This is a genomic window from Paenibacillus sp. EKM10P (assembly GCF_011800655.1).
In the GTDB taxonomy this organism is placed as follows: domain Bacteria; phylum Bacillota; class Bacilli; order Paenibacillales; family Paenibacillaceae; genus Paenibacillus; species Paenibacillus polymyxa.
The window spans coordinates 237,197-278,794 of record NZ_JAALET010000005.1; the positions used below are offsets into that span (position 1 = coordinate 237,197).

The following is a 41,598-nucleotide window of genomic DNA, read 5'->3' on the forward strand; positions in this document are numbered from 1 at the left end:
TCTACCCGTCCATCCACAGTTTCAAGTGGCTTATGTGCATCTTCACCAGTCACAATATCGGCCAGATTAATTTTTCCGTCTGTACCGTGGATCGGCTGCTTTCCCTGAGCAATCAGTAATTTCCCGAAGAAATGATCTTCCGGATTTGCAGCAAATGTGCGGATTGCATCGGTAATTACACCGTAGGATATTTTTTGGTTGCTTAGAAAACGTTCTAATTCTTGCACAGAACAGGCAAAGCCTTCTTCACGTTTGGCAAACTCCAAGTAGGCGGATTGTTTGTCAGGTGAGACAACCACTTTTAAAAACTGATCCAAAGCATACTGCTTCTCCACATGGGTGCTCCTTCCGTCTAACTGTTACTGTAACCTCCCGTACGTTAATCTTTACGCATTAGCAAATCCCGTTGTTTGTCCAGTGTCGCTCTCAGACGTAATATTGCTTTGGAATGCAACTGAGAAATTCGCGAAGGAGAAAGTGACATGACCTCAGCAATTTCGCTGAGTGACAAATCCTCGTAATACAATAAAGAAACAACGATACGCTCTTTTTCAGTTAATTTATCAATGCCTTGTGCCAAGGCATCACGCAGTGTGAATTCATTGACCTTATGATCTGGATTTTTCGCCTTTTCATCTACCAACAGGGAAAGCCGTGTTTCCGACTCTTCTTCGCGGATCGGGTCCTCTAGTGAGACAATCGACATTACAGCGACCTCTTGGATCATACTTTGAAACTCTTTCTCGGAGACGTCCAAATAATGACTCATCTCTTCGTCGCTTACTGTGCGTAAATACCTTTGTTCTAAATGCTGGTAGGCGTCTTCGATTTTTTTCGCTTTTTCCCTAACTGAACGAGGAACCCAATCTCCTTGACGAAGACCATCCAAAATTGCTCCGCGAACACGCCAAGAAGCATAAGTCTCAAACTGCAAACCACGCTCATAATCAAATTTCTCTAAAGCATCAATCAAACCCATAACACCGTTGCTCGCCAGATCATCCTTGGATACATTTTTAGGTAAGCCTACTGCAAGACGACCCGACACATATTCCACAATATGGAGATACTTTTCAATTAACTGCTTTTTTGCTTCCTTGTCACCGTGTTCTTTCCATTGCTCCCACAGCTCGGAATGGTTCAAATGAGCGGCTTTTCGCTCGTTCATCGGCTTCACCCTCCTTATTTGTCTGTCAGGTGACGAACGGCCTTGGCCAATTCTTCAGGGTCCTTGTTGGAAACCAGCTTGGGTGGGTTTAAAGGTGCAAAACCATTATTCCCCTCGTCCGTCTGCTCTGGTTTCGGTTTCAGCAATTCATTCAGGTTTTCATTTTCGTCTGGTGTCGTCAGGTCCAGATTTCCCCCTACGCCATCTACCTGAGAGCTTGCCCGGTCTTGGGCATTACCCAGATCTGGCCGCGCTACCACACCCAGTGTCCAGCGCAGCACAAATGCAAGTAGGAACCAAAAAACGAAGGCGATTAAGCCACGAATTAAGCTCGTGGTCAGCAGATTGCTGCCAACGGACAACACAAAAGTCAGAATAAATCCGACTACTCCAGACCAAAGATTAATGCGTAAGCTACCAAATAACATGTTTATAATTCCTTTACACCTTTTTGTACGCTTCGAATATTCAAAACGCCAGTTTCAGAGTCCAACTCAATCGTTCGTCCATAATTGCCACCCGTATCTTCCGCAATTAAAGGAATGCCCAGATCTACAAGCATTTCCTTGCACGATTCTACATTGCGCGGGCCAATCCGCATGGTGTCTCCACTACCTGCAAAGGCAAACATCTGCGCTCCTCCTGCCATTTTGGCAATCAGTCTGCGCCGTTCAGCACCCAGTTTCAACATTCGTTCAAATAACTCTGGCAGTGCTGTATCCGCATATTTGGCAATATTCAACTGCCCTTCACGCGCAATATCCGAGGACGGTAACATCACATGTGCCATGCCTGCCAGTTTCAAATGAGGATCATAGAGGGTCAATCCGACGCAGGAGCCAAGCCCTGTCGTGCGAATCGAGTTCGGGTTGCTGGTAACATTTAAATCTGCCATGCCGACTTTAATGATGCTTTTATCCTCAATCATCGTTCATCGGGACTCCTAACGACCTAAAGATTTTCCCGAACGATTCTGGATCAGGAATCAGGAAAAATTGACCCTCAATCTGATTCTGCCCTTCCAGAAACGATGTGTCAATCAATAAAGCAGCATCCCCCATCTGCCCAAACTGCAGCAGTCCGTAGCTGAGTATAGCTCCTGCCATATCCAGTGCCAGCGCAGGGACTGTTGGATACATGGATAAACGTGTGAAATCCGCCAACGAAGAAAGGTAGGAGCCTGCTAAAATGTTACCGATCTCCGACAGAGCTGAATGCTCCATTTCGTTAAAGCTATCCTCGTCATCCGAAGGAATATTCGCCAAACGGGAAAGTAAGCTTTTCGCCGCCTGAGGTTGCAATATGAAGAATAGATTACCAGGGGCTTCCCCTTCGACTCTAAAAAATATTGCAACAACAAGTTGTTCATTTCCGCCGACTTTGTCCGCAATTTCCTCAAAGGGCAGCATTTGCACTTTGGGCACACCCATATCGACTGGTTTATTGAGAAGCCGGGAGAGCGCTGTAGCAGCGTTCCCCGAGCCAATGTTGCCGACTTCTTTCAATACATCCAACTTGAAGTCTTCGAGATTTCCCAGATTCTCCATATATTAATCCTCTAAACCTTCCAGTTGGTTCATTTCGCTACGGTTCAAAACTTCGGACAAGTTCAGCATAATCAACAGACGTTCTTCACCAATTTTAGCAACTCCGCGAAGATATTTAGCCTTAACACCGCCAACCACTTCCGGTGGTGTCTCAATGTTGTCAGTATTCAGGTCAATAACATCATTCGCTGAATCCACGATAAAGCCGACTTGCATCTCGCCCACAGCAACGATAATAATACGTGTTTGATCGGTATATTCAGCTTCTGGTAATCCAAAACGGCCACGAAGATCAATAACCGGAATAACCACGCCTCTCATGTTGAATACACCTTTAACAAAATCGTAAGTTCTCGGAACCCGTGTAATCGGCACCATGCGTTCAATAGATTGGACTTTTTCTACTTCAACACCGTATTCCTCTTCACCAAGCTTAAATACGATAACTTTAATTTCTTCTCCCATGTTTAAAAAACCTCCCTATTGATGTCCGCAATCTCATATTTCTTTCATTTTTAATGAAGACATTATTTAATGAAAACATTCGGGTCAATGATCAAAGCAACCTGACCGTCACCCAGAATCGTGGCACCTGAAATTCCTTGGATGTTTGGAAGATACTTGCCCAGATTTTTAAGGACGATTTCACTTTGTCCCAAGAAGTCCTGTACGGAAAGAGCTGCCAGACGGTCTCCCTTACGGATGACCACGACCTCTGTCTCTTCTTCTTCATCTTCGTTGAAGTCCGGTACCTCAAACAGCTGACTCAAGGAGATAAGCGGGATATGAGAATCGCGGAAAGCAATCATCTTATTGCCATGCACAGAACGGATTTGCTTACGCTTGACGATCGCAGTTTCCACAATGGAAGACAAAGGAATCGCATATTTTTCAGAACCGATCTGTATCATCATGGCTGCAATAATGGATAGAGTCAACGGTAATTGTACAGAGAAATTAGTGCCCTGGCCCAATGTGGAGTGAACCGTAACATTACCACCCAAAGCGGTAATTTTAGATTTAACAACATCCAGACCGACACCGCGTCCTGATACGTCTGAAATGACTGCAGCTGTACTAAAGCCCGGAGCAAACAATACTTGATAAGCTTCCTCGTCGGTCATGGAAGCTGCTTGTTCTGCTGTCAAAATCCCTTTGGAAATAGCACTGTTTAGTACCTTTTCACGGTTAATCCCGTTCCCATCATCCTCAATCTCGATAAATACGTTATTACCGCTATGAAAAGCACGCAGTTGAACGGTTCCAGTTTCTGGTTTACCAGCTGCAATCCGGTCGGCTACCGACTCGATGCCATGATCCACGGAGTTACGTAGCAAATGCACCAGAGGATCACCAATCTCGTCGATAACCGTCCGATCCATTTCAGTCTCTGCTCCAGTAATAACCAATTCCAGTTTTTTATCCAGCGACTTGGCCAGATCGCGAACCATACGCGGGAAACGGTTGAAAACAGTATCTACAGGTACCATCCGCAATTTGAGAACAACATTTTGCAAATCACTGCTCACACGACTCATATGCTCAACCGTTTCCGTCAGTGCTGGATTGGAAGCCTCACTGGCTAACTGTTCTAAGCGCACACGGTCAATGAGCAACTCGCTGAATAAATTCATAAGTACATCCAGACGTTCAATATCTACGCGAATCGTACGGTTGTGCGTAGGAGCAGCCGCCTTGGCTGCTGGCGCTTTACCTGCAGCTGGCTTGGCAACAGAGGCCGCAGCTGGAGACTGCGGCTGAGATGGAGCGGGTGGCTGCACGGCAACAGCTGCTTCCTGTACCGCCGCTGTCTCAGCGAGTCCGGCAGTAACTTCGCTCATTTGTTTAAGCGATTCCTGATCCAGTTGTACCACTGAGACCGTGTCAATTTCAGAGATACCCGTGATTTCCTTTTCCAGCTCCCCAACTTCTTTCTGCGTTATGTAATATAACGAGAAGCTTTGTTCGAATTTTTCCTGCTCGATATCCTGTACGGACGGATAGGCCTTGACGATTTCACCAGAGTTTTCCAGTGTGTTGAATACCATAAAGGCACGTGCCGCCTTCAGCTGGCTCTCTGAACTGATTGTTACCTGTATATAGTGAACACGATGCCCTTCAGAAATCGATTGCTCCAGTACAGAATACTGGAATTGGTCCAAAACCAATCCAGCACTATCGTTAGTGCCTGCTTTTGTAGAAGTAGACTCTTCAGTGGCGGCATTTGAGCCGGACTTTAGGAAATCCCCGCTCACGATAGATTGCAATGAAGATACAATAGAGGAGACATCCGCTTTTCCATCGCCTCCCTCTGTAATGTGCTGCACCATGGATTCCAGGGCATCCAAACCTTTAAATAAGGTATCGAATATAAATTCATGCATCGCCAGCTTGTTGTTACGTACCAGATCAAGAACGTTTTCCATTTGGTGAGTGAGCGATGCCAGGTCTTCAAACCCCATCGTAGCAGCCATTCCTTTGAGGGTATGGGCAGAACGGAAAATCACCTGAACGATGCCTAGATCGGTTGGGTTGCTTTCCAGTTGAAGCATATTTTCGTTAAGAGATTGCAGATGATCATTCGACTCATCAATAAACATGTTTAAATATTGGTTCATGTCCATTGTGAGACACCTCCTCCATGAGTTACACTCCGATTATTTCACAACTTGTACAAGCTTGGGGGCGATCTCCTGCATTGGCAGAAGGTGGCGCACACATTTTAATTCAACTGCTGAGCGGGGCATTCCGTACACTACACAAGTCTCCTCATTTTCAGCAAATGTGGATTGAACCCCAGCGTCATAAAGCTTTTTCATCATTTTAGCCCCGTCGCTACCCATTCCAGTAAGCAATACTAGATGTCTTTCCAGCGCGGTTAAAGAGAGCAGCGATTCGAACATCGTATCTACAGAAGGACGGTGACCATTGCGAGCCTCCTCCATCTTCAGTGACACCGTGTATTTACCACCGGCTCCAGGCACAATTCTTAGCTGATATCCCCCTGGTGCGATGTAGGCTGTTCCCGTCTCCAGCGTCATCCCCTGCTCAGCCTCCACAACGCGTAGTGGACTCAATGTGTTCAAACGTTGTGCTAGCGAACGAGTAAAGTTTGGTGGCATATGCTGAACGATAACGATTGGAGCTGGAAAATCCCCAGGAATGCGCTCCAACAGGGTCTTAAGAGCCCGTGGTCCGCCAGTAGAACATCCGACCGCCACCAGTTTTCGAAAGCTGGACGTATGCACACCTTTTTTAAGTGACAATCCCTGTGGTGCAGCTGGAGCTGTAGGTGCTGTTACTGGAGGCGTTGCAGCCGCAGGAGCGGAAGAAGCTGATGAAGTTACCGTCTTCCGTGACTCCGGCTTGACAAGCCCTGCTTTATCCTTACCCTGTATTGATTTGCCAGCAGCCGGATCAGAGCTCTTCAGCTGTCCCGACGTTATTCCCGTACTCATGGACAAGTTTTCTTTTTTCTGCACATGAGGTGCTTGCACTGGTTTCCTTGGCTGAACAGCTGGCTTGTCTATGCGGCCACCTGTAGCAGATGTTCGAGACAGCTGCTTTTTAGTTTCCTGCTTGGCAGCTGTTGGGACGGACTTCCCAGCATCTTTCTTTGGTTGAGCCGATGCAGCAGGTGGAGGAGCAAGCGGAACAACAGGAGGCTTGTCTGCCGAAGCTTGACTTCCAGCTCGTTTCTCAGCCGCAGCCTGTCCAGGTGGCTTTTCCATTGGCGTTTTTTTCGCTTGTTCCATTGCAGCTTTGCGCTCATTCGCTTCCTTGCGCTCCAAGCGGCTGCGTACTGCTTGCATAGCAGTATGCATCTGTTCGAGCAACGCCTTGCTCACCTGCTCAATATCTTGCGCATGAGCAATGGAAGGCTTTCTTATAAAATCGAAAGCTCCTGCCTCCAGAGCCATGATGGTCTCCTTCATGCCTTGTTCATTAATGCCTGACAACATAATGACAGGTAGCGGATGGGCTGCCATAATCAGTGGCAACGCTTCAAGACCATTCATTTCAGGCATTTCGACATCCATGGTGACCAAATCAGGCTGCAATTCTTTCACTTTCTCTACAGCCTCTCTGCCATTGGCGGCTGTACCTACGATGTTGAACGACTCATCCCTTACAATAAGATCTGTAATAATTTTGCGCATAAAGGCCGAATCATCTACAACCAGCACCCGGTAAGCACACATGTTAAACACCCCTGTTTCCTCTCATCAAAAATCAATGCATAGAACGCCGCAACCATTTTTGCATAAATCCTTTGATTCCACTCAATGCACCTGGTTGTGGAACCTGTGGCATTGCTGCAAAACGGTGTGCCAGATTCAGTACATCTTTTGAAGCCGCGCATCCCGGAAAAGCAACCATAAAAGGTACTTGTCTTTTGACTGCCTGCATGACATGAGTATCATCACTGATATGTCCAAGCAGCGGGATTTCAATCTCCAAAAAGCGTTTCGCAACAAGTGCGATCTTATCGGCAACTTGACGGGCCTCATTATCGTTATCGGCACGATTGACTATAATTTTGAATACCGTATCTTTCTGCAACCCGTTGACGACTTTAATTAGTGCATACGCATCTGTTAAGGACGTCGGTTCTGGGGTGGTTACTACCATACATTCGTCAGCTGAAGTGATGAATTTAAGATTTTCTTTGGATAAACCTGCACCTGTATCAAAAAGAATATAATCCATGTCTGCTGCCATTTTTTCTACTTCTTCGGCAAAATAATTCAGATTCTCATCTGATAACGCAAACAGTTCGCTTAAGCCTGAGCCTCCAGCAATATAAGGCAAACCACCTATACCCGTTTGAATAATCTCATCAATTGATTTTTCACGTTTTAACAAGTGAAGAAGATTGTATTGTGAATGGGCCCCCATCAACACATCAATATTAGCCATACCGATGTCAGCATCAAACACAAGTACCTTTCGACCAAGTGATTTCAGGGCCAATGCAAAGTTCAGCGTAAAATTGGATTTGCCCACCCCGCCTTTACCACTGGTGATCGTTATAATTTTTGCGTGACGATTACGTGGGGGTAATCGATACTTATCCAAGGATGAAGCCATTTGTCTAAGTGATTGGGCTTGATCACTCATATGGAATCTCCGTTAACTCCTGACGATACTTTGGCTCCAAGTAGCATATTTGTCACCATTTCTGCATCGGGATGAAGCAGGTCGTCAGGAACATTTTGTCCATTCGTAATATAGGCCAACTGCATCGGAAACTGGTGTAAAAGATTAAACATGCCGCCACAACTGCCCGTCTCATCCATCTTGGTAAATACAACCTTCCCAAGACCAAACTTACTGAAATGTCCAGTTATATTGAGCATATCCCTGCTTTTGGATGTCAGGCTGAGTACCAGATACGTCTCACTTTCATTAATAGGTGAAAGCAGACTTTGCAGTTCTGATACAAGCAGTTCATTACGATAATTTCGCCCTGCAGTATCCATGAGGATCAAGTCACAATGCTCCAGACGTTGAATAGCCCTTTGGACGTCACCGGGAGATTGCACAACTTCAAGCGGTACATTCAAAATCGTAGCATATGTACGCAGTTGCTCGACGGCTGAAATCCGGTACGTGTCAGAAGTAATAAATCCAACTTTGCGATGATGTTTGAACAACTGTTCCGCTGCCAACTTCGCAATGGTTGTCGTTTTTCCTACTCCGGTAGGTCCTGCAACATACACAATTTTGGTATCTTGGGAGATCCCTTTATCCAGTCTTGTCTGTATAAAACTGGTCACTTCCTCACGAAAGGCTTGTTCCCAATCAAAAGTTTCAGGCGCAAAAGGATGCTCACTTCGACGCACATGTACCTGTTCGATCCAGTATTCCAGTAAATCACGTTCCACTTCCTGTTCCAACACATGCTCACAGATCTCATGTAGCGCCTCAGGCCAAGTACTTTCCATTGAAGAGTTTCTGGAGAATCGAGTCATCATCGCTTTCATTTCCCGCAATTCATTAAGCAATGCCTGATTTTCCTCAGCTCCACTCTTGTCTGGAACACTTGCTTCGATTGGCCGTTTATGCAGCTCACTGGATGATTTCAGGTTCGAAAGCAATACTTCTTGATCAAATGCCTGAGATAGAGTCTCTAGGTTATTAGCAGACCTTGGCGACAAATGCTCCGTTGCTGATGCAACTTGTTCTGTATTAACCGTTAAATCAGCTTGTTCTTCTTTGGAACTACCGGTTATCTGTTGTGTAACCCGCCGATAAGCTTCTGGAGCTGCTTGTCTGGGGACTACAGGTACTGATGGTTTTTCCAGCTTCTCAAGGGTGCTCATTAGAGGCGAAGCAGCCCGGGCAAGCTGGTGTGACGAGCGTTCAGTCCGCCGAGACTTTTGAGGTTGCTGCTCCTCAACTGCAGCAACCACTTCAATTTTCTTTTTACTGAACATCCCCATAAAACCGCCGACCTTCACTTCCTTGGTACTTAAAATGACGGCATCTGTTCCTAAGTCACCCCTGATTTGCAGCATGGCTTCTGGCATGGTATCCACTAGATATCGTTTCACTCTCATAAGTTCACCACCCCGACACTTTGAATTTCAACGTTCGGCTCCAGCTCACTGTACGACAGCACCGGGACATCCTGCATCGTCCGCTCCATCACTTGCCGCAAATACATACGTATTGTCGGTGACGTTAACACAATAGGCTGCTGTCCCGATTGAATAAGACGGTTGATTTGCTCCATCATCCTTTGATACACCGTTTGCGTTGACACCGGATCAAGAGCCAAATAGCTACCTTGCTCCGACTGCTGCACGCTCTCAGCAATTTTCTTCTCCAATCCTGGTCCCACGGTAATAACACGCAACGTTTCTCCCTGCTGTGCAAATTGCTGCGTAATCTGACGTGATAACGCTTGACGAACATATTCAGTCAGCACGTCTGGATCTTTTGTATAAGTACCATAGTCAGCCAGCGTCTCGAATATAGTCACCATGTCGCGAATAGAGATTTTTTCTTTCAACAGCTTGGCCAGCACTTTTTGTACGTCCCCAATCGCAAGCACAGAAGGAATAAGGTCGTCCACCAGCACTGGATAATTCTCCTTGAGATTGTCAACCAGCGAACGTGTTTCCTGTCTGCCAAGCAACTCATGGGCATGCTTCTTAATCGTCTCTGTTAGATGAGTAGCTACAACTGAAGGTGGATCAACCACTGTATAACCTGACAGTTCAGCAACATCCTTCGTGTTCTCGTCAATCCAGAGCGCAGGCAATCCGAAGGCCGGTTCTGTCGTTTCAATCCCTGTAATGGAGTCGTCGTCGTATCCCGGACTCATAGCCAGATAATGATTCAACAACAGTTCTCCACCGCCTACTGTATTGCCTTTAATTTTAATTACATATTCGTTAGGCTTGAGCTGAATGTTGTCCCGAATACGAATAACCGGCACAACCAAACCCAGCTCCAAGGCGCATTGACGGCGAATCATAATAATCCGATCCAGTAGATCACCGCCTTGCTGTGTATCCGCCAACGGAATCAACCCGTACCCAAACTCAAATTCAATCGGATCTACTTGAAGCAAATTAATGACACTTTCCGGACTACGCACCTCTTCGATTTGTTGCTCCTCCTCCAGCTGTTCATCAGCAATTTGCTTGCGTTCCATATTGCCCTGCATTCTTCGGGCTGCAAAAAACAATAGAATCGCAAGTGGAAGAGTTGTAATAATATGAATAGGTGTGAAAAGGCCCAATAATGCAATGGTGGCAGCCACTATGTAGATCAATTTTGGATATGAAAAGAGCTGTCCGGTTAAATCCTCTGCCAAGTTGCCATCCGACGTAGCCCGCGTAACAATCAAGCCTGAAGCCGTGGATATGAGCAGCGCGGGAATCTGGCTGACCAATCCATCACCGATCGTGAGAACAGAATACGTTGACAGCGCTTCTTGAAATCCTTTTCCCTGAACGGCCATACCGATAATAAAGCCGCCCACCAGGTTAATGATCAAAATGATAATACTGGCGATCGCATCGCCTTTAACGAATTTACTCGCACCATCCATAGCTCCGTAAAAATCCGCTTCCCGTTCGATTTTACTGCGTCGTTCACGGGCTTGCTGCTCATTAATTAGACCTGCATTCAAATCAGCATCAATACTCATTTGTTTACCTGGCATCGCATCCAATGTAAACCGGGCGCCCACCTCTGCTACCCGCTCCGATCCTTTGGTAATAACAATGAACTGTACGACCACAAGAATGAGGAAGACAACAAAACCGACGGCAATTTGGCCGCCTGCAATCCAGCTACCAAACGTAGCAACTACTTCGCCGGCATGACCCTCACCTAAAATAAGTTTGGTCGTAGAAATGTTGAGCGCCAAACGAAACAACGTTGTAATGAGCAGCAATGAAGGAAAGATAGAGAACTGTAAAGCTTCCTTCGTGTTCATTGAAACAAGTAGAATCATCAAAGCAATAGAAATATTAATGACGAGCAGAATATCCAGCAGCCATGAAGGGATCGGGAGAATCATCATAAGAACGATACCGATGACGCCTGCAAGGACGGTTATTTCTTTTATTTTCACGGGTCTCTTGGCCTCCGATCCCTTTATTTCACTTTACCTTTTAATTTATATACATACGCCAGCACTTCAGCAACGGCCTGAAAAAGATCAGCTGGTATCGCATCCCCGATTTCGGCTCTTTGAAACAGCGCCCGCGCCAGCGGCTTGTTTTCCATCGTTATAACGCCGTTTTGCTTGGCAATTTCCTTAATTCGGAGCGCGACATAATCTTGTCCTTTCGCAATAATCTGCGGCGCCTCCATCTCCGAACCGTCATATTTCAAAGCCACAGCAAAGTGCGTAGGGTTGGTGATGATGACATCTGCATTAGGAACCTCCTGCATCATGCGCTGCATAGCCATACGGCGCTGCCGCTCGCGAATTTTCCCTTTGATCAGCGGGTCACCCTCCATTTTCTTGTACTCATCTTTGATATCCTGTTTGGACATTTTCAGATTTTTCTCATGCTCATAACGTTGATACATATAATCCAATATTGCTAAAATGAACAGCACCACACCAATTTTGAGTCCCAGTTCCATTGTTAATGAAGCCGTAAAACTCAACATCTGGTCGCCGGACATCTCAGCCAGTTTGGGTAGGTCAGCCTTTGTTTTCCAAAGTACGCTGTACACCAGATAACCAATTACGGTCATTTTTAAAACAGATTTCAGGAATTCAACTAATGACCTCATGGAAAAAATATTTTTGAATCCTTTAATCGGGTCAATCTTGCTAAACTTGGGTGTAATGCCCTCTCCGGTTAATAAAAAACCGATCTGCATATAATTCGCTGCGATCCCGATGACAATGGCACCCACAAAAATAGGAGCCAGCATAATCAAGATTTGCACACCATACTCACCCATCATCAGTAGCGTTGTATTCGGTGTTACTTCCATAGACAGCCGATTCACAAAAATATCCCGAAACAAGCGGACCGCATGATCCTTAAAATACCCGCCGAAAATCATGAGGCAAAAAAACGTAACTAGCAGGACACCAGCAGCGGGCAACTCCATGCTCTTGGCAACCTGCCCTTTTTGTCTTGCATCCTGTTTCTTCTTGGGTGTAGCTTTTTCCGTTTTTTCCCCTGAGAACAACTGCAGGTTCATAGCATATTTAAATGACAAACTACGTTCCTCCAGACCAGACATTAAGGACGATTACCCATAACATCCAACAAGTTGCGCATGGATTCGAACATCACAGAAAACAATCTTTCGAATATAAAAGCAAAACCTGGCATAAGAAGCAGTAACATGAACAATCCCACAATTATTTTTAGCGGCACGCCAATGACAAAAATATTAAATTGCGGTGCTGTTTTAGCTAAAAAACCGAGTCCCACATCCGTTAAAAAGGTAGCTACTACAATGGGAGCAGCAATTTGAAAGGCCAGCATAAACGATTCCGCAAAAGAACGTACCAGGAATTCAGTTACACTGCCACCATACAGCTTTATAAAAAAATCATTTGTCAGCGGTACCCAATCATAACTGTATAAAATAGCGTTTAGCAGATGATGGTGCCCGTTTATGCTCAAAAAGAACAATACAGCTATGGCGAACTTGAAATTACCCGTAAGAGGCGTTGAAGCCCCTGTCATGGGATCAAATACACTGGCCATTCCGAATCCCACCTGTAGGTCTATAAATGAACCTGCGGTTTGGATCGCTGTCATGAACAAATATGCAGTAAACCCCAGCAACAACCCGATCAGCACCTCACGCCCTACTAACAGCACATATGCTACATCGGTCGGCACCTGTTGATGCGTACCATATGTAAGATACACGACCAAAGCTAGAAATCCTGAAATTCCGACCTTAAAGATATTAGGTACCCCTCGGGTTGAAAAAATAGGCGCTACTACAAAAAACGAGGTAATCCGACAAAAAATCAGCAAAAAAACAGGAAAACTCTGCAACAATATGTTCATCACTTTTCAGCCTAACCTATATATTTGTACAGATTGTCCAGAATGTTATACGTAAAGTCCACTAATGTGGTCAATATCCAGGGCCCGAACAAAAGCAATGCCAGCAATACGGCGACAATCTTCGGAACAAAGGCCAGTGTCTGCTCCTGAATTTGAGTTGTCGCTTGAAAAACACTGATAATCAAACCCACGACTAGCCCCAAAATCAGCATCGGAGCACTCACCTTGAGTACAATGTACACCGCTTGCCCAGCCAGGGAAATAATAAACTCCGAAGTCATTGCCGTCCTCCTTGATTGCTGTCCTTGCAGAAAGTATTCATGTATTAAAACTCAGAAGTAATGATTTGACGACCAAATACCAACCATCTACAAGTACGAAGAGCAGTATTTTAAAAGGAAGCGAGATCATTACTGGTGGTAGCATCATCATCCCCATAGCCATGAGTGTACTGGACACTACAATGTCTATAACTAAAAAGGGTATGAAAATCATAAAGCCCATCTGAAATGCCGTTTTCAACTCACTGATTGCATAAGCCGGAACCATCACCGTTAGTGGAATATCTTGATAATTCTTTGGTTTTTCCATCTTGGTGTATTTCATAAAGAGCAGTAGATCCTTCTCACGTGTATGAGAGAACATAAAGGTCTTAATGGGTACCGATGCCTTATCCAGTGCCTGAGACTGTGTTATATCCCCCTTGAGATACGGCTGAAGCGCAGTTTCGTTCATAGCGGAGAAGGTCGGTGCCATAATAAATAAAGTGAGAAACAAGGCCAGTCCGACAAGCACCTGATTGGGCGGCATCTGCTGAGTTCCCAGTGAAGTTCGCACAAAGCCAAGTACAATCACGATACGCGTAAAACTTGTCATAAGTACAAGCAACGCGGGCGCTACACTAATGACAGTAATAAGTAAAATAATAGACAGCGAGGTGGCACCGGGCTGTCCTTTGTCCGAATTGCCGACTTGAATATCAATGTTCGGAATCGGTTCCGCAGAGGCCGCCGTCACCGAAATGAAGCTGAATAAGACAAGCAGCAAACATGCTAGTATAATCTTTTTTCTCATGAATCTCCCGACCGATCTGTAGTATTCTCCTCATTGCGCAGCTTTTCAAGTTTATCCTTGCGATTCGGCATCTGCCGGAGCTTGGATTCAAACATCTCATGAAAAGACGTCTCCTCTTCAGACTGCTGCTGCTGTGCCGCGTTGTTCCGGCGAAGCTTATCCGCAATTTTAGCGAATAGCGGGGCAATCGGGCCGCGCTGCAGAGAAGCTTCCTGCTCCAGTGCGGCCAAAATTTGCTCCACTTCTTCAGGATCGGATACTTTGTCAATAAGCCGGATATCTTCTCCCACACCAATGAGGTACACACTGCTACCAACTTCAACAAGCTGAAGGGATTTATTGGGGCCAAGCCCCACGCCTCCCAGTATGCGAACGGAGCGGTTGCTGAACCAGCTCTGATTTCTTTTACTCAAAAACCGTATCAAGTACACGATCAGTACGATGATAAAGATTAGCACGAAAAGGACCCAAGCAATGTTTCCTATATTGCTGGATGTACTCAAAGCGTCAGAGGCACCCTGTTGTGTATCCATACTGGATGCGCCTTACACACCCAGTGTTTTGTTGATGGCTTCGATAACCCGATCCGATTGGAATGGCTTAACGATAAAATCTTTTGCACCAGCTTGAATGGCATCAATTACCATAGCTTGCTGCCCCATCGCGGAACACATGATAACCTTTGCATTCGGGTCAATTTGTTTGATTTCCTTCAGAGCGGCAATGCCGTCCATCTCAGGCATCGTGATATCCATCGTAATCAGGTCCGGACGAAGCTCCTTGAATTTTTCAATGGCCTGTGATCCATCCTGGGCCTCTCCTACTACTTCAAATCCATTTTTGGACAGGATGTCCCGAATCATCATTCTCATAAATGCAGCATCGTCCACGATCAAAATACGGTTTGCCATCTGAAATAAATCCTCCCTAAATTATGCTTTTATTGTAATTTTTGAATTCGGTCCCATTGGCTTACAATATCCGTTACACGCACGCCAAAGTTCTCGTCGATTACGACAACCTCGCCCTTGGCAATCAGTTTGTTGTTAACCATAATGTCCACCGGCTCCCCGGCAAGCTTGTCCAGTTCAATAATTGAACCTTGTGAGAGCTCCAGAATATCTTTAATTTGCTTTTGGGTCCTTCCTAATTCTACGGTGACTCTAAGGGGAATGTCCATCAATAAATTTAAATTGTTTTCATCCACTTGCGGAAATCCACCGGACTGCAAGTTAGAAAATTGTACAGGCTGCACATTTACATTGCGCCCTGGCGGTACGGCTCCGTAATGATGAGGCGTTCCATAAGGCACTTGCGGCGGTACACCTGCTGGCATTCCATAACCCGGCGTTCCATACCCTGGAGCGCCCTGCTGCCCATATCCCGGGTCTTGAGGATACATCGGCGGTTGCTGCCCATAGCCTGCATCTTGCGGCACCTGCGCGGCTGCAGGCGGCTGTTGGTAGGCTGGTGCAGACGGCGGTTGCGGAGTGCTAGCTTGTGTCGGCGCTTCGGGAGCAGCTGTTGCAGCTGCCTGCTGTGCGGACGCTTGCGGTTGCTCGTCATCCTCTCCGCCATTCATTAAGATGCTCACCATCTTTTTGGCGAAATTAACAGGTAACAGTTGCATCAGTGTAGAGTCAATCAGATCTCCAATCAATAACCGGAAGGATACTGTAATCAGCGTCTCTTCATCTGGCAGGCTGGATACTCCATCACCGTGCAGAGGATCCAAAATATCAATCCCTGGTGGAGAGATATTAACAAAACGATTAAACATGGTAGACATAGAGGTCGCAGACGATCCCATCATCTGGTTCATCGCTTCCTGCACAGCACTGATGTGAATTTCATTCAATTCTTCATCTGCCGGATTTCCTCCACCACCAAGCATTAAATCCGCTATAACCTGCGCATCACGCTTTTTAATTACGAGCGAGTTAATGCCTTCAAATCCATCGACATAATTTACATGTACGGCTACGTGCGGCTTTGGAAATGCAGTTTCAAATTCAGAACGTGTAATAATTGAAACTTTAGGTGTCGTAATATCCACCTTTTGACCGAGCAGTGTGGAAAGAGCCGTAGCTGCGCTGCCGAACGTTATATTACCGATTTCCCCGAGAGCATCTTGCTCCAGGGAAGTCAGAAAATCGTCAACGGTCTTGCCTGCGGGAGTAGAATCCGTCCCCGCTTCAGACTGTTTCAGCAAGGCATCAATTTCCTCCTGGGACAAATAGTCTTTACTCGTCAATTTCTTCAACTCCTTCGTTGACAATTTCATCAATTTGTACGGCAACACGATCTCTTACCATGCCGGGACTTCCCATAAACTTCAATCTCTCGCCTACCCGGATGGATAGTCCTTCTTTGACTGGCTTGTTCAATGAAATGACATCCCCTACCGAAAGGCCCAAAAACTCAGCTACATTTATCCGGGATTCACCCAACTCCGCAATAATAGGAAGCTCTGCTTTGGTGACCCGTAATCTCAAGGCGTCTATCTCTTCAGGCGCCCTTGATTTCTTTTCGGATGTAAACCACTGGTGCGTGGACAGTCTGGCCATAATAGGTTCCAATACCACGTGCGGGATACAGAGGTTAATCATCCCTGTGGTATCACCAATTTTGGTGCTAAGCGAAATCAGAGCAATCGTCTCATTCGGCGAAACAATCTGCATGAACTGCGGATTTGTTTCCATAGCCTCTAGACGTGGTTCAATGTCCAGTACCGTTTTCCAAGCCTCTTGCAGGCTATCAAAGGTACGGCTGAAAATTCGCTCCATGATCGTCGTCTCGATTTCGGTCAATGCGGTAACCTTAGTTGGTGCCGAACCTGTTCCTCCGAGAAGCCTGTCCAGCATGGCATAAGCTACGTTCGGGTGAACCTCAAGCACCATTCGACCTTCCAGTGGTTCAGCTTCAAAAATGTTTAGAATGGTCATTTTCGGAATGGAGCGAATGAATTCATCATATGGAAGCTGCTCCACCTGAACGACATTAATTTGGACAAAAGTACGAAGCTGTGCTGAAAAATAAGTGGTCAGATACCGGGCAAAGTTCTCGTGTATCCGCGTCAGACTTCGTATATGGTCCTTGGAAAACCTAAGCGCTCTCTTGAAATCATAAGCGCGAACTTTCTTTTGGGTTTCTTCCTTTTTGAGTTCTTCCGCATCCATTTCACCGGACGAGAGAGCTGCTAAAAGGGCATCAATTTCCCCTTGTGACAGTACATCCACCAATGTTATTCACCCCCTTACGTGTTCCTGACAAGATCACCTGGAATCAAATGGCTGCCAGCAAAAAGTCTGTAATTTTGGCGTTCCCCAGGTGACCTTCAGGGAGCGACTTGTTGATGAGATCCGTCAGCTTGTCACTGAACTGATCCCGGCCTTTAGCCGTTCTGAGCTCATCAGGTTTGGTGTCTGCAAGTAATTGAATAACGATGGGCTTAATACTGATGTCCTTAATTTTTTCAAAAGCTTCTTTTGCTTTGGCATCATTCAATTGAAAAGCAAGATTCATCTGCACAATGTAATCTGCGTCTGCCAAATTCGTTTTGATACCGGTAATTTCAGAGCTTACTTCCACCAATTCATCTGCTGACAATCTTGGAAGTTGTTCTGCTTGAGCGGCTTGCGCATTCGGTATGACTTCCGACTTCTTCCCGCTAAGCGCTGGTATAAGTACAAAGGCCGCGCCTGCAATCAAAGTAATCGCGAGTAAAATTGTAATGAGCCATGGCAGCATCTTCTTCATTCGTCTTCCTCCATTTGTTGCACTTTTATCGTGGCGGCATGCATGCCGATTTCACGGCTGTAACTCTTGATCAAGGAGACGACATCTGCCGCTTTTTCCAATACAATCAACCGTTTCCCCGTCACCAAAGTGACGTATGTATCCGGTGTTTCCTCCACAGTCTCAATGAGCAGCGCATTAAGCCACATAGGCGAGCCGTTCAGCCGCGTTAACGGGATCATCGTAACACCAACCTCCTGATAGGTGCGGAGGAGCCTCTACTCCTCCGCGTTTAAATGAGATTATCGTTTCAAGTTTACAACTTCCTGAAGCACTTCATCCGAAGTCGTAATGATACGTGAGTTCGCTTGGAATCCACGCTGAGCTACGATCATTTCGGTAAATTCGCCTGTCAGGTCAACGTTGGACATTTCCAGCTGACCCGCGATGATAGCTCCACGCCCCTCTGAGTTGGCTGCTCCAGGCTCAAGTTCATCAATGTTGGAGTTGACCGTTGTACGATACAGGCTGCCTCCAATTTTCTCCAAACCTTCCGGGTTAGTAACTCTGGCTATACCAATTTGCGTGCCATTATTCACTGTACCATCATCTAATTGCTGTACAATCGTGCCATCCTGTGAGATAGAGACTGCCGTAACATTGTCTTCAAGTGTGATTGGATCTCCATCCAAATTTCCCACAAAAAATCCATCGGAAGTCACCAGATTCCGGTTTGCATCTATGTGGAAATCACCCGCACGAGTCAGATAGGGAACTTCCTGTGCATCATTCATTTTGACCAGGAAAAATCCGTCACCATTAATCCGCAAATCCGTTGGGTTATTCGTGGTCATCGCACTACCTGGAAGATGCAGTGTATCAATTGAGCTAACCGAGACCCCCAAACCTACCTGCTTGGCATTTTGACCTGCAGTTGTCGTAGCATCAGGTGCACTTGCGCCCGAGCTGGTTTGGCTCAAAATATCCTTGAACATCACTCGGCTGGACTTGAAGCCTGTAGTATTTACGTTTGCAATGTTGTTACCGATAACGTCCAGCTTTGTTTGAAAGCCCTTCATGCCCGATACACCTGAATACATTGATCTCAACATTGAGTATAAATCCTCCTCTGATTGGTTGCTTAGTTGGCCGCATCAGTCGATCCGCGGCTTTTTCATGGCTTTCCTATTCGGGCCAGCCACTTTTTATGAAATAATTACAGCACTATCTATCTGCGTAAATACGTTATCCTCCATGGACTGCTTGTCCATCGCAGTAACAACTGTTCGATTAGGCACACTAACAATCAAAGCCATATCTTGCATTAAAATCAAAGATTCTTTAGCGCCCTTGGCAGCAGCCTTATCCACAGCAGAGTTGATTTTCGCCATTTGGTCACTTCTCAACTCTATTCCTCGCTGCTCCAGTCGCTTGGCTGCATGGTTGCTGAGCTTGAGCACCTGTTCCTGCAACACCTGACCAAACGGCTTGGTGTCCTTAATTACCGAATTTACTCGGTTTTGAGAAATCGCTGCCGGAGGAACGTTGGTAGGAAAAAGGCGTCCGACCGTTATCCTGTCATTCATGAGTTCTCACCGCTTCCAGTAGAGGAAGAAGATGTAGTATCTGACGTATCAGTAACAGGAGCCGTTGTGTTAGCCTGGCTTACTGATGTTACATCTTTTAATGCCACCTCAGCCGCTCCCATTTTGGCATACTGCACACCGTCGCGAATAACGATGGAATCTACGATTCCACTTTTCACTGTACCTGCGCCTGCTTCACCTGTAATGGAATCCTTTTTACCCGGCTCAATCCAGCTAACTTCTTTTCCTATCAAACCAGAAGCTGTACCCAAAGACTGTCCCAATGCAGTCAACTGCGTAGATATGTTCATCAGTTGTTCCACCGAGGAAAACTGTGCCATTTGAGCGACAAATTCTTTATCCTCCAAAGGCTGCATTGGATCCTGATTTTGTAGCTGAGTGATCAATATCTTTAAAAATTGATCTTTACCCATCGTCTTAGTATCCTTGGCGCTTGCTGTTTTGACATTATTCACATTGTAATTCGGCCAGACGTTACTGGTGGATACATTGTTGTCTGTAGTCGTCATTGTGTTCTCACCTCCATCATTACGCTTGTGCTGTAAAGGAGCCTGTCCGATTCATGTCATCTGCGCGATGTTCTGCTGTCCAGTTACGAAGCTCTTCTGTCATTTCAGCTACTTTCAAAGCATCCTCGCTCTCTTCTCTACCTCGAGCTTTAGAACGTTGGTTAGATTGCTGCTGCTGATTAGCTCCAGAACCGCGTCCATCCTGATACATATGGGAGGATAGCGACTCATTGTGCGTTACTTCTACTTTATCCACTTGAATACCTTGACTCTGAAGACTCGTACGCAACTGAGACATTTGCTGTTCCAGCAGATCCTTCGCCCCGCTATGCTCAGTCATAAACTGGGCAACCAGATGGCCGTTTTGCATCGTCAGCTTAACCTCCAGCTGGCCCAGATGATCTGGACGAAGCATGATGGTCGCTTCTGTCAAACCAGTGTGCTTTACAATATCAAGTTTCTGCACTACAAACTCAGTCATCTCCTTGGCAAATTGTCGTACATGTACGACTGGTTGAGCCGGAGCCGAAGGTGTTGTTCCCTGCGTTTGTACCGAAAGCTGCCCCGCAGTCGTGATCACCGGAGTCTGATTATCAGTTGCCGACGGATCCGCTTGCTCAGCTGCATCTACGAATGTACCCGCTTCATCCGTTACAGTCGTTTTAACTGCGGACTGAACGAGAAGATTCGTTGATGAACGTTGTCCTTCTGAGCCTTGCTGGCTAGTTTCACCCTGACTTGCTTGCTGCTGAGGAGCAACCTGTTTGTTTGTAGATGCTGCAGTTAATGTCTGAGCACCGTTTGCCCGTTGTGCAGAAGGCTGAATCACTTGTGAATCTCCACTATCAGCAAGTTCCACAGCTTTCAATACTCCATTCCACTGCTCATCGGAAATAGCTCCAGTCCCAGCTGTTGCGCTTTGAAGCGATTGTAGTAACTGTGTCACCTTAGCCTTTTGGTCGCCCGAAGCCTGCTCTGCTACATTGGCAAGTTGTGACAAAGCGTCCTGTAATGCAAACCGAAGAGTTGCCGGATTAGCTGCCAAGGCTGTTAAGCCTGTAGCCTCTGCCGTTTCCCCGCCGTCTGCCTGTTGATTGGTTCCATTGCCTTGCAAAAACTGTTGTACTTGCTGAATCCATGATTGTAAAGCTGCAAGCAGCGCAGGATCGGCAACTACCTGATCATCCAACTTTTCGAGATTTTGCAGCAAAGGAGCCAATGTTTCAACAAGCGGCTCGGTTGGAGCTTCCGCAGATTCTCCGTTTGCAATAAGCGGTAGTACCATAACTAATGGAGAACCATTCGCATCTGTTCCAGCCGAGCCTGTTTGCCCGCCTGTCATCATTTGCGTTAGTGTTTGATTAAAGGCACCCGTGGTTGCTCCAGCAGCCGTGGTTGTACTTGTTGCTGACGCTGTCGTACTGCTAGCTGTTGGGCTAGAGCTAAGAGATACACTTTGAGAAATAAGGGTCATATATTTTTCACCTCCCTTCAATTTTAAATTACTTACTGCCCATCAGCTTATTCAAAATTTTCGCGGTCTGACCTGCATCCTTCGCAGACATATTTTGCAGTAAAGAAGCACGTGTCGAATCATCTACTGTATTTAATATGTTTAATGCCTTATCTGGACTGATTTTGTAAGTTTGTAAAATAAGTTCGGCACCACTTTTCTTGTCCATGGAAGCAAATGTGCTGCTGATTTGAGTACTTTGCAGACTTTTACTCGTCGTTCCAGCTGTACTACCCTGATCCTTTTTCAAACGGGACTGCAACGCCGCTACCGATAAATCCGTAGATGGCGTTACGTTTTTCAGAGCCATCGTAATATCCGCTGCTTTTTTAGCGTCCATCTTTTGCAAAATCTTCGCACTGTTGGCAGGGTCCATATAACTTAACAGCTGCACGGTCTCTTCCGTAGTCAGATTCTCCATAATCGGTGCAGCTTTACTTGCCGTCATTCCTTCATACATGCTGGCAAGTTCTCTGGTCTGTTTTACATAAGGATCTTCATTTGATGTTCCGTCTGTAGTTTGCGTACCTGCTTGTCCCTGCTGCCCAACCTGTCCCTGTTGACCCGTCTGCGACTGTTGTTCCTGTTGCGTTTGCAGTGTATTGACCTGATTTTGAAGTTCAGTAACCTTTTTATCTTGTGTCGTTTTAGCAGCCGTAGCCTTTTTGAGTTCTTCCGTCTGCTTGGCTAAATCCGCTTTTAACTGCTGAATGGTTGCTTCAGAGCTTTCAGACTGTGCCTTCTGATCTGCCTCTTTTGTCTGGGTTGCCTTATCCTTCGGTTCAGGAATCCAATTTTTAACAATTGGTATTTTGTTCCCTAATGAGATCATTTCGCTTCTGAAGTCCATATTGAACAGTGTGAGCAAGACCCCGACCAGAACAATTGTGAAGACAATCGGAATCAGGAAAAACATAAACCGTTCAAATCCCCCGCCTGATTCTTTCCCTAAATCCATATCCAGTTCATTTTCTGCTAACTTCTGTGCCATCGTCTTCCTCCTCAGGCAGCTGATATGCGTATCCTATGACGTTCCGCTTACCGGGCTTTCATGGCAAATCGCACGGAAGCCATTTCATCCAGCTCATTCTGCTCGCGCAGGAGCATTTCCTGTTGGAATTTCACGTTGGCCTTCTCTCTCGCTTTCAGCCAAACTTGTTCATCCAGCATTTTATCGGTCAAAACGGTTTGTTTGCTTTGCACATTTTGCTGCGCATATTGAACATCCCTATGCTTGCGTGTAATACATTGGTCCAGATGATTGACATAAGCTTGTAATTCCTGAATGCTAGAGAGTGGCGCGCAATCTTCGGCAGCCTTTTGAATGGCGGATATGACCCGATTCCTTTCGCCTATAAGCTGTGTTAATGTCTGCTCCTCAACCTGCAATTGTCCAACAGCACTGGAAAGCAGCCATTCGGCCTGTGACTTTTCGTTCGTTTTCAAGTCTACAACTTTTTGAAAGGAATACTGAAATCTCATCGTTCAACCTTCATCTCCTCGTAAATTCAGAAATCAAACGTTCTCGTACTTCGTCCAGTTCAGCCTTTTCATCCGTTCTTTGTCTTGTAAAATCCCATATATCCCGTATGCGCTCCATAGATTCGTCAATTTCTGCATTCGAACCCTGTTGATAAGCCCCAATGTTAATCAGGTCCTCTGAATCTTTGTAAATGGCCATCAAGCGCTTAATGTTTTCGGCAGCATCTATCTGATCTCGTGGTGCAATGTCCTTCATGACCCGGCTAATACTTGCTAACACATCAATTGCAGGAAAATGTCCTTTGTTCGCAATCCCGCGATTCAAGACAATGTGTCCATCCAATATCCCACGCACCGCATCCGCGATGGGCTCGTTCATGTCGTCACCATCAACCAACACCGTATAAAAGGCGGTTATAGAGCCAGTAGGTCCTGTCCCTGCGCGTTCCAGCAGCTTAGGCAGACTAGCGAACACAGATGGAGTGTATCCTCTCATTGCTGGTGGTTCCCCTACTGCTAGACCGACTTCACGCTGGGCCATCGCATACCGGGTAACTGAATCCATCATTAGCATGACATTCAACCCGCGATCCCGAAAATACTCCGCTATCGTCGTTGCAATAAGTGCACCCTTAATGCGGATCAACGCAGGTTGGTCGGAAGTTGCCACAATGACTACAGAGCGTTCTAGTCCCTCTGGGCCCAAATCCCGTTCAATAAAGTCCAGCACCTCGCGTCCACGTTCTCCGATCAGGGCAATTACGTTCACATCTGCTTCCGTATTACGGGCAATCATCCCCATCAAAGTACTCTTACCTACACCCGAACCCGCAAAAATACCAACCCGTTGTCCTTTACCAATCGTAAGCAACCCGTCAATTGCACGTACTCCGATACTAATGGGTTCCTGCACACGCGGACGATTCAGCGGATTGGACGGTATATTGAAGGTTGAATATCTCGCCATTCGCGAGGGAATCAGTGATCCGTCCAAAGGCTGACCCAAACCATCCAGCACCTTGCCTAACAGCTCCGATCCAACCTGCACGTTCAGCGGCTTCCCTGTTCCTACGACATCACAACCAGGACCAATGGATTGTAGTTCTCCAAGTGGCATCAGAAGCACTTTATTGTCTCTGAAGCCAACAACCTCTGCCTGCAATGGCTTTGCCGCTTTGCCCGGATAAATATAACAAACATCCCCGATACTAGCGTCTGGACCTTCCGATTCAACCATCAAGCCGATAACCTGTGTAACCTTGCCATTCACCCGAACTGGGTCCAGCTGTCGCAAATGATCCATGTAGCGCTGCGCATTAAGCCCCTTCATGTCTTCGCTCCTCATTTTCATGTGCCAGACGCAGTAGTTCCTTTTTAATCTCAGCTAATTGCGTATCGATCCGGGCGTCCACACTTCCAAAGGAAGAACGAATGACGCAACCGCGATCCCTTACGGTACCATCAGGAATAATTTGCAGTTCTGCCTGCGAATCGACAGTTAATGACAATTCTTCCCGCGCACCTTGCACAAATGCGAAATGCTGAGGCGACACACACAATGTAATGATTCCTTTTTCTCGCTTACGAGCCAAATTTTTGCGAATTAACTCAATCGTATATTCCGGTTCAAGACTAAGCTGTTTTTCAATCACCTTCTCGGCAATCGCATTACTCAGTTCAACCAGAAAAGGCTCGGCTTCCTGAATCAGTTGTTCCTTAATCTCATAGGCCTGACGCAGAATATCTTGTGCTTCTTCCATCATCTGCTCCGATTTCGTCTGAAGCTCAGCCTCGGCCAGCTTCTGGCCTTCTTCATATCCTTGCTGAAATCCATCTGCTTTTATCGACTGAATCAACTGATCGTCATGTTCGCGTCGTTCCTGCCACCAATCTTCAATCTGCTGCTGTGCTTCCTGAAGCATTCGTTCCGCTTCTTCAGCCGCCTCGCGCACCTGACGTTCGGCAAAGTCCTTAGCATCATTCAGCATTTCATCTCGGAGCCGTTCTGCCTCATAATCTCGCTGAGGCTCCGGCTCCGTATATTCGGTTGTGATTTCTTCATCCGTCGTTTCTGACACGTACGTATGTGCCACATCAATCGTTTTCAAAGCCTCTACAGGCACATATTGGAAAGATTTAATCAAGTTAGACAATGATGTCATCTCCTCCGCCGCGTGCGATTATAATCTCACCGGCCTCTTCCAATCTGCGGATCGTTGATACGATACGTGTTTGTGCTTCTTCCACATCACGCAGCCGCACCGGTCCCATGTACTCCATTTCCTCTTTGAAGGTTTCTGCCATACGTTTCGACATATTTCGGAAAATCACATCGCGTACTTCTTCACTGGACACTTTAAGCGCCAATTGCAAGTCTGCATTGTCGATATCGCGGATAATGCGTTGAATGGACCGGTTGTCCACATTGACGATATCCTCGAAAACAAACATTCTTTTCTTGATTTCCTCAGCCAGTTCAGGGTCTTGAATTTCAAGCGAGTCGAGAATTGTACGCTCGGTTCCGCGGTCTACGCCATTCAAAATCTGAACGATAGACTCGATACCGCCTGCATTCGTGTAATCCTGCGTCGCAGTTGCCGAGAGCTTTTGCTCCAATACTCTCTCCACTTGAGAGATGACTTCTGGAGATGTACTGTCCATGACAGCAACACGCCGGGCCACTTCTGCCTGCTTTTCCTGTGGCAGGGACGATAGAATTGCCGCCGCTTGCTCGAACTGCAAGTATGAAAGCACGAGAGCAATGGTTTGCGGATTCTCATTTTGTATAAAATTCAATATCTGGTTCGGATCCGCCTTACGAGCAAAATCGAAAGGTCTCACCTGTAATGTCGCTGTCAAACGGTTAATGACCTCAACAGCTTTTTGTGATCCGAGCGCTTTTTCCAATATTTCTTTGGCGTAATTAATACCGCCTTGGGAAATGTACTCCTGAGCCAGGCAAATTTGATGAAACTCGGCCATAATGGAGTCCTTTTCAATGGCATCGACCTTCCGTACATTGGCAATTTCCAATGTAAGTTGCTCGATCTCTTCATCACGCAAATGCTTGAATATTTGAGCAGATACTTCTGGCCCCATTGTGATCAAAAGAATAGCTGCTTTCTGTCTTCCCGTTAAACCTTGACTGCTTGCCTTTGCCAATGAACTCACCTCTATTCGTCAGCCAGCCATGTACGAAGCAGATTGACGAATTCGTCGGGTTTCTTTTTCGCCAGACTTTCAAGCTGTTTACGCACTTGACTTTCATTTGTCACACTTTCCATCGTAATGGACGGGAATTCCGTCGGCGTTGGCATGAGTTGCAATTCTTCATCCAACTCTTCTTCCTGATTACGACGACTGCGTACGATGAAGAAGATTACACCCGCCAACAGTGCCAGAACTGCAGCTCCGATGCCCCACATCCACGGGTTGGAAGCTGAGAAGAATGTATTGGTACTCGTAGGCGCCGGAGCAGCTTGCGAGAACACTGAAACCTTTTTAGCCAAATCAGCGTCTGTAAAAGTAGTACCGGAATTCGCAAGCGACGCTCTTACAATATTAACCAAAATGTTTTGAATTGCTGTCTGAGTTGCAGTATCCAACGTTTGCTGACCTGTTGGTGGTTCAACTGCTACATTAATGGTTAAATCTTTTACAGTGTACGGGCTTTGGATAATATCCCTTGCAATTCGGTTAACTTCGTAGTTAATCGTACTTGAGCTCTTATCCGAACTGGTATTGCCGGAATTGGCTCCTCCAGGGTAACCCGGGACATCCTGCGTTCCTGTCCCTGCAACTCCTCCAGTCTGTCCACTACTGCCCGTATAACTTTCCTGAATTTGTTGGGCACTGATTTCAATACCCTTCATTTTCGTTTGGTCAACAGGTGTGACCATTTGTTCCTTTGATGTTACTTTGTCGAAATTTAGCTGGGACATAACCAGCACGTTTACCTTGTCGTCTCCAACAATTTTCGACAAAAATTGTTGGACATTATTCCTTACATCGCTCTCAAACTTCTTCTGTAGAGCCATGTTTTCCTGAACACCACTCGTGAGTCCGCCTTGGCCGCCCTTGGCCGTTGGAATTAACTCATACTCCTTATTGGTGATCGTAATGTTTTCTACTGGCAAATTCGGTACAGCCGTTTTTACCAGGTTAAAATATCCGTCGATCGCTTGTTGATTGGGAGTAAAACCAGGTTCGAATTCCATTTGAACCGAAGCAGAGGCTTTGTCCTTTTCTTCAAGTCCGGCAAAGATGTTTTCCTTTGGCATATTAATGACAGCTTTGGAGCTTTGGACACCGTCCATCCGTTCCAACAGTTGCTGTACTTCGCCGTTCAATGCGTTATTGTACTTCACATTGAACTCGTTCTCCGTCATGCCAATGGCCGAGGAGGACTGGTCAAAGGCGCTCATGCCGATTGACCCCTTTTGTATCAGCCCTTGGGACCCAACATCTACCTTCGCCTTATCTGCACTAGCGGTTGGGACTGAAATTTGTGTCCCACCAGCATTAAGCTGATACGGTATACCCGCAGAATCGAGATATTTAATGACCCCAGCGGCATCATTTGCATTTAAATCCCGGAAGGCCACTTCATATTCGGTTTTGGTAAACTGCATCGTTAGCACTACAATGGCGATAATGATGAATGCTAATGTCGAAACAAGTAATATCTTCTGTTTTTTGCTGAAATTATTCCAATACCCGGAAATCCTATCCCGGTATTGGGCGATTCTCTCGTTCACTCCGTCACCCCATCCGAAACTTTGCTAAACCCTCACTTTACATCTGTGTACGCATGATCTCCTGATAGGCTTCGATCGCTTTGTTTCGGACCTGTGTAGTAAGCTGCAGGGAAAGCAGCGCTTGTTGTGAAGTGATCATGACTTGATCTACATCAACTTTGCCTGCCATGAATTGGTCGGACATCTGGTGTGTAGCGGCTTCCTGCTGCCCTACTTCATTGAGGGCATCCTTTAGGAAGGAGCCAAAATCCTTCAAGGATTCGGAAGGCGTCGCTTTCGTCAACTCATTGTTAGGCGATTGAATCTGCTGTATTACCGGTGTCTTTACGTTAAACATGGCGTTCTGAATCATGTTTTACTCTCCCTATTAAGTAGTTAGTAGTCCTGGAACTTAGCGGCCGATTTCAAGCGCTTTGGAAACCATCGCCTTTGAAGCATTCAGAGCTGTTACATTGGCTTCGTATGAGCGTGTTGCGGAAATCATGTCGACCATTTCTTTCATTATGTCTACATTAGGCATATATACATAGCCATCTTTATCAGCGTCCGGATGACCCGGATTGTACACTGGCTTCAAAGGTGACTGATCTTCCTGAATTTGCGAAACCTTAACGCCAGCGGCGCTTGTACTACTTCCTTCCATTTGAGCCTTCAAAACATCGGCAAAGCCAGATTGGTTCGGCTCCAAAACAACCGTTTTTCTCCGATATGGAATTGCTTGTCCATTCTCTACCTTCGCCCGAGTCGTCTCTGCGTTGGCAATGTTGCTCGATATAACGTCCATCCGCAACCGCTGGGCCGTAAGAGCAGATGCACTAATATCAAAGCCGTTGTTAATCTTCACCTCGTCCTATCTCCCTTCTACCGCTGTTCTCATCATTTTGATGCGCTCATTAATTTCTTGGATGTAGGTATTATATCTTAGTTGATTTTCAGCCATAAGACTCATTTCTCTGTCTATATCTACGTTGTTCATGTTGTTATTCATGACTGAGTACCCATCTTTGGTGACCGTGGCATCAGGAATGGAGTTCACAGGTCCTATTTGGAAATGTCTTGAATTGGTTACTTTTCCACGCAATGGCGTGACATCACCGTCCATTTGCTGCTGAAGCAGTTCTTCAAATGAAACCTCCGAACGCTTAAAATACGGGGTATCCGCATTGGAAATATTATCGGCCATCACACGTTGTCTCGTATTGGCCGCCTGTACACCTGCCTGAAGCTTTTGAAAGCTTATATCACCCAGCAGATTCATTTAGCTCCTCCCTCCAGCGTCTACTCCAAAGTAAGATTCAATAAAACAAGATTTTTCACTTTTTTTCGACAATAAAATTTCATAATTATACATTTCTTTTAGGTCTTAAGTAGAAAATCTTAACTTTCTGTCATATATTCTAAGTTTCGTAGAGTTGGGACCTAATTACAATAAGAAAAAAGCCCTATCTTTTTTAAAAAAGAGGGCTTTAGATGCATAAAATGTTAAATTTTTCAGGTTTTTTTCAAGAAAGTGAATGTTTTCTTAGCACTTTACACCTGTAAAAGATTATACGTCCTACTTTTGGAATAGACAGAAAAATCATCAACTTAACCTGTGTCTAGGACTAAACGACGGTGCAAGATAGTGTTATTCTGGACCACACACCCTATTTTTAGAGACTCAGTTCACAAAATATACTGACTAAGGTCCCTGTTTTGGGCAATATCTCCCAGCTTCTCACGCACATATTCCGGGGTGATAATCATACGATCCAATGTAAGCTCTGGTGCTTCAAATGACAGATCCTCCAGCAGCTTCTCTAGGATGGTATGCAAACGCCGTGCGCCGATATTTTCGGTGTTGCGATTAACGGACTCGGCAATACTAGCGATCTCACGGATCGCTTCCGCAGAAAATTCGACTTCTATATCCTCGGTGCGGAGCAGTTCAGTGTATTGCTTGGTCAGCGCATTTTTAGGCTCCGTCAATATCGACACAAACTCATCCAAGGTCAGGCTACTTAGCTCCACCCGGATGGGGAAACGACCTTGAAGCTCTGGGATCAGGTCTGATGGTTTAGCCACATGAAAAGCCCCTGCAGCAATAAACAGAATGTAATCTGTTCTTACCGGGCCGTATTTGGTCATAATGGTAGAGCCCTCGACAATAGGTAAAATATCGCGCTGGACTCCTTCTCTCGACACATCTGGGCCACTTCCCTTGCCTTGGCTGGCAATCTTATCTATTTCATCAATAAAAATAATACCCGATTGCTCAGCACGCTTCACAGACTCCTGAATCACATCATCCATATCGATCAACTTGGCTGCTTCATCTTGAATCAGTACCTTGCGGGCTTCCTTGATTGGTAGCTTGCGCTTCTTCGTCCGCTTAGGCAGGAAACTCCCGAACATCTCCTGCATATTCATACCCATTTGTTCATTCCCTTGCCCAGCAAACATATCGAGCATATTGGGTGCGGTATCCTCCACATCAATCTCTATGACATCATCCTCAAGCTTACCAGACAACAGATCAAATTTAACCTTACGTCGCTTCTCTGCTAAGGTTCCGTCCTGTTGTGGCGGTTCTTCTTCTACCGAAGTCCCTGTGTTATTGCCAAACAGCATTTCAAAAGGGTTTCGTTGTGATTTATTTGACTTTTCTGCAGGTACAAGGATATTGACAATCCGTTCATTTGCCATGTCCTCTGCTTTGTCTTTCACATTCTCTGTTCGTTCCGACTTGACGATACGGATAGAGGTTTCCATCAGATCCCGCACCATGGATTCCACATCACGACCGACGTAACCCACTTCTGTAAATTTGGTCGCCTCTACCTTGACAAAAGGAGCCCCCACTAGCCGCGCAAGTCTACGTGCAATTTCAGTTTTACCCACACCTGTCGGTCCGATCATCAAAATATTTTTGGGCACAATTTCATCCCGAATATCATCCGGCAGTTTACTACGCCGATAACGGTTGCGCAAGGCAACAGCAACAGATTTTTTAGCTTCCTTTTGTCCGACAATATACTTATCCAGCTCGGATACCACTTGTCTGGGCGTCAACGATTGATTATTCATTTTGCATTCCTCCACCCTTGAATACTCAGAGCCGATTTACAATTCTTCCACGATAATCTGACTGTTCGTATACACGCATATTTCCGAAGCAACCTCTAACGCTTCCCGTGCCATGTCCTTTGCTTCCATACCAGAGCCATGACGTTTGAAAGCACGGGCAGCTGCCAATGCAAAATTACCACCTGAGCCAATGGCCAACACATCATCGTCAGGTTCAATAATTTCTCCGCCTCCAGAGATGAGCAGCATCCCGGACGAGTCCATCACAATCATTAACGCTTCCAGCTTGCGTAGTACACGATCCTGCCGCCAGTCCTTAGCCAGTTCTACAGCAGCCCTTTGAAGATTGCCGTGATGTTCCTCCAGCTTATTTTCAAACTTTTCAAACAATGTGATAGCATCGGCCACCGAACCCGCAAATCCCGCAACGACCTGACCACGATACAATCTACGTACTTTTTTAGCCGTCTGCTTCATCACAACACTGTTGCCGAACGTTACCTGCCCATCACCCGCAATAGCTCCTTTGCCATTATGGCGTACAGCACAGATGGTGGTAGCATGAAAGGACATATCCATAACGCGCTCCTCCTTTTCCTTCATCCTTATGCCTGTACTTCTGTTGACATAACTCCCGTTTGGTTGATATAACCGCGCAAACTTTCCAACGCGCGATTTGCGAGAGCTTCATTCTTTTCCTTTTTGTTACGAATGCGTGTCTCCAGCTTTGGAAGAAGACCAAAGTTTGCATTCATCGGTTGGAAATGTTTGAAGTCAGCAGTTGTAATATATCGTGCCATACTGCCTAGTGTCGTTTCCGCAGGAAATACGAACATTTCCTGTCCACGTGCTGCTCGTGCTGCATTTATACCAGCCAGCAAACCTGAGGCCGCCGACTCCACATAACCCTCTACACCTGTCATTTGTCCGGCAAAGAACAGATTACTTCTTCCCTTGAACTGATAAGTTGGGTGAAGCTGTTGTGGAGAATTAATAAAGGTATTGCGATGCATCACACCGTAACGTACAAACTCTGCCTCTTCGAGTCCCGGAATCATTGAAAACACACGCTTTTGCTCCCCCCATTTGAGGTGAGTCTGGAAACCAACCAGATTATATAGCGTACCTGCAGCGTTGTCTTGTCGAAGCTGAACAACTGCATAGGGTAGTTCCCCTGTATGTGGATTTACAAGACCTACAGGTTTCATCGGTCCGAACAATGCCGTTTGTTTCCCGCGCTGCATCATCACTTCGATAGGCATACAGCCTTCGAAGTAGATTTCTTTTTCGAACTCCTTGACTTGTGCCACCTCAGCAGTAATTAAAGCCTCATAGAAAGCATCAAATTCCGCTTCGTTCATCGGACAATTTAAGTAAGCTGCTTCTCCTTTATCATAACGGGAAGCCAGATAGACCTTGCTCATATCGATGGAGTCCTTCTCTACAATCGGAGCTGCCGCATCGTAGAAATAAAAATACTCCTCTCCCATCAGCGTTTTGATCTGTTCTGACAAAGCTGGAGAAGTTAATGGTCCCGTGGCAACGACCACAATACCGTCCTCTGGGAGTTCCTGAAGTTCTTCATTAACGACCTCGATCAAAGGATGTTGATGAAGCGTATCTGTAATATGACCGGAAAATCCATCACGATCCACTGCCAATGCCCCACCAGCTGGAACAGCATGGAGATCTGCCGCACTCAGAACCAAAGAGTTTAGTATTCTCATTTCTTCCTTCAATACGCCTACTGCATTCGTCAGACCGTTCGCGCGCAAGGAATTACTACATACAAGTTCGGCAAATTTATCTGTATGATGTGCGGGTGTTTTTACAACCGGTCTCATTTCATATAATTTAACTGGCACTCCACGGCTTGCAATTTGCCAGGCAGCTTCGCTGCCCGCCAAACCTGCTCCGATGACCGTTACCTTTTGTAGTTCACTCACTTTTAAATCCCCCTGCTATCTTTGTTCTTAAGAAGTCTCTACACTCTCATCGCTCTCTTCCAGCATTTCGCTGTGATCGCAGACGGTGCAGTTGAGCTTCGTCCCCTGTTTAGTACGTTTTTCGACCATTAGGCCACTGCAACTTGGACAAGGCTTAATGGACGGTTTATCCCAGGATACAAAATCACATTCTGGGTAGCGGTCACATCCGTAAAAGACACGTCCTTTTTTACTTCGTCGTTCGACGACATGTCCCTCACCGCATGTAGGACAATTCATCCCGATATCCTTGACAATTGGCTTGGTGTTACGGCAATCCGGGAAGGCAGAGCAGGCCAGAAATTTACCAAAGCGGCCTAGCTTATATACCATTTGACTGCCACACTTGTCACAGATAACGTCGGATACTTCATCCTTGATCTCAATTTCTTTCATTTCTTCTTCAGCCACTTCCAGACGCTTTTCGAATGACTCGTAAAAGTCACTCAACACCTTGACCCAATCACCTTCGCCCTCTTCGACGTGGTCAAGATCACCTTCCATATTCGCAGTAAATTCTACATTCAGAATCTCTGGAAAAAATTCTTCCATCTGCTCAATGACCAACTCTCCCAGCTCGGTTGGGAAGAATTTCTTTTCCTCAATAGCGACGTAACCGCGCTTCTGAATGGTTTCCAGGGTCGGTGCATACGTGCTCGGGCGTCCTATACCCAATTCCTCCAGTGTCTTCACCAGTCGTGCTTCCGTATAGCGAGGAGGCGGTTGTGTAAAATGCTGCTTTGGTTCAACCGATTCCTTTTTCAGTTTATCGCCCGGCTGAAGTGGCGGCAACAGCTTATCTTCTTCGGTTTTACCGTCGTCATTCCCCTCCACATACACTTTCATGAAGCCTGGAAAGCGAACCTTCGAACCGGCTGCCCGGAATATCGTCTCGCCTGCTTCAATATCAACGGACAAAGTATCCATAATAGCGGAAGCCATCTGACTCGCCATAAAACGTTCCCATATCAGTTTGTACAATCGGAACTGGTCTCTACTCATAAAAGGCTTAACGGTTTCCGGATCACGCAAGGCGGAGGTTGGACGAATCGCTTCATGCGCATCCTGAGCATTAGCCGATTTTTTTGAATACTGACGAGGACTTTCAGGCACAAAATCTTCGCCATATTTTTGAATAATGACCTCTTTCGCTTCCTCTTGAGCCGAAGTAGCGATCCGTGTGGAATCCGTACGCATATACGTAATCAGACCCACAGTCCCTTCTTTACCTAAATCCACACCTTCATACAGCTGCTGCGCTACAGACATGGTTTTAGATGCCCGGAAGTTGAGCTTTCGAGCCGCCTCTTGCTGCAAGGAACTTGTTGTGAATGGAGGAGACGGATTGCGTAAACGCTCCTTCTCTTTCACATCGCGCACCTTGTAAGACGATTTTCCGATAGCTTCTAACACTTCTTGTACATCCGCTTCGCTAGAGAGCTCTTTCTTTTCGCCGCGTAGCTTATGGAATTTCGCTTCAAAAGTGCTGTCCTTAATAGCTAGTTTAGCTGTTATCGTCCAGTATTCTTCCGGTACAAACTCATTGATCTCGTTTTCCCGGTCCAAAATAATTTTCACTGCAACCGACTGTACACGCCCAGCTGACAGACCCTTTTTTACCTTTTTCCAGAGCAATGGACTAATTTTGTAGCCGACAAGTCGATCCAATATCCGTCGTGCCTGCTGCGCATTGACCAAATCCATATTGATCTTGCGTGGGGTTTTAAAAGCATCTTTGACGGCCTGCTTCGTAATTTCATTAAACACCACACGACAATCCGCCGTATCGTCCAGTTCCAGCGCATGCGCCAGATGCCAAGCAATAGCCTCACCTTCGCGATCCGGGTCAGCCGCCAGATATACTTTTTTTACTTTTTTTCGGGCATCCTTTAACTCTTTTAGAATGGAGCCTTTACCTCGAATGGTAATATATTTGGGATTAAAATCATTTTCGACCTCTACGCCGATCTGGCTCTTAGGTAAATCCCTGATATGACCCATGGAAGCCTTGACGATATATTTGCTGCCTAAGTATTTGCCGATCGTCTTCGCCTTGGAAGGCGATTCCACGATGACGAGTGAATCCGCCATAGGCTCTTCCTCCTCTCAATTACTCACATGAATATGATAGACTTCCTGAAATGTGGTGAGTATAGTTCGTTAGTACGAGCTATAAATTCAACACATTTCAGGAAGTGGGGAAGGAGTAGGTATCCGCGATGCGGATAAACGCCATGTTTCCCTCCACCTATGTTTAAAATTGAATTTTGCGCATTTACTAACTAAGGATTTGACAAAAACAACTACTAAATAAGCTTGTATTTTGTGCCCGCTAGTTGAGCGATCCTTTTTTTTATGATTAACGATAACAGAACTGCGTGTAAAAGTCCAAAATCCCATGCCGTAGCATCAAGCAGTTCATCCAGTGTCATGGTTCCTTGTTCCAGCAGCACCACCACACGATTTTCCTCAGAAGTCTCACTTTCTGATGCTTTGGAGATCTTCTTAAGATTAAGACTCTGTTCTCTATTGTATGAAGAAACCTGCCTTGTACGCAAATCTGCTTCATACTCCTCAATAATATCCGAAGCCTCAGTGACCGTTTTGGCTCCTTGCTTAATCAAGTTCAGCGTGCCTCTACTCTTCGGTGACGTAATGGGCCCAGGAACAGCAAACACATCTCGATTTGCCTCCAGCGCAGCATCCGCTGTAATCAAGGAACCGCTCCTAGCGTCTGCTTCGACAACGAGTGTCCCCTTCGTTAAACCGGCAATAATGCGATTACGTTGTGGAAACATCCCGGGATGCGACCTCGTACCTGGAGGATACTCCGATACGATCAGACCTTTACTAACCATCTCTGCAAACAAAGAGGCATTTTGGGGAGGATAAATTTGATCAATCGCTGTTCCAAGCACACCAATCGTGTTGCCTCCCCGGCGTAGGGCTGTTTCATGGCAAATACTGTCAATTCCTCTCGCTAATCCACTCACCACTGTAATCCCTGCATTACATAATTCCTCTGTTAGTATCTCCGCTGCTCTTCGACCATACGCAGTAGGAACGCGAGTTCCTACCATGGCTACAGAACATGTGTGCAAAAGTGATTTATCCCCTTTTGTATACATTACCCAAGGTGGGTCAACTGTTTCCTTCATTAATAGGGGGTAATCTTCGTCCACATAAGTTACCATACCAATATCACTGGATTGAATTCGCTGATATCGTTCATGTACCCATTCTTCATCGTAACACTGTGCCGCAATGCGTGCCTGGTTGGGACTTAAGCCTATCTCAATCCACTTTTGTTCGCTAAAATGCAGTAGCTCATGCAATCGATAATCACTCGACCAAATACGCTGAATTGTTCTTCTTCCGATTCCTTCTAACTCATGTAGACCTAATAAAAGCCATCTTTCTTCCAAACTGTGGTTCCCCCATTCATGGAAGAGTGAACCCTTCCTTATTTTGTGGCACAATGAATCATTTTGCAAGCGTTTCCCTGACAAGCCTGTCTTAACGCAAAAAAAAGCAACCTTTTCATCCCCTGTTTCAGAAGATAAAAAGGTTGCTTACCTTTCTTTCATTATACACTAGCCAGCAGCAAATTTCGATGCTGATTTACAGCCAGTATATTAATGAAGAAACACGATTTAATGTGTCGTACACAGATTCAAAATACCACGCGCTTCCAACACACTTACCAGTGTCGAGCCCATTTCGGAAGGAGTCGGCGCCACCTTGATTCCACAGGCTTCAAGCGTAGCAATCTTCTCTTTTGCCGTTCCCTTTCCGCCAGAAATAATGGCGCCTGCATGCCCCATCCGTTTGCCTGGAGGCGCAGTCACCCCACCGATAAAGCCAACCACCGGCTTCGTCATATTGTCCCTGATCCACTCGGCAGCCTCTTCCTCGGCTGTACCACCGATTTCTCCGATCATAATGACAGCATGAGTGTTGGGGTCCTCATTAAAGCGATGTAAAATATCAATAAATTCTGAACCTTTAACTGGGTCACCACCAATACCAACCGCGGAAGATTGACCTATACCTCTAGTGGTTAACTGATGCACTGCCTCATAGGTCAAAGTACCACTACGTGACACAACGCCTACATGACCCGGCAGATGAATGTAACCTGGCATGATACCAATCTTACACTCTCCTGGCGTAATAACACCCGGACAGTTAGGGCCAATCAGAACGGTCTTTTTGCCTTCCATAAAACGTTTGACCTTGATCATATCAAGCACCGGAATCCCCTCTGTGATACAAATCACGAGGTCCAGTTCCGCATCCACAGCCTCCAAAATGGAATCCGCTGCGAAAGCCGGCGGCACGTAAATGACGCTAGCAGTTGCGCCCGTAGCTTCCTTGGCTTCGCTTACTGTATTAAACACTGGCAGTTTGACCTGTTGCCCGTTTTCCAGTGTAATTTCTACCTCGGTGCCTCCCTTACCTGGAGAGGTGCCACCTACCATCTGTGTACCGTAATCAAGTGCACCTTTGGCATGGAACAACGCCGTTTTTCCCGTAATCCCCTGTGTAATCACCTTTGTATGCTTATCGACCAAAATACTCACGATCTTCACATCCCCTATCGTTTATTCGGCATATCGGAATGCAAACAGGCTATTGAACAAGTTCAACGATTTTTTGGGCACCATCCGCCATGGAATCGGCTGCCACAATATTCAAACCGGATTCCGCTAAAATCTGTTTGCCGAGCTCAACATTCGTTCCTTCAAGACGGACAACAAGCGGTCGAGTCAGCCCCAACTGCTTGGCAGCCTCCACGACGCCATTCGCAATGATGTCACACTGCATAATCCCGCCGAAAATGTTGACGAAAATACCTTCTACCTTCGGATCGGACAAAATGATTTTGAACGCTTCGGTTACCTTTTCCGTTGTTGCACCGCCTCCAACGTCCAGGAAATTGGCCGGATCGCCACCGTAATATTTGATAATATCCATCGTGGCCATCGCCAAACCTGCACCATTGACCATACAGCCAATATTGCCGTCCAGAGCGATATAGCTTAGATCATATTTAGATGCCTCAATTTCCTTCTCGTCCTCTTCATCCAAATCACGCAATTCCAGAATATCCTTATGACGGAACAACGCATTGGAATCAAAATTCAATTTGGCATCTAGCGCCATTACATTCCCATCACCCGTAACGACTAGGGGATTAATTTCTGCAATCGAACAGTCCTTGTCCACAAATGCTTCGTAAAGCGCCAGCATAAACTTAACCGCTTTATTTACCAACTCATTGGGAATATTAATCTCATACGCCAGCTTACGAGCTTGATACACCTGAAGCCCAATTGCTGGATCAACAACTGCTTTAAAAATCTTCTCCGGAGTAGCCGCAGCCACCTCTTCGATTTCCGTACCACCTTCTTCGGAGGCCATCAATACGATGCGTCCAGTCCCGCGATCCACGACAACGCCTACGTAATATTCTTTGCGAATATCACAGCCTTCCTCAATCAAAAGGCGTTTGACTTCTTTACCTTCAGGTCCGGTCTGATGTGTCACAAGCACCTTACCTAAAATTTCAGAAGCGAAAGTCCGCACCTCATCCAAACCTTTGGCAACCTTTACGCCACCCGCTTTACCGCGTCCACCAGCATGAATTTGTGCTTTTACGACCGTAACAGCGCTTCCAAGCGATTCTGCCGCAGCAACGGCTTCTTCCACCGTGTAGGCAACCTTGCCGTTCGGTACAGCCACTCCGTACTGCTTTAATACTTCTTTACCCTGATATTCATGGATATTCATTCTGGAATCCTCCTATCAACATGACTGCAACAAGGGCGGTTCACAAGGAAATCTATACTAAACCTACATCATTGTAACATGTTTTTAAAACGCTTTCCTTATAATTTAACCTCATGAATTACAGTATTTTGATATCATTATCATTCCCAAAATCGAATGTTTGGATATTATTGGATTTTATTTTTTAATACAAATTCACACAAAAAAAGCACCTCCGCAAAATGGGATTACCTAATCCGCAATGAGAGGTACTTTATTTCATTAGAATTTAAGGGCATTTTTCTTTCAGTTTAGAACAACTCATGTCGTAAGAATTCGCAAGAGCAACTGAAAGTACCTGTTATGATTTTTCAATTTGTACATTCGCTTGATGAACACGATCAAGCAGATCATTAAACTGAAGCAGAAGCGACCCAAATTGATCATGAGTCATACTTGTTTTTTCCTGTATACATCCTGGTACAGACAGGGCTTTATCCCGCAACGCTCTTCCCTCTATCGTCAAAGAAATCAGCACCTTACGCTCATCTTGAGTGGAACGCTTTCGATCGATCAACCCGGCATTCTGTAACCTCTTTAATAGTGGAGTTAGTGTGCCAGAATCCAAATATAACGCCTCACCCAATTCCTTCACTGTACACTCTTCACGCTCCCAAAGCACGATGAGCACCAAATATTGCGAGTACGTTACACCAAGCTTTTCCAGATAAGGCTGGTACAGCTTTGTAATCTCTCTGGAGCATGCATATATGGCAAAGCATAACTGGTTATCAAGTTTCAACGCTGCATCTTTATTAAAATTGTTTTCCATGCTGTCTAGTCACCTGCTTTCGTCATTATTTTAGCACATTATATAACAAAATACATTCTAATTGCCTAAAATACTTTACAAACAATAATTATTTTGATAAATTAAATTGTGTAAAATATAAATTGAGCGAGAGGCAGTGATTGGATTATGATGACCATTCAACAAAAAATGTATGAAACAACAGTAAAAGCAGTTGGTGGGCGTAACGGTTATATCGAGTCTTCTTCCCCTGAACTTCGTTTAGATATTGATACTCCAAAAGAAATGGGTGGCGCTGGTGGCGCAGGTACAAATCCAGAGCAGCTGTTCGCCGCAGGCTATTCTGCTTGCTTTGACAGTGCTTTAAATATGGTGGCTCGCATGCAGCGTGTTAAACATGAAGGTACCGAAGTCACAGCTACGGTCCATTTTGGCAAAGTCGAAGACGGCGGCTTCGGAATCGGAGTAAACCTCGACGTTCTGGTCAAAGGCGTAGATCATGAAACTGCGGTAAAACTGGTGGAAGGCGCACATGAACAATGCCCATACTCCCGCGCTACCCGCGGTAATATTGAAGTGAAACTGAACGTTTTGTAACTTAGAGTTAGAATGAAATTCACAACAAGCCCCTCAACCGTATTGGTCAAGGGGCTTGTTGTTTTTCCATCAAGTAACATGGGAGATGATGCATAATCGTATATACGAAATTGATATACTCATAGTATAATCACTATTGTCATAATCTTTTTTTCTTCTCCAGGTCTTTTTGCCTGGAGCTTTTTTTGTCCTTTTTTCCGTTTTCTCTCGTACACATATCCTTTGGAAAACTTTTCCGTAAAAATGATCGTACTGTATCTGCTAATTTTATCGCCTTTTTACATTTCGGATAAATTGGCGCTTGCTTTATCCATATGGCGGTATTGAATAGCTTCAGCCACATGTGAAGTCGTAATTTTCTCTGACTCATGTAAGTCTGCAATGGTGCGGGACAGCTTGAGAATTCGATCATACGCACGCATGCTTAAACCAAGTGCATCCATCGTCTGATTAAGCAGCTCCGCTGCATTTTGATCTAATACTGCATATTTACGCAGCATCTGACCGGACAGCTCACTATTCCATGAAAAAGGAAGCTTACTGTATCTGCGGATTTGTATTGCTCGAGCAACCAACACCTGCTTTCTCATGTCAGCAGACGACAGGGATTCTTTTTCCTCCCGCCAGTCCTTTGGTTGTGATACCTCAAGCTGAAGATCAATTCGATCCAGCAATGGACCGGAAATACGTGAACGGTATCGAGCTACTGCTGTAGGTGAACAGGTACAGCGCTGATGTTCCGTGTTATTGCCGAAAAAGCCACAGTGACACGGATTCAAAGAAGCTGCAAGTAAAAAATGCGCCGGATACTTAAATACAGCACGTGAACGACTGATTGTCACATGGTGGTCTTCCAGGGGCTGCCGCAGCACTTCTAGCACATGGCGGCTAAACTCTGGCAACTCATCTAGAAATAAAATCCCTCGGTGTGCAAGACTGATTTCTCCTGGTTTGGGTATGCCTCCTCCGCCCACCAATCCAGCAGCAGAGATTGTATGATGAGGCGCACGGAAGGGACGAACATGCATGAGATGAGGCGAGGACTCCTTCCATTTTCCTGCTGCGCTGTATACCTTGGTCACTTCTAGCGACTCCTTTTCAGTCAAAGGCGGTAGGATAGAGGGCAACCTGCGGATGAGCATCGTTTTTCCAGCACCCGGTGGTCCCATAAGAAGAATATTGTGCATTCCTGCTGCAGCGATAACTAATGCACGTTTGGCGTGTAGCTGACCCAGCACATCGCTGTAATCCTCCATATTACTGGCTAGTTCTTCTTGCTCGCACAACGGTATATGCTCTGCTTGAGGTAAATGGTCATAGGAATGGATTATAACTTGCTTACTGGCAGTACAATTTTGATCGGTCACTTGGCCGTCTGGGATGCCTTGTGCATGATCATTAACTGGGATAAGATCCGCCAGATGGTGTATAGCGTAAATACGTATATCCGTAATTAGA

The 41,598-nt window shown here is 45.8% G+C and carries 44 protein-coding genes (1 of these 44 running past the window's edge); 1 reads left to right on the forward strand and 43 read right to left on the reverse strand.

Annotation, left to right across the window (positions count from 1 at the left end):
• The 42 genes from HFE01_RS15620 to HFE01_RS15825 all read right to left on the reverse strand — a co-directional run.
• Positions 1–335: the 5' end (the start) of a DUF342 domain-containing protein gene (locus HFE01_RS15620; protein ID WP_107734236.1), read on the reverse strand. Its footprint begins 1,075 nt before the window's first position; the window shows 335 of its 1,410 coding nt (coding positions 1–335); the start codon lies at positions 333–335; its stop codon lies beyond the left edge, outside the window.
• A 44-nt stretch (positions 336–379) separates the two neighbouring features.
• A complete protein-coding gene (locus HFE01_RS15625) occupies positions 380–1,168 on the reverse strand; it encodes a FliA/WhiG family RNA polymerase sigma factor (RefSeq protein WP_016820968.1) in 789 nt (262 codons plus the stop codon).
• Positions 1,169–1,182: 14 nt separating this feature from the next.
• The gene (locus HFE01_RS15630) at positions 1,183–1,596 is read right to left on the reverse strand and encodes a hypothetical protein (RefSeq protein ID WP_013370699.1); all 414 of its coding nucleotides are present in this window, start codon (positions 1,594–1,596) and stop codon (positions 1,183–1,185) included.
• Between the two features lie 2 nt (positions 1,597–1,598).
• Complete coding sequence (locus HFE01_RS15635) at positions 1,599–2,096, reverse strand: chemotaxis protein CheD (protein WP_010346358.1); 498 nt, start codon at positions 2,094–2,096, stop codon at positions 1,599–1,601.
• Positions 2,089–2,715 carry a chemotaxis protein CheC gene (locus HFE01_RS15640; RefSeq protein WP_013309909.1) on the reverse strand — a complete coding sequence of 209 codons (627 nt, stop codon included), beginning with the start codon at positions 2,713–2,715 and terminating at the stop codon, positions 2,089–2,091. Before HFE01_RS15640 ends, HFE01_RS15635 begins: the two co-directional genes overlap by 8 nt.
• 3 nt (positions 2,716–2,718) lie before the next feature.
• On the reverse strand, positions 2,719–3,180 hold the full coding sequence (locus HFE01_RS15645) for a chemotaxis protein CheW (RefSeq protein WP_013370696.1): 462 nt from the start codon (positions 3,178–3,180) through the stop codon (positions 2,719–2,721).
• A 62-nt stretch (positions 3,181–3,242) separates the two neighbouring features.
• Positions 3,243–5,339 (reverse strand): chemotaxis protein CheA, encoded by a 2,097-nt coding sequence (locus tag HFE01_RS15650; protein WP_107734237.1) that lies wholly within the window; start codon positions 5,337–5,339, stop codon positions 3,243–3,245.
• Between the two features lie 33 nt (positions 5,340–5,372).
• Positions 5,373–6,917: a chemotaxis-specific protein-glutamate methyltransferase CheB gene (gene cheB, locus HFE01_RS15655; protein WP_107734238.1), complete on the reverse strand. Its 1,545-nt coding sequence runs from the start codon at positions 6,915–6,917 to the stop codon at positions 5,373–5,375.
• Positions 6,918–6,948: 31 nt separating this feature from the next.
• Positions 6,949–7,836 (reverse strand): MinD/ParA family protein, encoded by an 888-nt coding sequence (locus tag HFE01_RS15660; protein ID WP_102997888.1) that lies wholly within the window; start codon positions 7,834–7,836, stop codon positions 6,949–6,951.
• Positions 7,833–9,278 (reverse strand): flagellar biosynthesis GTPase FlhF, encoded by a 1,446-nt coding sequence (gene flhF / locus HFE01_RS15665; RefSeq protein WP_107734239.1) that lies wholly within the window; start codon positions 9,276–9,278, stop codon positions 7,833–7,835. Before flhF ends, HFE01_RS15660 begins: the two co-directional genes overlap by 4 nt.
• Positions 9,275–11,308, reverse strand: coding sequence for a flagellar biosynthesis protein FlhA (gene flhA / locus HFE01_RS15670; protein WP_016820963.1), 2,034 nt, complete (start codon positions 11,306–11,308; stop codon positions 9,275–9,277). The genes flhF and flhA overlap by 4 nt, the downstream gene beginning before the upstream one ends.
• A 23-nt stretch (positions 11,309–11,331) precedes the next feature.
• Entirely contained in the window at positions 11,332–12,444 is a 1,113-nt protein-coding gene (gene flhB, locus HFE01_RS15675) for a flagellar biosynthesis protein FlhB (RefSeq protein WP_019686992.1), read from the reverse strand.
• The gene (gene fliR / locus HFE01_RS15680; protein ID WP_029514992.1) at positions 12,444–13,229 is read right to left on the reverse strand and encodes a flagellar biosynthetic protein FliR; all 786 of its coding nucleotides are present in this window, start codon (positions 13,227–13,229) and stop codon (positions 12,444–12,446) included. The genes flhB and fliR overlap by 1 nt, the downstream gene beginning before the upstream one ends.
• A gap of 11 nt (positions 13,230–13,240) precedes the next feature.
• On the reverse strand, positions 13,241–13,510 hold the full coding sequence (fliQ, locus tag HFE01_RS15685; protein ID WP_107734240.1) for a flagellar biosynthesis protein FliQ: 270 nt from the start codon (positions 13,508–13,510) through the stop codon (positions 13,241–13,243).
• Positions 13,511–13,547: 37 nt separating this feature from the next.
• Complete coding sequence (gene fliP, locus HFE01_RS15690) at positions 13,548–14,303, reverse strand: flagellar type III secretion system pore protein FliP (protein ID WP_013309901.1); 756 nt, start codon at positions 14,301–14,303, stop codon at positions 13,548–13,550.
• Positions 14,300–14,836: a flagellar biosynthetic protein FliO gene (locus HFE01_RS15695; RefSeq protein ID WP_107734241.1), complete on the reverse strand. Its 537-nt coding sequence runs from the start codon at positions 14,834–14,836 to the stop codon at positions 14,300–14,302. Before HFE01_RS15695 ends, fliP begins: the two co-directional genes overlap by 4 nt.
• 12 nt (positions 14,837–14,848) lie before the next feature.
• On the reverse strand, positions 14,849–15,214 hold the full coding sequence (locus HFE01_RS15700; protein ID WP_013370687.1) for a response regulator: 366 nt from the start codon (positions 15,212–15,214) through the stop codon (positions 14,849–14,851).
• A gap of 29 nt (positions 15,215–15,243) precedes the next feature.
• Positions 15,244–16,557, reverse strand: coding sequence for a flagellar motor switch phosphatase FliY (gene fliY, locus HFE01_RS15705; protein WP_044785602.1), 1,314 nt, complete (start codon positions 16,555–16,557; stop codon positions 15,244–15,246).
• Entirely contained in the window at positions 16,547–17,545 is a 999-nt protein-coding gene (gene fliM, locus HFE01_RS15710) for a flagellar motor switch protein FliM (RefSeq protein WP_016820956.1), read from the reverse strand. The genes fliY and fliM overlap by 11 nt, the downstream gene beginning before the upstream one ends.
• A 43-nt stretch (positions 17,546–17,588) precedes the next feature.
• Positions 17,589–18,062 (reverse strand): flagellar basal body-associated FliL family protein, encoded by a 474-nt coding sequence (locus HFE01_RS15715; RefSeq protein ID WP_013370684.1) that lies wholly within the window; start codon positions 18,060–18,062, stop codon positions 17,589–17,591.
• A complete protein-coding gene (locus tag HFE01_RS15720; RefSeq protein WP_013370683.1) occupies positions 18,059–18,283 on the reverse strand; it encodes a flagellar FlbD family protein in 225 nt (74 codons plus the stop codon). The genes HFE01_RS15715 and HFE01_RS15720 overlap by 4 nt, the downstream gene beginning before the upstream one ends.
• A gap of 60 nt (positions 18,284–18,343) precedes the next feature.
• A complete protein-coding gene (flgF, locus tag HFE01_RS15725; protein ID WP_016820955.1) occupies positions 18,344–19,153 on the reverse strand; it encodes a flagellar basal-body rod protein FlgF in 810 nt (269 codons plus the stop codon).
• Between the two features lie 93 nt (positions 19,154–19,246).
• Positions 19,247–19,627 (reverse strand): TIGR02530 family flagellar biosynthesis protein, encoded by a 381-nt coding sequence (locus tag HFE01_RS15730; protein ID WP_019686990.1) that lies wholly within the window; start codon positions 19,625–19,627, stop codon positions 19,247–19,249.
• Positions 19,624–20,157, reverse strand: coding sequence for a flagellar hook capping FlgD N-terminal domain-containing protein (locus tag HFE01_RS15735; RefSeq protein ID WP_017427927.1), 534 nt, complete (start codon positions 20,155–20,157; stop codon positions 19,624–19,626). The genes HFE01_RS15730 and HFE01_RS15735 overlap by 4 nt, the downstream gene beginning before the upstream one ends.
• A 19-nt stretch (positions 20,158–20,176) precedes the next feature.
• The gene (locus tag HFE01_RS15740) at positions 20,177–21,631 is read right to left on the reverse strand and encodes a flagellar hook-length control protein FliK (RefSeq protein ID WP_107734242.1); all 1,455 of its coding nucleotides are present in this window, start codon (positions 21,629–21,631) and stop codon (positions 20,177–20,179) included.
• Between the two features lie 28 nt (positions 21,632–21,659).
• Complete coding sequence (locus HFE01_RS15745) at positions 21,660–22,661, reverse strand: magnesium transporter MgtE N-terminal domain-containing protein (protein ID WP_107734243.1); 1,002 nt, start codon at positions 22,659–22,661, stop codon at positions 21,660–21,662.
• Positions 22,662–22,708: 47 nt separating this feature from the next.
• Positions 22,709–23,152: a flagellar export protein FliJ gene (gene fliJ / locus HFE01_RS15750; RefSeq protein WP_013370677.1), complete on the reverse strand. Its 444-nt coding sequence runs from the start codon at positions 23,150–23,152 to the stop codon at positions 22,709–22,711.
• A gap of 10 nt (positions 23,153–23,162) precedes the next feature.
• Positions 23,163–24,482, reverse strand: coding sequence for a flagellar protein export ATPase FliI (gene fliI, locus HFE01_RS15755; RefSeq protein WP_016820950.1), 1,320 nt, complete (start codon positions 24,480–24,482; stop codon positions 23,163–23,165).
• Complete coding sequence (locus HFE01_RS15760; protein WP_107734244.1) at positions 24,469–25,305, reverse strand: FliH/SctL family protein; 837 nt, start codon at positions 25,303–25,305, stop codon at positions 24,469–24,471. Before HFE01_RS15760 ends, fliI begins: the two co-directional genes overlap by 14 nt.
• Positions 25,298–26,314, reverse strand: a complete 1,017-nt coding sequence (fliG, locus tag HFE01_RS15765) for a flagellar motor switch protein FliG (RefSeq protein ID WP_045243858.1) — start codon at positions 26,312–26,314, stop codon at positions 25,298–25,300. The genes HFE01_RS15760 and fliG overlap by 8 nt, the downstream gene beginning before the upstream one ends.
• 11 nt (positions 26,315–26,325) lie before the next feature.
• Positions 26,326–27,909, reverse strand: coding sequence for a flagellar basal-body MS-ring/collar protein FliF (fliF, locus tag HFE01_RS15770; protein ID WP_016820948.1), 1,584 nt, complete (start codon positions 27,907–27,909; stop codon positions 26,326–26,328).
• 37 nt (positions 27,910–27,946) lie between these two features.
• Positions 27,947–28,261: a flagellar hook-basal body complex protein FliE gene (gene fliE / locus HFE01_RS15775; RefSeq protein ID WP_107734245.1), complete on the reverse strand. Its 315-nt coding sequence runs from the start codon at positions 28,259–28,261 to the stop codon at positions 27,947–27,949.
• Positions 28,262–28,300: 39 nt separating this feature from the next.
• Complete coding sequence (flgC, locus tag HFE01_RS15780) at positions 28,301–28,753, reverse strand: flagellar basal body rod protein FlgC (RefSeq protein ID WP_013370672.1); 453 nt, start codon at positions 28,751–28,753, stop codon at positions 28,301–28,303.
• A gap of 6 nt (positions 28,754–28,759) precedes the next feature.
• Complete coding sequence (flgB, locus tag HFE01_RS15785; RefSeq protein WP_017427923.1) at positions 28,760–29,167, reverse strand: flagellar basal body rod protein FlgB; 408 nt, start codon at positions 29,165–29,167, stop codon at positions 28,760–28,762.
• Positions 29,168–29,574: 407 nt separating this feature from the next.
• Positions 29,575–30,975: an ATP-dependent protease ATPase subunit HslU gene (gene hslU / locus HFE01_RS15790; RefSeq protein ID WP_151255946.1), complete on the reverse strand. Its 1,401-nt coding sequence runs from the start codon at positions 30,973–30,975 to the stop codon at positions 29,575–29,577.
• A 36-nt stretch (positions 30,976–31,011) separates the two neighbouring features.
• Entirely contained in the window at positions 31,012–31,554 is a 543-nt protein-coding gene (gene hslV, locus HFE01_RS15795; protein WP_013370669.1) for an ATP-dependent protease subunit HslV, read from the reverse strand.
• A 26-nt stretch (positions 31,555–31,580) separates the two neighbouring features.
• Positions 31,581–32,921: an FADH(2)-oxidizing methylenetetrahydrofolate--tRNA-(uracil(54)-C(5))-methyltransferase TrmFO gene (trmFO, locus tag HFE01_RS15800; RefSeq protein ID WP_016820945.1), complete on the reverse strand. Its 1,341-nt coding sequence runs from the start codon at positions 32,919–32,921 to the stop codon at positions 31,581–31,583.
• A 27-nt stretch (positions 32,922–32,948) separates the two neighbouring features.
• Positions 32,949–35,051, reverse strand: coding sequence for a type I DNA topoisomerase (gene topA / locus HFE01_RS15805; RefSeq protein ID WP_016820944.1), 2,103 nt, complete (start codon positions 35,049–35,051; stop codon positions 32,949–32,951).
• 215 nt (positions 35,052–35,266) lie between these two features.
• Entirely contained in the window at positions 35,267–36,385 is a 1,119-nt protein-coding gene (dprA, locus tag HFE01_RS15810; RefSeq protein ID WP_039277126.1) for a DNA-processing protein DprA, read from the reverse strand.
• A 228-nt stretch (positions 36,386–36,613) separates the two neighbouring features.
• Complete coding sequence (sucD, locus tag HFE01_RS15815; RefSeq protein ID WP_013370665.1) at positions 36,614–37,543, reverse strand: succinate--CoA ligase subunit alpha; 930 nt, start codon at positions 37,541–37,543, stop codon at positions 36,614–36,616.
• 49 nt (positions 37,544–37,592) lie between these two features.
• The gene (sucC, locus tag HFE01_RS15820; protein WP_039277123.1) at positions 37,593–38,753 is read right to left on the reverse strand and encodes an ADP-forming succinate--CoA ligase subunit beta; all 1,161 of its coding nucleotides are present in this window, start codon (positions 38,751–38,753) and stop codon (positions 37,593–37,595) included.
• Positions 38,754–39,093: 340 nt separating this feature from the next.
• Entirely contained in the window at positions 39,094–39,564 is a 471-nt protein-coding gene (locus HFE01_RS15825; RefSeq protein WP_039277121.1) for a MarR family winged helix-turn-helix transcriptional regulator, read from the reverse strand.
• A gap of 147 nt (positions 39,565–39,711) precedes the next feature.
• On the opposite strand from HFE01_RS15825, the gene HFE01_RS15830 reads away from it, so the two are divergent.
• Positions 39,712–40,140, forward strand: coding sequence for an organic hydroperoxide resistance protein (locus HFE01_RS15830; protein ID WP_013309874.1), 429 nt, complete (start codon positions 39,712–39,714; stop codon positions 40,138–40,140).
• 278 nt (positions 40,141–40,418) lie between these two features.
• Here HFE01_RS15830 and HFE01_RS15835 read toward each other — a convergent pair.
• Positions 40,419–41,598: YifB family Mg chelatase-like AAA ATPase (locus HFE01_RS15835; RefSeq protein ID WP_153795404.1), on the reverse strand; the 1,180-nt coding region annotated here is incomplete at its 5' end.

Excerpts from the sequence above, each read along its gene's own strand:
- HFE01_RS15740 (WP_107734242.1), bottom strand. The coding sequence starts at position 21,631 with ATGACCCTTATTTCTCAAAGTGTATCTCTTAGCTCTAGCCCAACAGCT.
- HFE01_RS15625 (WP_016820968.1), bottom strand. The coding sequence starts at position 1,168 with ATGAACGAGCGAAAAGCCGCTCATTTGAACCATTCCGAGCTGTGGGAG.
- HFE01_RS15650 (WP_107734237.1), bottom strand. The coding sequence starts at position 5,339 with ATGGACATGAACCAATATTTAAACATGTTTATTGATGAGTCGAATGAT.
- HFE01_RS15630 (WP_013370699.1), bottom strand. The coding sequence starts at position 1,596 with ATGTTATTTGGTAGCTTACGCATTAATCTTTGGTCTGGAGTAGTCGGA.
- HFE01_RS15730 (WP_019686990.1), bottom strand. The coding sequence starts at position 19,627 with ATGAATGACAGGATAACGGTCGGACGCCTTTTTCCTACCAACGTTCCT.
- hslU (WP_151255946.1), bottom strand. The coding sequence starts at position 30,975 with ATGAATAATCAATCGTTGACGCCCAGACAAGTGGTATCCGAGCTGGAT.
- HFE01_RS15745 (WP_107734243.1), bottom strand. The coding sequence starts at position 22,661 with ATGGCACAGAAGTTAGCAGAAAATGAACTGGATATGGATTTAGGGAAA.
- HFE01_RS15645 (WP_013370696.1), bottom strand. The coding sequence starts at position 3,180 with ATGGGAGAAGAAATTAAAGTTATCGTATTTAAGCTTGGTGAAGAGGAA.
- fliI (WP_016820950.1), bottom strand. The coding sequence starts at position 24,482 with ATGAAGGGGCTTAATGCGCAGCGCTACATGGATCATTTGCGACAGCTG.
- HFE01_RS15715 (WP_013370684.1), bottom strand. The coding sequence starts at position 18,062 with ATGAAGAAGATGCTGCCATGGCTCATTACAATTTTACTCGCGATTACT.
- HFE01_RS15830 (WP_013309874.1), top strand. The coding sequence starts at position 39,712 with ATGATGACCATTCAACAAAAAATGTATGAAACAACAGTAAAAGCAGTT.
- hslV (WP_013370669.1), bottom strand. The coding sequence starts at position 31,554 with ATGGATATGTCCTTTCATGCTACCACCATCTGTGCTGTACGCCATAAT.
- HFE01_RS15635 (WP_010346358.1), bottom strand. The coding sequence starts at position 2,096 with ATGATTGAGGATAAAAGCATCATTAAAGTCGGCATGGCAGATTTAAAT.
- HFE01_RS15700 (WP_013370687.1), bottom strand. The coding sequence starts at position 15,214 with ATGGCAAACCGTATTTTGATCGTGGACGATGCTGCATTTATGAGAATG.
- flgB (WP_017427923.1), bottom strand. The coding sequence starts at position 29,167 with ATGAATCTGCTGGGTGATATAAGCTTTCAAAAGCTTCAGGCAGGTGTA.
- HFE01_RS15695 (WP_107734241.1), bottom strand. The coding sequence starts at position 14,836 with ATGGATACACAACAGGGTGCCTCTGACGCTTTGAGTACATCCAGCAAT.
- HFE01_RS15640 (WP_013309909.1), bottom strand. The coding sequence starts at position 2,715 with ATGGAGAATCTGGGAAATCTCGAAGACTTCAAGTTGGATGTATTGAAA.
- cheB (WP_107734238.1), bottom strand. The coding sequence starts at position 6,917 with ATGTGTGCTTACCGGGTGCTGGTTGTAGATGATTCGGCCTTTATGCGC.
- HFE01_RS15720 (WP_013370683.1), bottom strand. The coding sequence starts at position 18,283 with ATGATCCCGTTAACGCGGCTGAACGGCTCGCCTATGTGGCTTAATGCG.
- fliP (WP_013309901.1), bottom strand. The coding sequence starts at position 14,303 with ATGAGAAAAAAGATTATACTAGCATGTTTGCTGCTTGTCTTATTCAGC.
- flgF (WP_016820955.1), bottom strand. The coding sequence starts at position 19,153 with ATGTTGAGATCAATGTATTCAGGTGTATCGGGCATGAAGGGCTTTCAA.
- HFE01_RS15735 (WP_017427927.1), bottom strand. The coding sequence starts at position 20,157 with ATGACGACTACAGACAACAATGTATCCACCAGTAACGTCTGGCCGAAT.
- fliJ (WP_013370677.1), bottom strand. The coding sequence starts at position 23,152 with ATGAGATTTCAGTATTCCTTTCAAAAAGTTGTAGACTTGAAAACGAAC.
- HFE01_RS15660 (WP_102997888.1), bottom strand. The coding sequence starts at position 7,836 with ATGAGTGATCAAGCCCAATCACTTAGACAAATGGCTTCATCCTTGGAT.
- topA (WP_016820944.1), bottom strand. The coding sequence starts at position 35,051 with ATGGCGGATTCACTCGTCATCGTGGAATCGCCTTCCAAGGCGAAGACG.
- HFE01_RS15825 (WP_039277121.1), bottom strand. The coding sequence starts at position 39,564 with ATGGAAAACAATTTTAATAAAGATGCAGCGTTGAAACTTGATAACCAG.
- flhF (WP_107734239.1), bottom strand. The coding sequence starts at position 9,278 with ATGAGAGTGAAACGATATCTAGTGGATACCATGCCAGAAGCCATGCTG.
- fliR (WP_029514992.1), bottom strand. The coding sequence starts at position 13,229 with ATGAACATATTGTTGCAGAGTTTTCCTGTTTTTTTGCTGATTTTTTGT.
- flhB (WP_019686992.1), bottom strand. The coding sequence starts at position 12,444 with ATGTCTGGTCTGGAGGAACGTAGTTTGTCATTTAAATATGCTATGAAC.
- fliQ (WP_107734240.1), bottom strand. The coding sequence starts at position 13,510 with ATGACTTCGGAGTTTATTATTTCCCTGGCTGGGCAAGCGGTGTACATT.
- sucC (WP_039277123.1), bottom strand. The coding sequence starts at position 38,753 with ATGAATATCCATGAATATCAGGGTAAAGAAGTATTAAAGCAGTACGGA.
- fliE (WP_107734245.1), bottom strand. The coding sequence starts at position 28,261 with ATGATTCAGAACGCCATGTTTAACGTAAAGACACCGGTAATACAGCAG.